This is a genomic window from Siccibacter turicensis LMG 23730 (assembly GCF_000463155.2).
GTDB classification, from domain to species: domain Bacteria; phylum Pseudomonadota; class Gammaproteobacteria; order Enterobacterales; family Enterobacteriaceae; genus Siccibacter; species Siccibacter turicensis.
This window is the reverse complement of record NZ_AWFZ01000061.1, coordinates 1-57,671: the sequence shown is the minus strand read 5'-3', so window position 1 is coordinate 57,671 and position 57,671 is coordinate 1. Positions and strand designations below refer to the sequence as shown.

Sequence of the window (57,671 nt, the reverse complement as noted above, 5' to 3'; positions counted from 1 at the left end):
AGAGAGGCGGAGGCGTTATGTCCAGGCGCCTGAGGCCGGGCCGGGCGCGATACCAGCACACCGATAATGCCGCCGAGGATCAGCGCCACCGCGACAATCAGCAGCCCGTAGTGATAGCTGTTGGTCATATCCTTGATTTTGCCGAGCAGCGGCGGCAGGCCGAGGCCGACAAAGTTGGCGACGGTATTAATGAAGGCGATAGAGGCAGCGGCCGCCACGCCCGCCAGCTTCTCGGTGGTAACCGCCCAGAAAATCGGCGTCAGCGCGAAGTTAAAGCCGACGGTCAGCACAAGAAGCCCATACGCCACCAGCAGGTTGCTCGTATAGATGGCGATGGCGAGCGACAGGCCGGAGATAATCAGCGGCAGCCCGAGGTGCCATGAGCGCTCGTTGGTGGTATCGGAGTGGCGACCGTTGAGGTACATAAACAGGCAGGCGGCGATAAACGGCACCGCGGCAAGCAGGCTCACCACCAGGTTGCTCTGATCGCTCGTCATACTCTTGATAATGAGCGGCAGGAACAGCGTGATACCGATAGAGCCGAACGCCTGCAGGAACCAGACCAGGCTCAGCAGCAGCACCGTTTTGTTTTTCAGCGCGCTGGTCCAGCTGTGGTTAGCCCCTACTTCCACCCCGGCGTTATCCTGCGCCAGCTGCGCCTTCAGCCAGCCTTTTTGTGCCGTGGACAGCCACGCGGCATGGTCCGGCGACTGCGGCAGGCGCCACAGCACCATGATGCCGAGCACAATCGCCGGTATGCCTTCAATGGCGAACAGCCAGCGCCAGCCGGCGATATCCGCGATGCCGTGCATGTTGAGAATTGAGCCGGAGATCGGCAGGCCGATAATCGACGCCATCACCGAGCCCATATAGAAGAAGGACATCGCTCTGGCGCGGTTGCTTTTCGGGAACCAGCAGGAGATGTAGTAGATGATCCCCGGCGTAAAGCCCGCTTCCGCCATGCCGAGTAAAAAGCGCATCACATAGAGCTGCGTGGGCGTCTGCACCAGTGACATCCCGGCGCTGACGATCCCCCAGGTAATCATGATGCGGGCGATCCACACGCGGGCGCCCACTTTCGTCATGATGATGTTGCTGGGAATTTCAAAAATAATGTAGGAGATGTAGAACATCCCCACCCCAAGCCCGTACATGCTGGCGGTCAGGCCGAGATCGGCGTTCATTTGCAGCGCCGCGATGGAGATGTTGGTTTTATCCAGATTGGCAACGAAATAGCAGATGATGATAAAGGGAATAATTTTCGCGTTTAGCTGCCGCAGGGTTGTAGTGTACAGATCGGTATTCATGCAGAACCCTCTCACTATGCCGTTGTCGCCGGCTGATTAATGATTGTTATCAGTGGATGGTGAATGCCGCTGACCTTCAGCGGCATTGCTGTTGCATTCCCTGGCTGGCGTGCTTTCCTGTTGTGTTGTTAAAACCTCAGCCCACGCGTTTTACGTCCCCCACCAGCAGGATGTAAGAGAGCGCACCTATCAGCGCCACGGCGGAGATATAGACCAGCGCCGGACCAAAGCCGTAATCCTGTGCCAGATAGCCGATCCCCAGCGGTACCGTGATGCCGCCCAGCCCGCCAACAAAGTTGAACACCCCGCCGGTCAGGCCAATCAGGCGCATCGGTGCCAGGGAGGAGACCAGCGACCAGGTGATTGAGGCAAACCCGTTACCGAAGAAGGCGATGGCCATCAGGGTCATGATCCATACCGGGTCGTTGGTGTAGTTGGCGCCCATGATGCAGGTGGAGATCAGCAGCCCGCAGATGATCGGGGTTTTACGGGCGATGCCCAGGGAGTAGCCTTTGCGCACCAGGCGATCGGCCACCCAGCCGGAGAGCAGGACGCCCACGAACGCCGCCAGGAACGGTACGGTAGTCATGAATCCGGCCTTCAGGGCGGTGATGCCTTTTTCCTGTGTGAGATAGTTCGGGAACCAGGTCAGGAAGAACCACAGGGTTGAGGTCACGGCGAACTGGCCCAGGTAGACGCCAATCAGCTTACGGTGAAACACCAGCTTCCAGTCGGCGCGGGTCAGCGGCTGACGCGCCTCTTTTTTGGCCGGCGCGTCGCCGTCCACCAGCCCGCCGCCGTCGCGGATGTAATCCAGCTCGGCCTGGCTGATGCCTTTGGTCAGACGCGGTGGCTGATACACCTTAATCCAGACAAGCGACCAGACAATCCCGATGCCGCCGGTAATGATGAACACCCAGTGCCAGCTCAGCAGCTCCTGGATCCAGATAAGCAGCGGGGTAAGAAACGCCAGACCAACGAACTGCCCGGAGGTGTAGAACCCCACCGCCGAGGCGCGCTCCTGCTCCGGGAACCAGCTGGTCACCATGCGGTTATTGGTGGGAAACGCCGGGGCTTCGAAAACGCCGGTGATGGCACGCAGGCCAATGAGCGACATCAGCCCGGTGGCGAAGCCCTGCAACAGGGTGGCAACCGACCAGCCGAAAATGGCGATGAAATAGGTGAGGCGTGAGCCGACGCGGTCCAGGAACCAGCCGCCCGGGATCTGACACAGCGTGTAGAGCCAGGCAAAGGCCGAAAAGACGTAGCCCATCTCGGCCTTGGTAATGCCAAACTCTTCCTGAATATGCGCCGAGGCCACCGCCAGGTTAGCGCGGTCAACGTAGCAAATCACCACAGTAATAAAGATCATCATCAGCGTGAGATAGCGACGACGTCCTGTTTTTGCAGGGGTTACAGAAATATCCATAACGTTCTGTCTCCAGAATGTGGCATGACGAGACCCCTCACCATGCCCTGTGAAATACAGAGGGTGCTTTTTATAAGTAGGTTTACTGCCCGGTGGCGTTTTATTTACCGGGCCTGCGATGTGTTAAATCGTAATGGTGCGAATGACGTAGCGCGTTACCGCGACGACGCTTATCACCTACTGCGCTACATAATTCGCGTTGTGGGAAGGCGGCAAGTTAACGAATCCCCGGGAGCTTACTGAAGTAAGTGACCGGGGTAAGGCAACGCAGCCAACGCACCCACAGCGTGAAGTATGACGCGCAACGTCTTACCACTCGGCGACGGAACCGTCAGCATGCCGCCACAACGGATTGCGCCAGTCGCTGGTCTCTTTGCTGCGGGCAATCACCTGCTCTTCGTCAACTTCCACGCCGAGGCCCGGTTTCATCAGTGGTTTAAAGAAGCCGCCTTCCATGCTGAAGTCCTCTTTGTTCTTCACAAAGTCCAGCAGTTCCGCGCCCTGGTTGTAGTGAATGCCCATGCTTTGCTCCTGGAATACCGCGTTGCGCGAGACGAAGTCCACGTGCAGGCAGGCGGCGAGGGCAATCGGCCCGAGCGGGCAGTGCGGGGCCAGCGCCACGTCATAGGCCTCCGCCATACCGGCGATTTTGTAGCACTCGGTAATTCCGCCCGCGTGGGAAAGGTCCGGTTGCAGAATGGCAATACCGCCCGCTTCCAGCACGCGCTTGAATTCGAAGCGCGAGAACATGCGCTCTCCGGCGGCGATAGGAATATGGGTTTGCGCCGCGAGACGCGGATAATATTCCGCCTGCTCCGCCAGTACCGGCTCTTCAATAAACAGCGGGCGATACGGCTCCAGCTCTTTAATTAATATCTTCGCCATCGGGGCGCTGACGCGTCCGTGGAAATCGAGACCAAATTCAATGTCGTAGCCAAACGCGTCGCGGATCTGCGCCACGGTATTCACCGCCGCATCCACTTTGCGGGAGTCGTCGATAACGCCCAGCTCTTCGCAGCCGTTCAGCTTGAAGGTATCAAAGCCAATCTCACGCAGTTTGGTAATACCCGCGATGACCTCTGCCGGCCGGTCGCCGCCCACCCAGCTGTAGGCTTTGATTTTGTCGCGCACCAGGCCGCCCATCAGCTGCCACACCGGCGCATTCAGCACTTTGCCTTTGATATCCCACAGCGCCTGGTCGATACCGGCGATGGCGCTCATCAGGATCGGGCCGCCGCGGTAGAATCCCGCGCGGTACATCACCTGCCACAGGTCGTTAATGCGCGCCGGGTCCTGCCCAATCAGAAACTCGCCCAGCTCGTGGACGGCGGCCTCCACGGTACGCGCCCGGCCCTCGATCACCGGTTCGCCCCAGCCGACAATGCCTTCGTCGGTTTCGATTTTCAGGAACATCCAGCGCGGGGGTAAACGGTAGGTCGTCAGTTTGGTAATTTTCATTGCACTGCCTCTTGATACGCCTTAACAAATGCTGCGGCCTGCTGCGCCGTACGCTCAACGGACTGTCCTGCACGATAGAGATCGCTGCCCAGCCCGGCACCCACGCAGCCGGCTTTCATCCACTGCGCAAGGTTTTCCGGCGTTACGCCGCCGACGGCAAACACCGGGACATCCGCTGGCAGCACCGCTTTCAGCGCTTTGATGTAGTCCGGGCCGAATGCCGAGGAGGGGAAGATTTTCAGCGCCTGCGCGCCCGCATCAAGTGCGGTAAAGGCTTCGGTGGCGGTAGCGCAGCCGGGGCAGACGGTCATGCCATAGCCCACCGCGCGACGAATCACCTCCGGCTGAATATTCGGGGTAACAATCAGCTGGCAGCCCATTTCCGCGAGCCGATCGACCTGCTCCGGTTTCAGGACGGTACCGGCGCCTATGAGCGCCCGGTCGCCAAACGCGTTTACCATCGCGGGGATGCTCTGCTCCCATTGGGGGGAGTTAAGCGGGATCTCTACCGCGTCAAAGCCCGCGTCCAGCACCGCTGCGACGTGATCGTGCGCGTCGGCGGGTGTAATGCCACGTAAGATGGCGATGAGCGGGAGGTTAGTTTGCCACTGCATGTGCGATGCTCCTTATGCCTGCCTGAAAAGCCTGGTCGCCATCAAGTTCCTGTACGTCACGTCCTACCGCGGCAAAGGCGCGCCGGTAGCGTCGGGTCAGGGAGGCGTTAGCCACCAGGGTGATAACCTGCTGAGCGGCGAGGTCGGCGGTCATGGTCGCCACTTCGCTGCCGATCAACAGGCCAGAAAGGAAGTCGCTCACCTGCTCGCGAGGCAGGGAGCCGAGGACATGAGAAGCGCGCACTTCAAAGAGCTGAGGCAGCAAGGCCGGGGCGTTCAGGCCGCGCGACAGACCGGCATCAAACGCCGCGCTGCTGTCGATTTGCTCAGGGAGCCCGGCCCCCACCAGCGAGTGCTTAAGCAGAATATGGTGGAGTTCGCCGGTCATCACGGTGCGAAAATCCACGATCTGCTGGCTGTCGGCCTGGACCCATTTGCAGTGGGTGCCGGGCATCACGTAGAGCGAAGCCGGGGCCAGGTCGCGTGCGCCGAGCAGCTGGGTCTCTTCGCCGCGCATGACGTTGTGGTTATCGTCGCGGCTGACGCTCAGGCCCGGAATGATCCAGACGTTATCGATAACCGGCGTAAGGCGTTCGCCGATGGCGCTAAAGCGCGCCGGACAAGGCAGATAAGGAGCGATTTTCCAGCCGGCGTTGCTGCCGACCATACCCGCCATCACGACCGGCGTGGCCTCATCGCGCCAGCCGTCGGTGACGTCCGCTAACACCGCCTCGGGGGATTTGCCGTTCAGGCGCGTAACGCCCGCTTCGGATTGCCTGCTGTCGAGGCACACATCGTCCTGATAACGCCAGGCGCGAAGGTTGGTGGATCCCCAGTCGATTGCGATGTAGCGAGATGTCATGTGATTTCCTTAAGCCTTCGGGTAGAGCTGGCGATCATGTTGAGGGCCGCCTGCTCCGCTGCATCGCCATCCTGATGCCGGATGGCATCGAACAGCGCCTTATGTTCCTGGAGGGTCTTCGGCATGTTGGCTTCATCGCCCATCCAGGTTCGTTCAAATACCGCCCGCTGCAACGAGCCAATCGCCACGGTGAGCTGCTGCAGCACCGGGTTATGTACCGCCTGCAGCACCGCGTCGTGATAGCGAATGTCCGCTTCGTTAAAGGCGTCCCGGTCCTGGTTGTTGGCGATCATGTCGTTCAGCGCCAGTTCAATCTGTGCGAGATCGCTGGAGGTGGCGCGTTCCGCGGCCCAACGGGCAATGGCCGGCTCCACCAGGTTTCGCACTTCGCTCATCGCGCTGATAAGCCGCGGGTCGTAGTCGTTTTCCAGCACCCACTGCAGCACGTCGGTGTCGAGATAGTTCCACTGGCTGCGCGGGGCAACAAACGCGCCGCGGTAGCGCTTCATCTCAATCAGGCGTTTCGCCATCAGCGAGCGAAAAACCTCGCGAATGATGTTGCGCGAGGTTTCAAACTCATCGCACAGCTCGGCTTCTGCCGGGAGCGCCGCGCCGGGAACATACTTTCCGCCGACGATCTGACGGCCAAGTTCAATAATGATGCGGTCGGTTTTCGTGAGGGTCATGACGTGTCCTTTTAAAGGTTGTGCCCAGGTTACTTTACCCTGACTGCCGCTTTTCGCCTCATCTTTGCAGTACAAACTCGCATCACACTGCCGTCTTCATGGTCACAATGTAGTACAATAATATTACGTTGTACTACAATCCTGATCACAAAAACGACACAAGAATATATTCGGGGCAAAAAAAAGCCCCGATGCGGTATCGGGGCGGCTCGGGCTGCGGGGTTGTTACTGCAGGGCGAACTTCTCTATGGCGTAGGCCACGCCGTCTTCCAGGTTGGATTTGGTGACGAAATCCGCCACCTCTTTAACCGAAGGAATGGCGTTATCCATCGCCACGCCAACGCCGGCGTACTCCAGCATGGCGATGTCATTCTCCTGATCGCCAATCGCCATCACCTCATCGGCCGTGATGTTCAGCGCCTCCGCCAGGGACTGCACGCCGGTGCCTTTGGTGACGCGCTTGTTCAGGATCTCAAGGAAGTACGGGGCGCTTTTCAGCACGGTGTACTTCTCGCGTACCGCATCCGGAATGCGGGCGATCGCTTTGTCGAGGATCTCGGGCTCATCAATCATCATCACTTTGAGGAACGCGGTATTCGGGTCCATGTTTTCCGGCTCACAGAACACCAGCGGAATGGTCGCAACAAAAGATTCATGCACGGTGTAGGCGCTGATGTCGCGGTTCGCGGTGTAGAGCGTATTGCGATCGAGCGCGTGGAAATGTGAACCCACCTCGCGGGAGAGCTTCTCCAGGAACAGATAGTCATCGTAGTTCAGCGGCGTTTGCGCCACGGTGCTGCCGTCGCCCGCTTTCTGAACCAGGGCGCCGTTGTAGGTAATGCAGTAGTCGCCCGGCTTATCCATATGCAGCTCTTTGAGGTACGCGTGTACCCCGGCGTAAGGGCGCCCGGTAGTCAGTACCACGTTGATGCCGCGTTCGCGCGCGCTGGCGATAGCCTGTTTAACGGCGGGAGAAATGGTGTGATCGGGCAGCAGTAAGGTGCCGTCCATGTCGATTGCGATAAGTTTGATAGCCATGTGTTCCCCTGCGTAAATGAGTCCTTCCGCATGCTAACGCGAATTTGTTTAAAAAACAGTAGCGGGACAGGAGAGAAAGGGGGATGAAACAGACGCGAGATGTGCCGGTTATTACAGTGTGAGGATGAAGAGGATGACGGCGGGTGCGCGACGCATCCCCCTGACGACAAGACATCATCGCAGAGGGAAGCATGGCGCACCCGCCACAGCGGTTATCAGATATCGATATTCGCCGCTTTCAGGGCGTTTTCTTCGATAAAGGCACGACGCGGTTCAACGGCATCGCCCATCAGCGTGGTGAACAGCTGGTCGGCAGCGATGGCATCCTTCACGGTCACGCGCAGCATACGACGGCTTTCCGGGTCCATGGTGGTTTCCCACAGCTGGTCCGGGTTCATCTCGCCCAGGCCTTTATAGCGCTGGATCGCCAGGCCGCGACGCGACTCTTTCACCAGCCACTCCAGCGCCTGTTCGAAGCTGGCAATTGGCTGACGACGTTCGCCACGTTCGATAAAGGCGTCGTCTTCAATCAGGCCGCGCAGTTTTTCACCCAGCGCGCACAGGCGACGGTATTCCCCGCCCACCACAAACTCCTGATCCAGCACGTAGTCGGTGTCCACGCCGTGCGTACGCACGCGTACCACCGGCTCGAACAGGTTCAGCTCGCTGTTTTCACGCACGTCGTACTTCCACAGGCTGCCGTGCTGCTCGTTTTCGTTCAGCGTGGTGATCAGCGCGGAAATCCAGCGCGTTACCGTCGCTTCGTCGCTCAGGTCTGCTTCGGCGAGGGTCGGCTGATAAATCAGCTCCTTCAGCAGATTACGCGGGTAGCGACGCTCCATGCGGTCAATCATTTTCTGAGTGGCGTTGTACTCGGAGACCAGTTTCTCCAGCGCTTCGCCGGCCAGAGCCGGAGCCGAGGCGTTGGTGTGCAGCGTGGCACCGTCAAGCGCGATAGAGATCTGATACTGATCCATCGCCTCGTCGTCCTTGATGTACTGCTCCTGTTTGCCTTTCTTCACTTTGTACAGCGGCGGCTGCGCGATGTAGACATGGCCGCGCTCAATGATTTCCGGCATCTGACGGTAGAAGAAGGTCAACAGCAGAGTACGGATGTGTGAGCCATCGACGTCCGCATCGGTCATGATGATGATGCTGTGATAGCGCAGCTTGTCCGGGTTGTACTCGTCGCGCCCAATACCGCAGCCCAGCGCGGTGATAAGCGTAGCGACTTCCTGCGAGGCGAGCATTTTGTCAAAGCGCGCTTTCTCGACGTTAAGGATCTTACCTTTCAGCGGCAGAATCGCCTGATTCTTACGGTTACGCCCCTGTTTAGCCGAGCCGCCCGCCGAGTCCCCTTCCACCAGGTAGAGTTCAGAGTGGGCCGGGTCGCGTTCCTGACAGTCCGCCAGTTTGCCCGGCAGGCCGGCCAGATCCAGCGCGCCTTTACGGCGGGTCATCTCACGGGCGCGGCGCGCTGCTTCACGGGCACGCGCGGCATCGATAATTTTACCGACCACGATTTTCGCATCGGTCGGGTTTTCCAGCAGGTATTCGCTCAGTAGTTCGTTCATCTGCTGCTCAACCGCGGATTTCACCTCAGAGGAGACCAGCTTGTCTTTGGTCTGCGAGGAGAATTTCGGATCCGGCACCTTCACGGACACCACGGCAATCAGGCCTTCACGCGCGTCATCGCCGGTGGCGCTGACCTTCGCTTTTTTGCTGTAGCCTTCTTTGTCCATATACGCGTTCAGCGTACGGGTCATCGCGGCGCGGAAGCCCGCCAGGTGCGTACCGCCGTCGCGCTGCGGGATGTTGTTGGTAAAGCAGTAGATGTTTTCCTGAAAACCGTCGTTCCACTGCAGCGCCACTTCGACGCCGATACCGTCTTTCTCGGTCGAGAAATAGAACACCGTCGGATGGATAGGGGTTTTGTTCTTGTTCAGGTACTCCACGAAGGCTTTGATGCCGCCCTCATAATGGAAGTGGTCTTCGCGGCCATCGCGCTTGTCGATAAGACGGATGGAGACGCCGGAGTTCAGGAACGACAGTTCGCGCAGGCGCTTGGCCAGGATGTCGTACTCGAACTCCACCACGTTGGTGAAGGTTTCATGGCTTGGCCAGAAACGCACCTGGGTACCGGTGGCGTCGGTGTCGCCGGTGATGGCCAGCGGTGCCTGCGGCACGCCGTGCACGTAAGTCTGCTGGTGGGTTTTGCCTTCGCGGCGAATCACCAGTTCCAGCTTCTGCGACAGGGCGTTAACCACGGAAACGCCTACCCCGTGCAGACCACCGGACACTTTATAGGAGTTATCATCGAACTTCCCGCCGGCGTGCAGAACGGTCATGATCACTTCCGCCGCTGAAACGCCCTCTTCCGGGTGAATCCCGGTCGGGATACCGCGCCCATCATCCGATACGGACACGGAATTATCAGCGTGAATGGTCACCACGATGTCTTTACAGTGACCGGCGAGCGCTTCGTCGATAGCGTTATCTACCACCTCAAATACCATGTGGTGCAGACCGGTGCCGTCATCCGTGTCGCCGATATACATGCCCGGGCGCTTACGCACCGCATCCAGCCCTTTCAGGACTTTGATACTGGAGGAGTCATAAGAATTCGACATCAACGTTTCTCGCTCATTTATCTTGGGTTAATCCGTTATTTTACCCTTTTCCACGGTGAACATCTTCGAATTTTTGTCCGACATGTCCATCACATGTTCGGCGCTGATCGCGCTGACAAAGACCTGGGATTGCGTGGCTTTTAACCGACTCGCAAGCAGGCCTCGTCGGGCGTCGTCCAGCTCCGAGGCAAAATCATCTATCAAATAAAGGCAGCGCCTTCCGCTTTCGCGAGTAAGGAACTCTCCCTGTGCGAGACGAAGCGCGCACATCAGGAGTTTTAACTGCCCGCGCGACAGGGTGTCTTCCACCGGCGCGCCGTCGGCCCGTATGCGGAAATCCGCTTTATGAGGGCCATGCGCCGTATAGGTTAACATCCGGTCACGTTCGAAGTTTTTTTCCAGTACTTCTCCGTAATCTGCCTCTTTTTCCCAGCCGCGCTGGAAACTGAATGAGAGGGAGAATTCCGGCAAGAACTGCGCGCAGGTGTCCGCCATGTCGGCGGCAATCGCCGCGCTGTAGTCGGCGCGCCAGCGGCTGATCTGCTCCGCCAGCGGCACCAGCTCCTGATCCCAGGGACGCAGCTGCGCGTAGCGCGTCACCTGACGAAGCGCGGCATTTCGCTGCTTCAACAGGCGCTTTAAGTTGCTCCAGGCCATGAAAAAACCCGGCTCGTTGTGAAAGCATCCCCAGTCGAGGAACGCCCTTCTGTATTTGGGGCCGCCGTTGAGCAAAGTAAACCCTTCCGGCGTAATCAGCTGCATCGGCATCAGCAGCGCCAGCTCGGCCACCTTGTGCCCGTCGGTGCCGTCAATACGCACCTTGCTGTCGCCCTGCTTATCTTTGGTGAGACCAATGGCGGTTTCGCGTTCATCAATCTGCAAACGACCGTGCAGAATAAACGCATCCTGTTCATGGCGAATGACCCGGCCAATCTGCAGGCTGCGAAACGCGCGCCCATGGCCCAGCGTGTAGATGGCTTCCAGCACGCTGGTCTTGCCGCTGCCGTTAGCCCCAACGAGAAAGTTAAATCCGGGAGAAAGCGCGAGATCCGCGTTTTCGATATTGCGGAAATCTTTGATGAGTAAACGCGTCAGTGACATTCAATAAGCATTCCAGGGGCGTGGGTGTCGCAGCCAGTTCGTCTACCGCCAGCGCGCAGCAACCGGAGCGTACTGAAGTACGTGAGGATTGCGAGCACTGCCGGGAGGCGAAATGGCAAGTAAACCAGCCCCTTTAAAGACTACAGCCTCATGGGCATGACGACATAGGCTGCGGATGTACTCGCCGCATCTTCAATCTGTACGCTCGACACCGAGTCAGTCAGCAGAATACGCACGTTCTCGCACTTCAGCGCATTAAGCACGTCCAGCACATAGCTGACGTTAAAGCCGATCTCCATCTCCGTTCCTTCATAGGAGACGTCGAGGATCTCTTCCGCTTCTTCCTGCTCCGGGTTGTTCGCCGTGATTTTCAGCTGGTTCTGGCTCACGTAGAGCCGCACGCCGCGGAACTTCTCGTTAGAGAGAATGGCCGCACGGGCAAAGGCCTGCTTGAGAATATCGCAGCCGGCATCCAGATGCTTATCGGGATTCTTCGGCAATACGCGGCGATAATCCGGGAAACGGCCGTCAACCAGCTTCGAGGTGAAGATATAGTCGCCGACGTGGGCGCGGATGTTATTGCTGCCGATCTGCACGCGCAGCGGGTTGTCGCCGCCGTCGAGCATACGCATCAGTTCAATAACGCCTTTACGCGGCACGATCACCGAATGGTTGGGCAGCGTGACGCCAATCGGCATGGAACAGACCGCCAGGCGGTGACCGTCCGTTGCCACGGTACGCAGCTCTTCCCCTTCGGTTTCAAACAGCATGCCGTTGAGGTAATAGCGTACGTCCTGATGCGCCATTGAGAACTGCGTGGCTTCAATCAGGCGCTTCATGGTGGCCTGAGGCAGCGTGAATTCAACGTTGCTCTGCCAGTCGTCCAGATTCGGGAAATCCGCCGCCGGCAGCGTAGAAAGCGAGAAACGGCTGCGCCCGGAACGCACCAGCATACGGTCGCCCTCAAGCTGCACCGCGATTTCCGCCCCTTCCGGCAGGCCGCGACAGATATCAAACAGCTTGCGCGCCGGAACGGTGGTGGCGCCAGGCTCGTGCGGCGACACCAGCGCCACACGGGCAATCATTTCCATTTCCAGATCGGTACCGGTCAGCGACAGCGTGCCGTCATCGACCTTCAGCAGCAGGTTACCGAGGATAGGCAGCGTCGGACGACCGCCCAGCGGGCCGCTGACCTGTTGGAGCGGCTTTAAAAGATGTTCACGTTCTACGGTAAATTTCATAGCGTCACGAAGATAATGTTCTGATTAAATTGGAAAAATCTTCTTTGATGTCGTGGCTCTCTTCACGCAACTGCTCAATTTTACGGCAGGCGTGGAGCACAGTGGTATGGTCGCGCCCCCCAAAAGCATCACCGATTTCCGGCAGGCTATGGTTGGTCAACTCTTTTGCCAGCGCCATCGCCATCTGGCGAGGACGGGCAACGGACCGCGAGCGTCGTTTCGACAGCAAATCCGCCACTTTAATTTTGTAGTACTCGGCCACCGTTTTTTGGATGTTGTCGATGGTGACCAGCTTCTCCTGAAGCGCAAGCAGATCGCGCAGCGCTTCACGTACGAAATCAATGGTAATCGCCCGTCCGGTAAAGTTGGCGTTGGCGATAACGCGGTTCAGCGCCCCTTCCAGCTCTCGCACGTTGGAGCGCAGACGCTTGGCAATAAAGAAGGCCACTTCACCCGGCAGACGAATATCGTTCTCGTCGGCTTTTTTCATCAGGATCGCCACGCGGGTTTCCAGTTCCGGCGGCTCGATCGCCACCGTTAAGCCCCAGCCGAAGCGGGACTTCAGACGATCCTCTACGCCGTTGATCTCTTTCGGATAACGATCCGACGTGAGAATGATCTGCTGATTGCCTTCCAGCAGCGCATTAAAGGTGTGGAAAAACTCTTCCTGGGATCGTTCTTTATTGGCAAAAAACTGGATGTCATCGATCAGCAGCGCGTCGACCGAACGGTAGTAGCGTTTGAATTCTTCAATGGCGTTGTTTTGCAGCGCTTTCACCATGTCCTGGACGAAGCGCTCGGAGTGCATGTACACCACTTTGGCATTGGGCTTGCGCGCCATGATGCCGTTACCGACCGCGTGCAGGAGGTGCGTTTTACCTAACCCCGTGCCGCCATAAAGGAACAGCGGGTTATAGGCACCGCCGGGGTTGTCGGCAACCTGACGAGCCGCCGCGCGCGCCAGCTGGTTCGATTTACCTTCCACGAAGTTATCGAAGTTGTGCTTCTGGTTCACGTTCGAGCGGTATGACGGCTCGGCAGGCGCAGGCATGTTGTCCCAGCTCGGGCGTGCCGGCGCCGAGGGACGGGCGGCCTGCGTCTGCGCCGGTGCGGAGACGTTGCTGTTAACCGGGGTGCGGTGCGGCTGGGTCGCCGGTTTGCTGCCCACTTCAAAGCGCAGCAGCGGCGCATCGGTACCGCAGAAATCGTTCAGCAATCCGTTGATATTATTGAGGTACTTGTCCCTGACCCAATCGAGCACAAAACGGTTTGGCGCGTAAAGGGCCAGCGTGTTATCGCTCAGTTCCGCCTGTAGGGGGCGTATCCACATACTGAATTCTGTGGCTGGTAACTCATCCTGCAATCGGGCAAGACACTGCTGCCAAAGCGAAAGTGACACGGCGGACTCCACTCGAACAAAGTCGACAATTAAAGACGAAGACTGAAACATTCATGATTGTGTGACACACGCCGAAAAGACCACGACTGGGTGGCGTGCGAACCGCTATTTTACGGGCGGTTTTTCTGATGCTGCCTGGGTCCGGCAACGATCAGGGCCGGGGATCATAACGTAAAGCGAGCCAGAGATCTTCTGTTTCTCACAGATTCTTCCCGATTTATCCACAGGAGGATCGGGAAGTGATAAGTGTAAACGATCATTTGTCCGATGCAGCAGGATTCCTGCCATATATTGGAAAATTTCACGATCCCTGCCGCTGTTTTGCGCCGCGGATCGCAGGAAGATCCTGCGCGATCCTTGCGCTTTAAACCGAAGCCCGTATAATTCTCCACCCGGCGCGTTTTGCCGAGGTTTACGGCCTTCCGATCCTGATGAAATATCACCCGTCATGCGGGCGTAAAAGCACGGGAAGTAAGGAAAGTGAATTGACTCCGGAGTGTACAATTATTACAATCCGGCCTCTTTATCATCCACACTGAGGCGTAGTTCTTTCGCTTAGCCGTTCGGACAAACGCACAAGTCAGTGAAATTATTCAAGTTTAGGTAGAAATCGCCATGAAACGCACTTTTCAACCGTCCGTACTGAAGCGCAACCGTTCACACGGCTTCCGTGCTCGTATGGCAACCAAAAATGGTCGTCAGGTTCTGGCACGTCGTCGTGCTAAAGGCCGTTCTCGTCTGACCGTTTCTAAGTAATAAAAGCTAACCCCTGCGTGGTTAAGCTCGCATTTCCCAGGGAGTTACGTTTGTTAACTCCCCATCATTTCACTTTCGTCTTCCAGCAGCCGCAACGGGCTGGCTCGCCGCAAATCACTATTCTCGGCCGCCTTAATTCGCTGGGGCATCCCCGCATCGGTCTTACCGTCGCCAAAAAAAATGTTAAACGTGCACACGAACGCAATCGGATTAAACGTCTGACGCGTGAGAGTTTCCGTTTACGCCAGCATGAACTTCCGTCAATGGATTTTGTGGTGGTGGCGAAGAAGGGGATTGCAGACCTCGATAACCGCGCGTTAATGGAAGTACTGGAAAAGTTATGGCGCCGCCATTGTCGCCAGTCTCGCGACTCCTGATTGGCCTGATCAAGGTCTATCAGCGCCTGATTAGTCCGCTTCTCGGGCCGCATTGCCGCTTCACCCCAACCTGCTCGCACTATGGAATTGAGGCATTACGCAGGTTTGGAGTGATAAAAGGCAGTTGGTTGACAGTGAAACGCGTATTAAAATGCCACCCTTTACACCCGGGTGGAGACGACCCCGTCCCGCCAGGACCTTACGATACCAGAGAACACTAACGATGGATTCGCAACGCAATCTTCTTGTCATCGCTTTGTTGTTCGTGTCTTTCATGATCTGGCAAGCCTGGGAGCAGGATAAAAATCCTCCTCAGACTCAGCAGACCACGCAGACTACGACCACCGCAGCGGGTAGCGCCGCCGACCAGGGCGTACCGGCCAGTGGCCAGGGAAAACTCATTACGGTTAAAACGGACGTCCTCTCCCTTACCATCAACACCCGTGGTGGTGATATTGAGCAGGCGCTGTTAACAGCCTACCCGAAAGAGCTGGGCTCTTCCGAACCGTTCCAGCTGCTGGAAACGACGCCAGGCTTCCTGTATCAGGCGCAAAGCGGCCTGACCGGTCGTGATGGCCCGGACAACCCGGCTAACGGCCCGCGTCCGCTCTACAACGTTGATAAAGATACCTTTGTTATCGCTGATGGCCAGAACGAACTGGCGATCCCGATGACCTATACCGATGCCGCCGGCAACACCTTCACCAAAACCTTCACCCTGAAACGCGGTGAATATGCGGTGAACGTGGGCTACAGCGTCAACAACGCCGGCGCGAAACCGCTGGAAGTGGCGAGCTTCGGTCAGCTTAAGCAGTCCATCAATCTGCCTGCTCATCGCGATACCGGCAGCAGCAACTTTGCGCTGCACACCTTCCGCGGTGCGGCGTACTCCACGCCGGATGAGAAGTACGAGAAATACAAATTCGATACCATCGCCGATAACGAAAACCTGAACATCAACGCCAGCAACGGCTGGGTTGCGATGCTTCAGCAGTACTTCGCTACCGCATGGGTTCCGCATACTGAAGGCGTTAACAACTTCTATACCGCGAACCTGGGTAACGGCGTTGCAGCCATCGGGTATAAATCTTCACCGGTACTGGTGCAGCCAGGTCAGACCGGCGCGCTGAACAGCACCCTGTGGGTTGGCCCGGAAATTCAGGACAAAATGGCGCAGGTTGCTCCGCACCTTGACCTGACCGTTGACTACGGCTGGCTGTGGTTTATCTCTCAGCCGCTGTTCAAGCTGCTGAAGTGGATCCATAGCTTCCTGGGCAACTGGGGCTTCTCCATCATCGTGATCACCTTCATCGTGCGTGGCGTGATGTACCCGCTGACCAAAGCGCAGTACACCTCCATGGCGAAAATGCGCCTGCTGCAGCCGAAGATTCAGGCGATGCGCGAGCGTATGGGTGATGACAAGCAGCGTATGAGCCAGGAGATGATGGCGCTCTATAAAGCAGAGAAAGTGAACCCGCTGGGTGGTTGCTTCCCGCTGCTGATTCAGATGCCGATCTTCCTTGCGCTCTACTATATGCTGATGGGCTCGGTTGAACTGCGTCATGCGCCGTTCGCCCTGTGGATCCACGACCTTTCCGCGCAGGACCCGTACTACATCCTGCCGATCCTGATGGGCGTGACCATGTTCTTCATCCAGAAGATGTCACCGACTACCGTGACTGACCCGATGCAGCAGAAGATCATGACCTTTATGCCGGTCATCTTCACGGTCTTCTTCCTGTGGTTCCCGTCAGGCCTGGTGCTGTACTATATCGTCAGCAACCTGGTGACCATCCTTCAGCAGCAGCTGATTTACCGTGGTCTGGAAAAACGTGGTTTGCATAGCCGTGAGAAGAAAAGCTCCTGATACGCTTTATTCTTTAAGCTGAGACAAGGCGGTCAATTGACCGCCTTGTTTGTTTTTGTTGTTCGTCCGGTGAAAACACCGCGCAACCGAAGAGACAATAATGAACCCAAACGACACCATCATCGCCCAAGCCACCCCGCCGGGACGCGGTGGGGTGGGCATTCTGCGTATTTCCGGCCTGAAAGCCCGCGAGGTCGCGCAGGCGGTGCTTGGCAAGCTGCCAAAGCCGCGCTACGCAGAGTATTTGCCGTTTAACGACGCCGACGGTACGGCGCTGGATCAGGGGATTGCGCTGTGGTTCCCCGGCCCGAACTCCTTTACCGGCGAAGACGTGCTGGAACTCCAGGGCCACGGCGGCCCGGTGATCCTCGATCTGCTGCTCAGACGTATTCTGACCCTGCCGGGCGTGCGCATCGCCAGGCCCGGCGAGTTCTCCGAGCGCGCCTTCCTCAACGACAAGCTCGATCTGGCCCAGGCCGAAGCAATTGCCGACCTGATTGACGCCAGCTCCGAGCAGGCGGCACGCTCGGCGCTCAACTCGTTGCAGGGGGCGTTCTCCGCCAGGGTGAACCATCTTGTGGAAGCACTCACTCACCTGCGAATCTACGTCGAAGCGGCAATCGACTTCCCGGATGAGGAGATCGACTTCCTCTCCGACGGCAAAATCGAAGCGCAGCTTAACGCGGTGATGGGCGATCTCGACGCGGTGCGCGCCGAAGCGCGTCAGGGCAGCCTGCTGCGTGAAGGCATGAAAGTGGTGATCGCCGGGCGTCCTAACGCCGGGAAATCCAGCCTGCTTAACGCGCTGGCAGGCCGCGAAGCGGCGATTGTGACCGATATTGCCGGTACCACCCGCGACGTGCTGCGCGAGCATATTCACATCGACGGCATGCCGCTGCACATCATTGATACCGCTGGACTGCGCGAAGCCAGCGACGAAGTAGAGCGCATCGGTATCGAACGTGCGTGGAATGAGATCGAGCAGGCCGACCGCGTACTGTTTATGGTAGACGGCACCACCACCCGCGCCGTTGACCCGGCAGAGATCTGGCCGGACTTTATCGCGCGTCTGCCGGTGAAGCTGCCGATTACCGTGGTGCGTAACAAAGCGGACGTCACCGGTGAGCCCCTTGGGCTGAGCGAAGTAAATGGTCACTCACTGATTCGCCTGTCTGCGCGTACCGGCGAGGGCGTTGACGTGCTGCGTAGCCATCTGAAAAGCAGCATGGGCTTCGACACCAATATGGAAGGCGGCTTCCTGGCGCGCCGTCGCCATCTTCAGGCGCTGGAACAGGCCGCTACGCACCTTGAACAGGGCAAAGCGCAGCTGCTGGGTGCCTGGGCAGGCGAGCTGCTGGCAGAGGAGCTGCGGCTGGCGCAGCAGAGCCTGAGTGAGATCACCGGGGAATTCACCTCGGACGATCTGCTTGGCCGCATCTTCTCCAGCTTCTGTATCGGTAAGTAATCACTCACGAACTGCTCCGCCTCCGGCGGGGCATCCGGAGGATGAACGATGACGCACGAAACGCTGGACGCACGCTATCAGCACACCTCTCATCAGACCCAGGTCCTGTGGCGTGCGCAGCCTGGCGTGGGCGATGTGATGACGCAGGACTATTACGATACCGGGACGCTGGCGCCGGTGACGGGCATTCAGCCCCGCCCTGGCCCGGCCATTGAGCGGCTGCTGGCGGATATCAATGCGCTGGCAGGCGACGATCCGCTTGCCGACGCGATGCCCGCCAACGGGTTGCACTTTACCTTTCTGCCCGTCATGCTGCCGCGCTATCGCCCCTCGGAGCAGCCAGAACACCTCGCGTTGCTCACCCGCCTGTGGCGTGAATACTGTGCGGGGCATCCGTTAACCCTCTCCCGCCTGCGGCTGGTGGCGCTGCCCTCTCAGCTGCTGCTGGCCGGCATTCCGGATGCGCACAGCCTGCACCAGCGCGCTGCGTTTGCTCAGGCCTTGCTGGAAACCCCGTTCAGGGACGATCTGCTGGCACGTCATGCCACCACGCCGCTGCCGGCACCCTTCTGGCACAGCACGCTGCTGCGCTATCGTGCGCAGCGCCTGCCCGCGCGTTTCCAGCGTTATTTCGCTGACCACCAGCAGCAGGACTACGGCAGCGTCAGCGCGCCCGTTACGCTGGTGATGGCTAACTACAACTGGACCCAGGTCCAGGAGATTGCCTCCTGATAGCGAGCCTTATAACCGGTGGCAGCGCCGTTATCGCCTTCTCATCCCGGGCGCGGTGCGCCCTGCCGTTGCGAACAGGCACCGGATATATAGGTGATCAATTTTTGTTCGCAATTTATAATTAAAGAATATATATAATAGCGTTTTGTAAAGCTGGCCTTCGGGTCTTCCCTTCGCGGGCTTTCCGCATTAAAACAGGCAGTGGTTGCGTGGTTAGCCAGCAACCAGGGTTTTCATCTATCACGTAAAGGCACCCTTTCACCGTCCATTATCACGGAGCGACAAATGGCAACGCATTTTGCACGCGGGATTATTAACGGCGGACATCTCGACTCGTCCCGGCTGTCGGCAGTAAACCTGATGCAGGCTGAACAGATGCCCGGACATCGGCGCGCCCGTTTTCTGGCCTCGCGCTCGCTGCTGGCCGAGCTGATGTTTATGCTTTACGGCATTCACGAACTGCCGGAAATTGTCGTTGCGGAAAACGGGCGTCCGGCCTTTAGCGATACGTCACTGGCGGATTTCTCGATCGCCTATGCCGGGAATATGGTCGGCGTGGCGATTACCACCGACGGGCGCTGCGGTCTGGACATGGAGCTTCAGCACGCCACCCGTAACTTCCATCATCCGCAGTCCCACCGCGATCATCACTTTCCCAGCAATGAAACTATCTGGATCAACAACCAGAGCGATCCGCACGAAGCGGGCGCCCAGTTGATCACCCTGCGTCAGAGCGTACTGAAGCTGTGCGGGCGCTGTAATGACGATACCCGCTCGCTACAGCTGCTTCCCGGTTCAGGCCGCCTGCGTCTTGCGGGTGAGCCGGAGGTTGAGGCGCTGTGCGACGCCGAGGAAATTTTAATCTGGGCGGTTGCGGTTACCCCCGCCATCGAGCACATTACGCTGTGGGAATACGATACGCAGACGGGCTGGCGCAGCCTCAGCGATGAGTTAAAGCAGCGTAAGCCTGCGGATACACGCATCATGCGCTTCACCAGCCTGCCGCCGGAAAAGGCGCTTATCGCTAACTGACTATCACCGACCCATCAGGACACTCTCTATGGCCGAAAGCATGAACGTTGTGACGTTACTGGGGAGCCTGCGCAAAGGCTCGTTTAACGCAATGGTAGCCAACACGCTGCCGAAAATCGCGCCGGAAGGCATGAGCGTATCGGCGCTGCCGTCGATCCGCGATATTCCGATTTACGATGCAGATATCCAGCAGGAAGAGGGTTTTCCGGCGGCGGTGGAAGCGATTGCCGCGCAGATCCGCGCAGCAGATGGGGTGGTGATCGTCACACCGGAATACAACTACTCGGTGCCCGGCGGCCTGAAGAACGCCATTGACTGGCTGTCACGCCTGCCGGATCAGCCGCTGGCGGGCAAGCCGGTGCTGATTCAGACCAGTTCAATGGGTGCCATTGGCGGGGCGCGCTGCCAGTATCATCTGCGCCAGATCCTGGTGTTCCTCGACGCCATGGTGATGAACAAACCGGAGTTTATGGGCGGCGTGATCCAGAATAAAGTCGATCCGCAGACCGGCGAAGTTGTCGACCAAAGCACCCTCGACCACCTCACCGGTCAGCTCACCGCGTTCGGCAAATACATTCAGCGTGTGAAGGCATAAAAAAAGCCAGTCAACAGACTGGCTTTCGCATTTCAGGGCAGCGTGAGCTGCCTTTTTTATGTCCGATCAGTGAGCATCGATAAACACGATTTTCAGGATGAACAGCAGGGCCACCACGACCACACACGGGCTGAGCTCACGCAGGCGGCCGGTCCCGATTTTCATCACGCAGTACGAGATAAAGCCCAGGGCAATCCCTTCGGTGATGGAGAAGCTGAACGGCATCATGACCGCGGTGATAAACGCCGGAACGGCCTCGGTCAGGTCATCCCACTTCACGCGGGCAAGGCTTGAGGTCATCAGTACACCCACGTAAATCAGCGCGCCTGCGGCGGCGTAGGGCGGTACCATGCCGGCCAGCGGCGAGAGGAAGATCACCAGCAGGAACAGCAGGCCAACGACAATCGCCGTCAGACCGGTGCGGCCACCCACGGAAACCCCGGAAGAGCTTTCGATATAAGCGGTCACGGACGAGGTGCCGATAAACGAACCGGCTACCGACGAAACGCTGTCCACAAACAGCGCCTGCTTCATGCGCGGGAATTTGCCCTTCTCATCCGCCAGCCCGGCTTTATCGGTCACACCAATCAGCGTGCCGGAGGAGTCGAACAGGTTGACCAGCATGAAGGAGAAGATCACGCCCGCCAGGCCCAGATTGAAAGAGCCTGCCAGATCAACATGACCCACGACCGACATCACGCTCGGTGGAGTGGAAACCACGCCCTGGTACTGCACGTCGCCCAGCAGCCAGGCCAGCAGCGTGGTGACAACGATAGAGACCAGCACGGCGGCGTGAATGTTGCGCGAGGCCAGAATCGCAATGATAAAGAAGCCCAGCACGCCCAGCAGCACGCTGTGCGACGTCAGGTTGCCGATGGTCACCAGCGTCTCGGGGTTAGCCACGATCACACCGGCGTTTTTCAGGCCCATCATGCCGATGAACAGCCCGATACCGCTGGTGATGCCCACGCGCAGGCTGAGCGGAATATTAGCAATCATCCAGTAGCGCACCTGGAAAATAGTCAGCAGCAGTAAGCCTACCGCGCCCCAGAAAATGGCGCCCATGCCCACCTGCCACGGCAAGCCCATTGCGCCTACGACCACAAAGGCGAAGAAGGCATTCAGCCCCATCGCTGGCGCCAGCGCCACCGGCAGGTTAGCAAACAGCCCCATCAGGATACTGCCGCCCGCCGCAACCAGACAGGTGGTGACGAACACCGCGCTGGTGTCCATGCCCGCGGCACCCAGGATCTGCGGGTTAACGAAAACGATGTACACCATGGTCAGGAAGGTGGTGAAACCGGCGATAACTTCCGTACGCGCGGTTGTGCCGTGCGCGCGCAATTTGAACACGCGTTCGAGCAGCCCCGTTGACGCCTGGGCACTGTGTTGTTGGCTCATTGGTTGGTTCCGAAATCAGGAAGGAAATTGGTCGCTATCCTATACCAAAATGCGACAATAGTGCTGTCTGTCACAGACTTTTTTTCATTGATTTTGCTTATACGGCATCGATTGCGTGCGTCAAAAGACGTAGCGTAAACGTTAAACTTTCGATATCAGGAAAAAGCATGTCCAGCATTGATGCACTCTTCTTTGACTGCGATGGCACGCTGGTTGACAGCGAAGTCATCTGCTCCCGCGCCTACGTGCATATGTTTGCCCGTGCCGGTATCACTCTCGATCTTGAGGAAGTGTTCAAGCGCTTCAAAGGGATAAAACTCTACGAGATCATCGACACCATCAATAATGAACATGGCGTTAACCTGCAAAAAGCAGACCTTGAGCCAACGTATCGCGCCGAGGTCGCACGTCTGTTTGACAGCGAGCTGGTGGAGATCCCCGGTGCGGCGGCGCTGCTCGAGCGCGTAACCGTGCCGATGTGCATTGTCTCCAACGGTCCGGTGAGCAAAATGGAGCACTCGCTCGGTAAGACCGGCATGCTGAAGCATTTCCCTGACAAACTGTACAGCGGCTACGATATTCAGCGCTGGAAGCCCGACCCGGCGCTGATGCATCACGCGGCCGATGCCATGCGGGTAGACGTCACGAAGTGCGTGCTGGTGGACGACTCGGAGGCCGGCGCGCGGGCAGGCATCGCGGCAGGGATGCAGGTCTACTACTTCTGCGCCGATGCGCACAATCCGCCGCTCGATCACCCAAACGTCACGCCGTTCACCGATCTGAGCGAGCTGCCCGCGCTGTGGCGCGCCAGAGGTTGGGATATCACGCGCTGATAGCGCCTGTTTCACTGCCATAAAAAAACCTCTCGTTAGAGAGGTTTAGTTTTCCCCTCTTCTGCAGAAAGAAGGGCGCAGCGAGGAAAACCTCACTCCTTCGGATCTTTACCGGCCAGCAGCTTGTCCAGCTCGTCCCCGCCAACGTGACGGAAATCCTGTCCTTTCACGAAGTAGAAGATGTATTCGCAGATGTTCTGGCAGCGGTCACCGATACGCTCGATGGAGCGTGCGCAGAACAGCGCGGTCAGCACGCTGGGGATGGTGCGGGAGTCCTCCATCATGTAGGTCATCAGCTGACGCACAATGCCTTCGTACTCCTGATCCACCTTTTTGTCTTCGCGGTAGATACGAATCGCTTCGTCGAGATCCATACGCGCGAAGGCGTCCAGCACGTCGTGCAGCATCTGCACGGTATGACGGCCCAGCGACTCCAGGCTCACCAGCAGCGGCTGGTGCTGCTGGGAAAACTTCTCCAGCGCGGTGCGGCAGATTTTGTCCGCCACGTCGCCAATGCGCTCCAGCTCGGCGATGGTTTTGATGATCGCCATAACCAGACGCAGATCGCTCGCGGTCGGCTGACGTTTGGCGATGATGCGCACGCAGGCTTCATCGATCGCCACTTCCATCATGTTGACCTTCTGATCACCGTCGATGACGCGCTTCGCCAGCTCGCTGTCCTGGTTGTGCATCGCCGTGATGGCGTCGGACAGCTGCTGCTCCACCAGCCCACCCATGGTCATGACCTGGGTGCGGATGTGTTCCAGCTCAGCGTTGAACTGGCCGGAGATATGTTTATTCAGATTCAGGTTATCCATCGTTCCTCCAGATGCCCAAAAGTTGACTGGCTGTAACGGGGCGGCAGCAGTGGCCAGCGCGGCGACAGGCAGAAAAACTCAGGGGCAAATCAACCGTAGCGGCCAGTAATGTAATCTTCAGTTTGCTTCTTCTTCGGACGGGTAAAGAGTTCGTCGGTATTGCTGAACTCGATAAGCTCGCCGAGATACATAAACGCGGTGTTATCTGAACAACGCGCAGCCTGCTGCATGTTGTGGGTAACGATAACCACGGTGTAGTCCTGCTTCAGTTCGGTGATCAGCTCTTCGATACGCCCGGTGGAGATCGGGTCCAGCGCCGAGCATGGCTCATCAAGCAGCAGAACTTCCGGACGGATTGCAATCCCGCGCGCGATGCACAGACGCTGCTGCTGACCGCCCGAGAGAGAATACCCGCTCTGATGCAGCTTATCTTTGGTTTCATTCCAGAGTGCGGCTTTGGTCAATGCCCACTGCACGCGCTCGTCCATATCGGCACGGGAGAGCTTTTCGAACAGGCGCACGCCGAACGCGATGTTGTCATAGATAGACATCGGGAACGGGGTCGGCTTCTGGAAAACCATGCCCACTTTGGCGCGCAGCAGCGCGATATCCTGGTTCTGGGTCAGGATGTTTTCCCCATCCAGCAGGATTTCGCCTTCGGCACGCTGCTCCGGGTAGAGCGAATACATTTTGTTAAAGGTACGCAGCAGGGTGGATTTACCGCAGCCGGACGGCCCGATAAACGCCGTTACCTGGTTTTTTGCGATATCCAGACTGATGTTCTTCAGGGCATGGAATTTGCCGTAGTAGAAGTTCAGATCGCGAACCTGAATTTTGTCCGCCGTGGTATCAACAATACTCATCTCAATCTTTCCTCATCCGACGCCGCCTGTGCAGCGTCGCAAAATTAACCGTGTTTACCTTTGGCGAACAGGACGCGCGCCAGAATGTTCAGCAGCAGGACGCACAGCGTAATAATCAGTACCCCGGCCCAGGCCAGCTGTTGCCATTCGGCAAACGGGCTCATGGCGAATTTGAAAATGGTCACCGGCAGGTTAGCGATAGGCTGCATCATATCCGTGCTCCAGAACTGGTTGGAGAGCGCGGTAAACAGCAGCGGCGCGGTTTCACCGGCGATACGGGCAACGGCCAGCAGCACGCCGGTGATAATCCCGGACACGGACGCCTTCAGGGTAATGGCGGAGATCATCTTCCACTTCGGGGTTCCCAGGGCGTACGCGGCTTCACGCAGACTGTCGGGCACCAGCTTCATCATGTTCTCAGTGGTACGAATAACGATAGGCACCTGCAGCAGCGCCAGGGCAATCACGCCCGCCCAGCCGGAGAAGTGCTCCATCTGCGCCACCACGATGGTGTAAACGAACAGGCCCACCACGATAGACGGTGCGGAGAGCAGAATGTCGTTGATGAAGCGAATGATCTCAGCCAGCAGGGATTTGCGGCCGTACTCAGCCAGATAAATCCCGGCCAGAATGCCGAGCGGGGTACCGATCACCGTTGCCCACAGGATCAGCAGGCCGCTGCCCGCCAGGGCGTTAGCCAGACCACCACCCGCCGTGTTGGGCGGCGGGGTCATTTCGGTAAACAGCGCCAGCGACATGCCGTCGATACCGCGCGTCACGGTGGAAAACAGGATCCACACCAGCCAGAACAGGCCAAACGCCATGGTCGCCATAGAGAGCGTCAGGGCGATGCGGTTTTTCATGCGGCGCTTCGCCTGCATCTTGCGGCGAGACTCCGCCAGCCCGGCAGGATTTTGCAGTTCTAAGGTAGCCATTAGCGCGCCCCCTCGTTTTTCGCCAGACGCATGATCATGAACTTCGAAATCGCCAGCACGATAAAGGTAATCACAAACAGGATCAGACCCAGCTCCATCAGCGCCGCCACGTGCAGGCCGGATTCTGCTTCCGCGAACTCGTTGGCCAGCGCCGAGGTAATGCTGTTGCCCGGCATGTAGAGCGAGGCGCTGTCGAGCTGGTAGGTGTTACCGATAATAAAGGTCACCGCCATGGTTTCACCCAGCGCGCGCCCCAGACCCAGCATCACGCCGCCTATCACACCGTTTTTGGTGAACGGCAGCACGATGCGCCAGATCACTTCCCAGGTGGTGCAGCCGATGCCGTAGGCCGACTCTTTCATCATCACCGGGGTCTGCTCGAAGACGTCACGCATCACGGCCGCGATGTAAGGGATGATCATGATGGCCAGGATCACGCCCGCCGCCAGGATACCGATCCCGAACGCCGGGCCAGAGAACAGCGCGCCGACAAACGGAATGTTGGAAAGCACGTTGCCAACCGGCTCCTGGAAGTAGGTCGCGAACAGCGGGGCGAAGATAAACAGCCCCCACATCCCGTAGACGATACTCGGAATAGCGGCGAGCAGTTCAATGGCAATACCCAGCGGGCGTTTCAGCCAGGCCGGGGCCAGTTCCGTCAGGAACAGCGCGATACCGAAACTCACCGGAACGGCGATCAGTAGCGCAATAATGGAGGTCACCAGCGTGCCATAGATGGGCACCAGCGCACCGTAGATGTCGTTTGGCGCATCCCACTCTTTGGTCCAGAGGAAAGCGAAGCCGAACTTCTGAATGCTTGGCCAGGAGGAGATGATCAGGGAGATGATAATGCCGCCCAGCAGCAATAGCACAATCAGCGCAGCCAGTCTGACCAGCGCGCCGAATATCATGTCACCTTGTTTGCCTGGAGGCGTAAATGCAGGCTTGGTTGCAGCCATAAGTTACTCTTTAGGTTTAGGTACTGACTCTAACAAACTGCCCGGTTGCGTTAGCGTACCGGGCCTGAAGATGAACTATAACATCCTGTTATGCTGGCGGATAACACGTTGTCATCCGCCATTCTTCTCTTAGTACAGCGCTTTACCGCTGCTGTCTTTTACGTTGGTTTTCCAGGCTGCACGAACCTGCTCAACCACGTTGTCCGGCAGGCTGGCGTAGTCCAGGTCATTCGCTTCTTTGGCGCCGTCTTTAAAGGCCCAGTCGAAGAATTTCAGCACTTCAGCGCCCTGCTCAGGTTTCTTCTGCTCTTTGTGAACCAGGATGAAGGTGGTGGAGGTAATCGGCCACGCATCGTCACCTTTCTGGTTAGTCAGGTCCTGAGCGAAGGATTTGCTCCAGTCCACGCCTTTCGCCGCGTTAGAGAAGCTCTCTTCGGTCGGGCTTACCGGTTTGCCATCGGCAGAAACCAGTTTGGTGTAGGCCAGGTTGTTCTGCTTGGCGTAAGCGTATTCTACGTAGCCGATTGCACCCGGCAGACGCTGTACGAACGCGGCGATACCGTCGTTACCTTTACCGCCCAGACCGGTCGGCCAGTTAACGGTAGAGCCAGAACCGACTTTAGATTTCCACTCTTCGTTCACTTTGGCCAGGTAGCCGGTGAAAACGAACGAGGTGCCTGAACCGTCAGCACGACGCACAACGGCGATGTTCTGAGAAGGCAGTTTCAGGCCTGGGTTGAGTTTGGTGATTGCCGCGTCATCCCATTTTTTGATTTTGCCCAGGTAGATGTCACCCAGGGTTTTGCCGTCCAGCACCAGCTCACCGGTTTTAACACCCGGGACGTTGATTGCCAGAACCACACCACCGATAACGGTCGGGAACTGGAACAGGCCTTCCTGCTGCAGCTTCTCGTCAGACAGCGGGGCGTCAGACGCGCCGAAGTCTACGGTGTTCGCGATAATCTGTTTTACGCCACCTGAGGAGCCGATACCCTGGTAGTTCACTTTGCTACCGGTTGCTTTCTGATAGGTATCTGCCCATTTGGCATACACCGGCGCAGGGAAAGTTGCGCCCGCGCCAGTCAGACTTGCCGCTGCGTTAACAGCGAAAGCGCTCAGGGAGAAGGTCGCGGCGACAACAGTTGCGACAGTGGTACGCATGATGTTCATAATGTCTCCTGCAAGGTGTTCGTAAGATATTGTTTAGTTTCTACGATGAGCAAAATAGGACAAACAGGTGACAGCTAAATGTACGAAATATGACAGTTTTGTGACAGCGCAATCTTGTCGATAAGAATTTTCGTAAAAGCACGTAATTTCAATAAGATAACAAGAAAGATGACGACAGGATGTCAGCAAAATTTTATTTTTATTACACAGATAACATAGCCGAATATGACAGACTGTCATTTACCGCGCGCAGCGAAGGATGAGAAAAAAGCAGGCGGGAAGGGATAAAAAAACGCCCCGCTTATCATCAAGCGGGGCGCGGGTTTTACTCTACGGTAACTGATTTTGCGAGGTTACGTGGCTGATCGACGTCGGTGCCTTTGATAAGCGCGACGTGATAGGCCAACAGCTGTAGCGGAACGGTATAGAAGATCGGGGCGATGGTCTCTTCCACATGCGGCATCTGGATGATGTGCATGTTATCGCTGCTGGTGAATCCGGCATCCTGATCGGCGAAGACAAACAGCACGCCACCGCGGGCGCGGACTTCTTCGATGTTGGATTTCAGTTTTTCCAGCAGTTCATTGTTCGGCGCCACCACAATCACCGGCATATCAGCGTCAATCAGCGCCAGCGGGCCGTGCTTCAGCTCGCCAGCCGCGTAGGCTTCTGCGTGAATGTAGGAGATCTCTTTGAGCTTCAGCGCGCCTTCGAGGGCAATCGGATATTGATCGCCGCGTCCGAGGAACAGCGCGTGATGCTTGTCGGAGAAGGCTTCCGCCAGCGCTTCGATGCGTTTGTCCTGGGACAGCATCTGCTCGATACGGTTCGGCAGCGCCTGCAGCCCGTGCACGATATCGTGCTCAATCGACGCGTCCGCGCCTTTCAGGCGGCTCAGTTTCGCCACCAGCATCAGCAGGACGGTTAACTGGGTGGTGAACGCCTTGGTAGAGGCCACGCCAATCTCGGTACCGGCTTTGGTCATCAGCGCCAGATCGGATTCGCGCACCAGCGAGGAGCCCGGCACGTTGCAGATTGCCAGCGACCCCAGATAGCCCAGCTCTTTAGACAGACGCAGCGCCGCCAGCGTATCCGCGGTTTCACCGGACTGCGACAGGGTGATCATCAGGCTGTTGCGGCGTACCGCCGATTTGCGGTAGCGGAATTCGGAGGCAATTTCGACGTCGCACGGTACGCCCGCCAGGGATTCAAACCAGTAGCGCGATACCATGCCGGAGTTGTACGAGGTGCCGCACGCAACGATCTGGATGTGCTCCACCTGCGACAGCAGCGCGTTGGCCTGCGGGCCCAGCTCGCTGAGATCCACCTCGCCGTGGCTGATACGCCCGGTCAGGGTGTTTTTAATGGCGTTCGGCTGCTCGTAAATCTCTTTCTGCATGTAGTGACGGTAGATGCCCTTATCGCCGGCGTCGTATTGCAGATTCGACTCGATCTCCTGGCGCGTGGTTTCGCTGCCGGATTTATCGAAGACCTTCACGCTGCGGCGGGTCACTTCAGCAATATCGCCCTCTTCAAGGAAGATAAAGCGACGGGTCACCGGCAGGAGCGCCAGCTGATCGGAGGCGATGAAGTTTTCGCCCATCCCCAAGCCGATTACCAGCGGGCTACCGGAACGGGCCGCCAGCAGAGTGCTCGGATCGCGGGTATCCATGATGACCGTGCCATAGGCGCCGCGCAGCTGAGGAATGGTACGCAGTACCGCTTCGCGCAGCGTGCCGCCCTGAGACAGCTCCCAGTGCACCAGGTGGGCAATCACTTCGGTATCCGTTTCGGAGACGAAAACGTAGCCGCGGGCTTTCAGTTCTTCGCGCAGCGGTTCGTGGTTTTCGATAATGCCGTTGTGCACCACCACAATGTGTTCTGACACATGCGGATGCGCGTTACTTTCTGACGGCTCGCCGTGGGTGGCCCAACGGGTGTGTGCGATACCGGTTCCACCGTGCAGCGGGTGCTCTTCCGCCGCCTGGGCCAGCATCTGTACTTTGCCAAGACGGCGCAGGCGCGTCATCTTGCCTTCGCTGTCAACCACAGCCAGACCGGCTGAGTCATAGCCGCGGTATTCAAGACGACGCAATCCTTCAAGAAGGATCTCAGCAATATCTCGTTGCGCGACCGCGCCAACAATTCCACACATAGTTTTAAGTCCTGATGATGGCATGATGCCATGCGTTGTCTGACGATCTGATGCCCGTTATTCGGGCGCCCCGAGCCTTGTAGAGAGTGGGGTTATTGTTATGGTACTGCCGTTGGGCGGGGGATTATGTTATCCCCTCATCCCGGCACACCGACGGGCTTACGCATTGCCGATGTGTAAAACCGTCAGCGGGTAGCCAAAGCCACCCGCTGTAAACATTACTTTTTCTTCACCGGACGCTGCCAGCCCTGCTTGTGGACCTGCGGGACGCGGCTCAGCACCAGTTCGTTCTCCGCCACGTCGCGCGTGACGGTGGTGCCTGCGGCGATAGTAGCGCCGCTGCCGACGCTCACCGGCGCCACCAGCTGGGTATCGGAACCGACAAACACGTCATCACCGATACGCGTCAGGTGTTTATTCGCGCCGTCGTAATTGCAGGTGATGGTGCCCGCGCCGATATTCACGTTATCGCCGATCTCGGCATCGCCCAGGTAGCTCAGGTGACCCGCTTTGGAGCCTTTGCCGAGGCGCGCTTTTTTCATCTCAACGAAGTTGCCGACGTGGGCACCTTCGGCAAGCTCAGCACCCGGACGCAGACGGGCAAATGGCCCGATGGTGCAGGCCGCATCAAGGCGCGCATTTTCCACCACCGTGTACGGGCTGATTTCACAGTCATCGCCGATCACGCTGTTTTTAATCACGCAGCCGGTGCCGATTTTCACGCGGTTACCCAGCGTGACCTGACCTTCGATAATCACGTTGGTGTCGATTTCGACATCGCGCCCGTGCGTCAGCTCGCCGCGCAGATCGAAGCGCGCCGGGTCGAGCAGCATCACGCCCGCCAGCAGCAGTTTTTCCGCCTGCTCGGCCTGGTAGACGCGCTCAAGACGAGAGAGCTGAAGGCGGTTGTTCACCCCTTCCACTTCGCTCAGGCGATCCGGATGCGCGGCGACTACCTCGCGGCCTTCCTGATGCGCCATGGCAATCACGTCGGTGATGTAATATTCGCCCTGGGCGTTGTTGTTGTTGAGCTTCCCAAGCCAGCGCTTCAGATCGGCGCCGTTGGCAATCAGGATGCCGGTGTTGATTTCATTAATCTGGCGCTGCGCCTCGTTGGCGTCTTTGTGCTCCACAATGCCGGTTACCGCACCGTTTTCACGCACGATACGGCCATAGCCGGTCGGATCGTCGAGTTTAACCGTCAGCAGGCCGATGCCGTCCTGCGGCTTTGCCGCGCGCAGACGCGTCAGGGTGGCCAGCGTAATCAGCGGCACATCGCCGTAGAGCATCAGGATGTCTTCGTCGTCGGCAAAAAACGGTGCCGCCTGCTGCATGGCGTGACCGGTACCCAGCTGCTCAGCCTGGAGAACCCAGTTTAACGAGTCGTCGGCCAGCGTCTGCTTCAGTAATTCACCGCCGTGGCCATACACCAGATGCACGCGCTGCGCGCCTGATTTATTCGCGGTATCAATGACATGCTGAACCATCGGTTTACCGGCGATGCGGTGAAGCACCTTCGGCAGATCGGAATACATGCGGGTCCCTTTGCCTGCGGCCAGGATCACCACGCTTAATGCACTGTTAGACATACGCGTCCTGATTCTTAATTTTGAGAGAAGTAAAACGGTTTCACGTTGAAAATTCTACATATTTTTCATCATGAAATGCCCGGCGAAAACGGGCGGCTTTTCGTCACCATCACGCCATTTCCCGTGGCCTTCGGCGATGTTTTTACGGGCTTACTGCGCCGATAGCCTCATGGACGGCCCGGAATTCTCCACAGTGTAGCGCTTTTTTAATTGCCTGAAATAAAGCATTGCGGAGCAGGCCGCCCTGAACAGTATGAAACCCGAATTTTGGGCAAAAAAAATGCCAGTCATCAGACTGGCATTTTCACGTTCAAGCCGGTGTTACATCGCTTTTTTGGTTAACTCGATAACGCGCAGTTTCGCGATCGCTTTAGCCAGTTCAGCAGAGGCCTGGGCGTAGTCCACGTCACCGTGGGAGCTACGTACATGCTCTTCAGCCTTGCGCTTCGATTCCAGGGCTCGCGCTTCGTCGAGATCCTGACCACGAATAGCGGTATCAGCCAGAACGGTCACGTTGCCCGGTTGTACTTCAAGTACCCCGCCGGACAGGTAGATAAACTCTTCATGACCGTGCTGCTTAACGATGCGGATCATACCAGGCTTAATGGCAGTGAGCAGCGGGGCGTGACCCGGGTAAATACCCAGTTCACCTTCGCTACCCGTTACCTGGATTTTTTCCACGGTGCCGGTAAACATCTGTTTCTCAGCACTCACGACATCCAGGTGGTAAGTCATAGCCATGTCACCCTCCGATTAAGGCGTTAAAGTTTTTTGGCTTTTTCCACGGCTTCGTCGATGGAGCCAACCATGTAAAACGCCTGCTCCGGCAGATGGTCGAATTCACCGTCCATGATGCCTTTAAAGCCACGGATAGTGTCTTTGAGCGACACGTATTTGCCCGGAGAACCGGTAAATACTTCTGCTACGAAGAACGGCTGGGACAGGAAGCGCTGGATTTTACGCGCACGCGCTACAACCAGTTTGTCTTCTTCAGACAGCTCGTCCATACCGAGGATCGCGATGATGTCTTTCAGTTCCTGATAACGCTGCAGGATGGACTGAACGCCACGCGCGGTGTCGTAGTGCTCCTGACCTACAACCAGCGGATCGAGCTGACGGCTGGTGGAGTCCAGCGGGTCAACGGCCGGGTAGATACCCAGAGACGCGATCTGACGGCTCAGTACCACGGTTGCATCTAAGTGAGCAAAGGTGGTGGCTGGTGACGGGTCAGTCAAGTCATCTGCCGGTACGTATACCGCCTGAACGGAGGTGATAGAACCGGTTTTGGTGGAGGTGATACGCTCCTGCAGAACGCCCATCTCTTCCGCCAGGGTCGGCTGATAACCTACCGCTGAAGGCATACGACCCAGCAGTGCGGATACTTCAGTACCGGCCAGGGTGTAACGATAGATGTTATCGACGAACAGCAGTACGTCACGACCTTCTTCACGGAACTTCTCAGCCATGGTCAGGCCGGTCAGCGCAACGCGCAGACGGTTTCCCGGCGGCTCGTTCATCTGGCCGTATACCAGGGATACTTTGTCCAGTACGTTGGAGTCGGTCATTTCGTGGTAGAAGTCGTTACCTTCACGGGTACGTTCGCCCACGCCTGCAAACACGGAGTAACCGGAGTGCTCGATCGCGATGTTACGGATCAGCTCCATCATGTTTACGGTTTTACCTACGCCCGCACCACCGAACAGACCGACTTTACCGCCCTTCGCGAACGGACACATCAGGTCGATTACTTTGATGCCCGTTTCCAGCAGTTCCTGAGAGCTGGACAGCTCTTCATAGGACGGTGCCGCGCGGTGAATCGCCCAACGCTCTTCTTCACCGATGTCGCCTTTCATGTCGATCGGCTGACCCAGAACGTTCATGATACGACCGAGGGTCGCTTTACCTACCGGTACTTCAATCGGGTGTTCGAGATCGGTAACGTCCAGACCACGACGCAGACCATCAGAAGAACCCATAGCGATGGTACGTACGATACCGCCGCCGAGCTGCTGCTGAACTTCCAGCACCAGATGCTCATTACCATTCGTTACCTCAAGAGCGTCGTACACCTTCGGTACGGCATCCTGAGGGAACTCGACGTCGACCACGGCGCCGATTACCTGGACAATCTTTCCAGTAGCCATCTTGAATCCTCTACGAAATAACCTGGTTAAACCGCGGCGGCCCCCGAGACAATCTCGGTGAGTTCCTGAGTAATGCTGGCCTGACGAGCTTTGTTGTATACCAACTGCAGCTCTTTAATCAGGCTGCCGCCATTATCGGTTGCGGCTTTCATCGCCACCATTCGTGCGGCCTGCTCGCTGGCCAGGTTTTCTACCACGCCCTGATAAACCTGCGATTCCACATAACGGCGCAGGAGGGTATCCAGCAGCGCTTTCGGATCGGGCTCATACAGGTAATCCCAGGATTTACGTTTCAACTCTTCATCTTCTGAGGCCGGTAACGGCAGCAGCTGAGTGATGGTTGGAGCCTGAGACATGGTGTTAATAAATTTGTTGCTGACAACGTAAAGCTTGTCCAGACGGCCTTCATCGTAGGCCTGCAACATCACTTTAACCGGACCGATCAGTTCAGACAGGGACGGGTTATCCCCCATACCGGTCACCTGAGCGACAATGTTGCCGCCTACGGAATTAAAGAAAGAGACGCCCTTAGAGCCGATCATTGCGATATCGCACTGAACGCCTTTATCGGACCAGACTTTCATATCCGCCAGCAGTTTCTTGAACAGGTTGATGTTCAAGCCACCGCACAGACCACGGTCGGTCGACACCACCAGGTAGCCCACGCGTTTAACGTCGCGCTCTTCCAGGTAAGGGTGCTTATATTCCAGATTACCGGTCGCAACGTGACTAATCACTTTGCGCATGGTATCTGCATAAGGACGGCTGGCCGCCATGCGATCCTGCGATTTACGCATTTTGGAAGCGGCGACCATTTCCATCGCTTTAGTGATCTTTTGCGTGTTCTGGACGCTTGCGATCTTACTACGTATCTCTTTTGCGCCGGCCATGAGCTTCTCCTCAATGCCTTGCGGCTTGCCTTACAGCAAGCCGCCAGACGTTACCAGGACTGGGTTGCTTTGAAGGAATCGAGGATGCTTTTCAGCTTGCCTTCGATTTCATCGTTATAGCCACCGGTCTGGTTGATCTCTTGCATCAGCGGAGCGTGGTCACGGTCAACGTAAGCCAGCAGAGCGGCTTCGAAGCTACCGATTTTCGCCAGTTCCACATCTTCGAGGTAACCGCGTTCAGCCGCGAACAGAACCAGACCCTGCTGTGCAACAGACATCGGTGCATACTGTTTCTGTTTCAGCAGTTCGGTCACTTTCTGACCGTGGCTCAGCTGTTTGCGGGTTGCTTCGTCCAGATCGGATGCGAACTGAGAGAACGCCGCCAGTTCACGATACTGCGCCAGCGCGGTACGAATACCACCGGACAGTTTCTTGATGATCTTGGTCTGAGCAGCACCACCCACACGGGATACGGAGATACCCGGGTTAACCGCCGGACGAATACCGGAGTTAAACAGGTTGGTTTCCAGGAAGATCTGACCATCGGTAATCGAAATTACGTTGGTCGGAACGAACGCAGAAACGTCACCCGCTTGAGTTTCGATGATCGGCAGCGCGGTCAGAGAACCGGTTTTGCCTTTCACTTCACCCTTGGTGAAATTCTCAACGTATTCCGCGTTAACGCGGGATGCACGCTCCAGCAGACGGGAGTGGAGATAGAACACGTCGCCCGGGAATGCTTCACGTCCTGGCGGACGACGGAGCAGCAGGGAAACCTGACGGTAAGCAACGGCCTGTTTAGACAGGTCATCGTATACGATCAGCGCATCTTCACCGCGGTCACGGAAGTATTCGCCCATGGCGCAACCGGCATACGGTGACAGATATTGCAGTGCAGCAGATTCAGAAGCCGTCGCCACCACAACGATGGTGTTAGACAGTGCGCCGTGCTCTTCCAGTTTACGAACCACGTTAGAAATGGTGGACGCTTTCTGGCCGATGGCCACGTACACGCATTTGATACCGGAATCGCGCTGGTTGATGATGGCATCGATCGCCATCGCGGTTTTACCGGTCTGACGGTCACCGATGATAAGCTCACGCTGACCACGGCCGATTGGGATCATGGCATCAACGGATTTGTAACCCGTCTGTACCGGCTGATCGACGGACTGACGATCGATAACGCCCGGTGCGATAACTTCGATTGGCGAGAAGCCATCGTTTTCAATCGGACCTTTACCGTCGATTGGCGCACCCAGGGTGTTAACCACACGGCCCAGCAGGCCACGGCCAACCGGAACTTCCAGGATACGGCCGGTGCACTTCACTTTCATGCCTTCGGCGAGGTCTGAGTACGGACCCATTACCACGGCACCAACGGAGTCGCGCTCCAGGTTCAGTGCGATAGCGTAACGGTTACCCGGCAGTGCGATCATCTCGCCCTGCATACAATCGGCCAGGCCGTGAATGCGGATAACGCCGTCACTTACAGAAACAATAGTACCTTCGTTGTGAGCTTCACTCACAACATTGAACTGAGCAATGCGCTGCTTGATCAGTTCGCTGATTTCGGTGGAATTCAGTTGCATGCTCCAGTCCCCTTAAGACTGCAAGACGTCTGCAAGACGTTCAAGACGGCCGCGTACGCTACCATCAATGACCATATCACCCGAACGGATGATAACGCCTGCCATTACAGACTTATCGATTTTGCAATTCAGCTTCACTTTGCGTGACAGACGTTTTTCCATCGCGGTGCTGATTTTCAAAAGCTGTTCTTCACTCAGTGCGTTGGCAGAGGTTACTTCAACTTCTGCAATAGCCTCGCTGGCTTCACGTAAATGAATGAACTGCTCAAGAACGTCAGGGAGCGCTTTCAGACGACCATTATCGGCCATAACCTTAATCAGGTTCTGGCCATTGTCGTCCAGCTGCTCACCACAAATTGCGATAAACGACTCGGCGAGCGTTTCCGGTGCCAGTGCACCAGAGATAAGCTCTGCCATGTATTCGTTTTTCGTCACCTCAGCGGCGAAAGCCAGCATGTCCTGCCAGCGATCGACACTGTGGTGTTCAACGGCAAAGTCAAAAGCTGCTTTGGCGTAGGGGCGAGCTACAGTTACAAATTCAGACATCAGCCCCTCCCTCCTTACAGTTCAGCGACCAGTTTATCGACGATGTCGCTGTTAGCAGCTTCATCCACGGAACGTTCGATGATTTTCTCGGCGCCGGCAACGGCCAGCATAGCGACCTGCTTACGCAGCTCCTCGCGAGCACGTTTACGCTCGGCGTCAATTTCCGCCTGAGCCTGCGCCACGATTTTGTTACGTTCCTGTTCTGCTTCAGCTTTGGCTTCGTCCAGGATCTGAGAGCGACGCTTGTTAGCCTGCTCAATGATTACCTGGGCTTCCGCTTTCGCTTTTTTCAGCTGGTCGGTCGCATTGGCCTGTGCAAGGTCCAAATCCTTCTTAGCTCGTTCCGCAGAAGCCAGACCGTCAGCAATCTCTTTCTGACGTTTTTCGATGGCAGCCATAATTGGCGGCCATACGTACTTCATGCAGAACAGAACGAACAGGACAAACGCGATGGCCTGGCCGAGGATTGTTGCGTTAAGATTCACAGCACAATGCCTCTTTATTAGTTAACGTTCTGATATTGCTTGTAAAAAGCAACGCTCACTACGCGACAGCAAACATCACGTACAGACCCAGACCTACAGCGATCATCGGGATTGCGTCCACCAGACCCATTACGATAAAGAACTGAGTACGCAGCAGAGGAATCAGATCAGGCTGGCGCGCTGCGCCTTCCAGGAATTTACCCCCGAGGATGCCGATACCGATCGCAGCACCGATTGCCGCAAGACCCATCATCACAGCGGCAGCCATGTACAGCAGATCCATATTCAGGTTTTCCATGACAGTCTCCAGTTTGTTTCAGTTAAAACGCAGTAGTGTTGTTTAAAAATTAATGCTCTTCAGACGCCATCGACAGATAGACGATCGTCAGAACCATGAAAATGAAGGCTTGCAGCGTAATGATCAGGATGTGGAAAATGGCCCAGGGCACATTCAGAATCCACTGTGACCACCACGGCAACAGACCAGCAATCAGAATGAAAATCAACTCACCAGCATACATGTTGCCGAACAGTCGCAGACCCAGTGAAACCGGTTTGGACAGCAGGCTTACCCCTTCAAGGATTAAGTTGACAGGAATAAATGCCCAGTGATTGAACGGCTGCAGCGTCAACTCTTTCGTGAAGCCGCCAATGCCTTTCATTTTGATGCTGTAGAACAGGATGAGGACGAATACGCCCAGCGCCATGGAGAGGGTGATGTTCACGTCAGCAGACGGCACCACACGCATCGCAGGCAGGCCAAGGACGTGCTCAGCAAACATCGGCAGCAGGTCGATTGGCAGTAAGTCCATCAGGTTCATAAGGAATACCCAGACGAAAATCGTCAGGGCCAACGGCGCGATGACCTTGCTCTTGCCGTGGTACATGTCTTTTACGCTGCCATGTACGAAGCCGACAATCAGCTCAACCGCGGTCTGGAATTTGCCCGGAACGCCGCTGGTAGCATGCTTCGCCACACGACGGAACAGCACCAGGAACAAGAGGCCCAGTACCACCGAGAAAAACATGGAGTCGATGTTGAGCGTCCAGAAGGTGGCCGGGGGGTTATGCGGATCCACCAGTGAGAAGGTACGAAGATCGATCTGAAGGTTATTCAGATGGTGACCTATGTACTCCTGAGGTGTTGAGATTTCTCCTGCGGACATGATGCCTCTTACCCTTTGTTGTTAATTACAGCCGGCGCAAGTATCTGAACCACCAGCACCGATAACCAGGTCACAATCAGCGGCAGCAAAACCGCTTTAAAATACACCAGCGCCACCACCAGCAGGGTGAAGGTCGCAATCACCTTTAGCACTTCGCCGATAGCGAATGACCAGGCCACTCGGCCAGGTGCCGGCTTTTGCGCCTGATGACGCCAGGCAAAAATCATAAACATTACGTTAGGCAGCCAGACTGCCAGGCCCCCATAAACTGCAGAGGCGCCCCAGAAAGGGTCTTTGAGGCAAAACAGCACTCCTGCAAGCAGAACAGCTAAAAACTGTATCCCGAGGAGCTTGCGAGCAACGTTTCCGCTAAATAGCGACACAGCCATAAATATGCTCCTGCTCCCTTTGGGGTAGGTCGCGTGTCGTATAAAACGTTCTTTAACGCTCAGAGTCAAGCATCAAAAAGCGGTCAAATTATACGGGGCGGACTCGTGATTTCAAACAATAAGTAGCAAAAAGGTGAACAAATGTTTAATTAAATTTCGACAGCGCTATTTTTTAAGTTTTGCTGAAACGGCAAAACCGTGTCGAAGCCTGCAAAACTCACTGAATACCCGGCTACAAAGCGTGCTTGAGATCACATTATAAACAATCACGGCAGGTGGCTATTAACATCTCTTCTGAAAGCAAAAACCCCATGCACCTGATTATTAAATGAATTATCCATCACTCTTTTTAAAATAGCTCAATACAACATTAAAACCTTTTATTGACATCACTGACAAAGTTTTAACATTTGCCGGAAGTTTAATTCCTGAATCTTTAGCAGGCTGATATTTACGGCGTTTACTATTTTGCTGATTAACAAAAAGAGCGACGTAACGCTCTCGAAAAAACGCAGTAACAATAAGGTTAATGGCAAATTCGTTTCGCAATGACAACGACTCTCATTATTAACATTTTACCAACAACTTTATCTGCTCTTTTTTTGATAAAAATTAAACGTCGTTTGACTTAATCATCACCAGATGACGATCGCCTTCAAGCTGTGGCACGCTCAGCTTCACGATACTCTCCACCTCAAACTGCGCCGGAAGCTGGCTGATTTCGTCATCAGGACGCAGACCCTTAAGCGCATAAAAACGCCCGTTTTCGGCGGGAAGGTGGTGGCACCAGGTCACCATATCGGTCAGGGAGGCAAACGCGCGGCTGATCACGCCATCAAATGGCGGTTCGGCAGAAAAATCTTCAACGCGACTCTGGACGGGAGCAATGTTCTCCAGCTTCAGCTCATGCTGAACCTGTTTTAAGAAGCGCACCCGCTTACCCAGGCTGTCCAGCAGCGTGAAATGCGACTGCGGACGCACGATCGCCAGCGGTATTCCCGGCAGGCCCGGCCCGGTCCCCACGTCAATAAACCGCGTCCCGCGCAGATGCGGTTCAACCACGATGCTGTCCATGATGTGGCGCACCAGCATCTCGTTCGGATCGCGAACCGACGTAAGATTATAGGCTTTATTCCATTTGTTGAGCATTTCAACGTAAGCGATAAGCTGCTGCTGCTGATTCTCAGGAAGCGTAATGCCCGCGGCGCTGAGCAGACGAGAGAGTTTGTTTAGCACGTTCGGTACCTGTTGGAAGAGATAATCTGAAGTGAAGCGCTCCCCTCACCCGCAGGTGAGGGGCAATGCAATCAGGCGCTACGACGCAGCATGCCTTGTTTTTTTAGCCATACCAGCAAAATCGAAATGGCCGCCGGCGTGACGCCAGAGATACGGGATGCCTGGCCTATCGACGACGGTTTGTGATCGTTAAGTTTGGCGATCACTTCGTTCGACAGGCCGGAAACCTGGCGGTAATCCAGCGTGGCGGGCAGCAGGGTGTTTTCGTTGCGCTGCTGCTTTTCGATCTCATCCTGCTGACGCGCGATATACCCTTCGTATTTCACCTGGATTTCAACCTGTTCCGCAGCCTGCGGATCGTCAAGCCCTGGCGCGAACGCCGACAGGCCGATCAGCGTCTGATAGGTCATCTCAGGGCGACGCAGCAAATCTTCCCCGCTCGCTTCACGGGAGAGCGGCGCAGTAAGGTGAGCATTCACTTCGGCAATGCTGTCCGACGTGGGGTGCAGCCAGGTCGCTTTCAGGCGCTGACGTTCGCGCTCGATGCTCTCAAGCTTCTCGTTAAAGCGTGCCCAGCGTTCGTCGTCCACCAGACCCAGCTCGCGTCCGGTTTCGGTCAGACGCAGGTCAGCGTTGTCTTCACGCAGCATCAGGCGATATTCCGCTCGTGAAGTAAACATGCGGTACGGCTCTTTGGTGCCGAGCGTGGAGAGGTCGTCCACCAGCACGCCGAGATAAGCCTGATCGCGACGCGGCGCCCATCCCTCTTTGTCCGCCGCGCAGCGTGCCGCGTTAAGCCCGGCCAACAAACCCTGCGCTGCGGCCTCTTCGTAACCGGTGGTGCCGTTGATCTGTCCGGCAAAGAACAGACCGGCGATAAATTTGCTTTCCAGCGTCGGCTTCAGGTCGCGCGGGTCGAAGAAGTCATACTCGATGGCGTAGCCCGGACGGACGATCTTCGCGTTTTCCATACCCTCCATGGATCGCACGATCTGCATCTGCACATCGAACGGCAGGCTGGTGGAGATCCCGTTCGGATAAATTTCGTTGCTGGTCAGTCCTTCTGGCTCCAGGAAGATCTGGTGCGCATTGCGATCGGCAAAGCGCATCACTTTGTCTTCGATGGACGGGCAGTAGCGCGGACCAATCCCTTCGATCACCCCGGCATACATCGGGCTGCGATCGAGGTTCTGACGGATAACGTCATGGGTTTTTTCATTGGTGTGCGTGATGTAGCACGGTACCTGACGCGGATGCTGATCGACGCTGCCCATGAACGAGAACACCGGCATCGGGTTATCACCGTGCTGCTGTCCGAGCACGCTGAAGTCGATCGTGCGCGCATCGATACGCGGAGGCGTACCGGTTTTCAGGCGATTGACGCGCAGCGGCAGTTCACGCAGGCGTCGGGCCAGTGGAATGGATGGCGGATCGCCGGCACGGCCACCGCTGTAGTTATCCAGACCGATATGAATTTTTCCGTCAAGGAAGGTGCCCACGGTCAGCACCACGGCTTTGGCGCGGAACTTGAGGCCCATCTGGGTCACGGCACCTACCACACGATCGTTTTCCACAATCAGATCGTCTACCGCCTGCTGGAAGATCATCAGGTTCGGCTGGTTCTCCAGCGCAGTACGAATAGCCTGACGATACAGTACGCGGTCAGCCTGAGCACGGGTGGCGCGCACCGCCGGTCCTTTGCTCGCGTTTAGTATCCTAAACTGAATACCAGCGCGATCGATCGCTGTTGCCATCAACCCACCGAGGGCGTCCACTTCCTTAACCAGATGTCCTTTTCCAATACCGCCGATCGCCGGATTGCAGGACATCTGTCCCAGCGTGTCGATATTGTGTGTCAAGAGTAGGGTCTGCTGACCCATACGGGCTGCGGCCATCGCGGCCTCTGTGCCTGCATGACCCCCGCCAATGATGATGACGTCGAAAGGATCCTGATAAAACATGGTTGCCGAACCTCTGCGGTGTTGCGAAATGAGGGTAATGATCCCGGGCCGTGGATTCTACTCAACTTTAGCCGTTCGAGAAAGCATCGGGATCATCGGGTATTAAAAAGAAGATCTATATATATGGAGATCTTTTCTATTATGATCTCTTATTACGATCGACCTCTCCTGTGGATAAGCCGGATCGTACCTTTTAGATCAAACAGATAGTAAGGATCATTTACTGTGAATGATCGGTGATCCCACACCGTATAAGCTGGGATCAAAAGCGAGGGTTATGCACAGCCCAAAAAACGTACGAGGGTTGTTATTGGGATAACTACCGGTTAACCCAAGCTTTCCAGCAGAGTTATCCACATTCAAACGCCTGGTTATTGTTCGTTTTTGAGTAAATTAATCCAGGATCCCAGCCAAACCTCTGCCGGATCCTCCGGAATGTCGTGATCGAGGATGTTGATCCGCAGCGTTTCACCCACCGTTTTCGCACCGCATGACGTCAGCTGGGTTTCGATCTTGTCGATCGCGCCGCAGAAGGTGTCATATTCGCGACTGCCGATCCCAATGGCCCCGAAGCGCACTGCGCTCAGATCCGGTTGGCGTTCTGCCAGGTCATCATAGAAAGGCTGAAGATTGTCAGGCAGATCCCCGGCGCCATGCGTCGAGGAGATCACAAGCCACGTGCCGCTCTGCGGGAGATCGTCCAGCAGCGGGCCGTGTAGCGTCTGGGTGGTAAACCCGGCGTCTTCCAGCTTTTCTGCCAGATGCTCCGCAACATACTCTGCGCCGCCAAGGGTACTGCCGCTAATAAGGGTGATCTCAGCCATGAATACCTGCCTTTTATGAAACGACGCGTATTGTACTCTGTGAATCGGCTGGGATCTACCTGTGGATAATATGGGTATAGCCGATCGACGCCGTCCATGGGACGCTGTGAGGCATCGAACGGCAAGCCGCGTGGCATCAGGGTTTGATGGTGCGCATGATCGGGTTTTGCAGTGAGATCAGCGTCTCCGTGGACTGGATTTCGTCGATAGTCTGGATCTTGTTGATAAGTACCTGTTGCAGGGCGTCGATAGATCGACACATCACCTTTATAAAGATGCTGTAGTGCCCGGTGGTGTAATACGCCTCGGTCACCTCATCCAGGCTTTCCAGCTTCGCCAGCGCCGACGGGTAGTCTTTGGCGCTCTTCAGGATGATGCCGATAAAGCAGCAGACGTCATACCCCAGCTGTTTGGGGCTGATGTCTATCCGCGCCCCGGTGATGATCCCCGCCTGCTTCATCTTCTCTACACGCACGTGGATGGTGCCCGGGCTGACGCCAAACTGCTTGGCCAGTTCGGCGTAGGCGGTGCGGGCATTGGCCATTAATGCCTCCAGGATGCCGCGGTCCAGATTGTCGATTTGATAATTTTCCATCGGATTTCCTTATGGATAATGACGATTCAGGATTTTAACCGCCTTTAATTTATCGTATTAAAACGCGTTAAGCCTTTTTTATTGTTGATTATTGAATAGTGGGCATCTTTTATTGCTTAATCATTGGCAACAGACATCAGGAGTCAATGAATATGAAATCCGCCTACATCGCAACCCAACGTCAGATCGGCTTCGTTAAAGCCCATTTTTCCCGCCAGCTGGAAGAGAAGCTGGGGCTGATTGAAGTCCAGGCGCCTATCCTCAGCCGTATCGGTGATGGTACCCAGGATAACCTGTCTGGCAGTGAGAAAGCGGTGCAGGTGCGCGTGAAAACGCTGCCTGATGCGCAGTTTGAAGTGGTGCATTCGCTGGCCAAATGGAAACGCAAAACCCTGGGTCAGCATGACTTCAGCGCTGGCGAAGGCATCTATACCCATATGAAAGCCTTACGTCCGGATGAAGATCGTCTGACGCCGGTGCACTCTGTCTATGTGGATCAGTGGGACTGGGAGCGTGTGATGGGCGACGGAGAGCGCAACCTTGCCACGCTTAAACAGACCGTCGAAACCCTCTGGGCGGGAATTAAAGCCACGGAAAACGCGGTCAGCGAGCAGTTCGGCCTGACGCCGTTCCTGCCGGAGCAGATCCAGTTCGTTCACAGCGAAACGCTGCAGCAGCGCTATCCGCAGCTTGATGCCAAAGGGCGTGAGCGTGCGATTACCAAAGAGCTGGGTGCGGTATTCCTGATTGGCATCGGCGGCAAGCTGGGCGACGGGAAACGCCACGACGTGCGTGCCCCGGATTATGATGACTGGACCACCGCGACCGCCGAAGGCTTTGCCGGACTGAACGGCGATATCCTGGTCTGGAACCCGGTGCTGGAAGATGCGTTTGAAATCTCGTCGATGGGGATCCGCGTCGATGCTCAGACCCTGACCCGCCAGCTGGCGCTGTGCGGCGATGAAGATCGCCTGCAGCTCGAATGGCACCAGTCGCTGTTGAAGGGTGAGATGCCGCAGACCATCGGCGGTGGAATTGGGCAGTCGCGTCTCACCATGCTGCTGCTTCAGCTGTCCCATATCGGTCAGGTGCAGTGCGGCGTGTGGCCGGCGCAGGTAAAAGAGAGCGTCGCCGGCCTGCTGTAATCAGCCTTTCAGCCGCCGTAGCAGGCGGCTTCTCAGCCCGGTATCAAAGCGCCAGATGTGATCGAAGATGCGCATGATGCCGGGTTTGCCGTATGACGACATCGCCACCGCGTGAAAACGGTGCTGCTGTACCCGCTGTAAGTTCCTGACGCTCTGTACCACCTCATCCGGCAGTCGCTGGGCAATAAAGTCCGAGATCACCACGGCATCGGCATCCACACCGTCGCCGGTCTGCATCTTCTCGTTTACCGCACGAAAACAGCTCGCCAGATCGGTACCGCCGCGAAAACGCTGGCTGAGAAAACGGATCGCCTGCTCCAGTCCGTCTTCGCCGGTAAGCTCATAGCGCACCACCTCACTGGAAAACAGCATAATAAAGCAGCGACGGCGATCGGCCAGCGCGATACGCATCAGCGCCAGACAGAACGCCTTGGCGCACTGCTCGTTGAATCCGCCCATCGATCCTGACGTATCCACACAGACGATAAACGGGCCGCGCGGCTGTTCGTCCATATCCTGATGCACAACCGGCCGCTGGGAGAGCTTCTCCCGCCATGACTCCCCGGCGAGGCGATAGGTCAGAAGCTGCTTCTCCACCAGCCGGCGATAGAATTCATACTCAAGTTCGGTGATGCCGAGGGTCGCCAGTTCAGGCGGCAGCAGGCGCAGAATATCGTCGCTCTGGTGCAATCCCTCCACCTGCTCCGGTACCGTGGCAGGCTCCCGGACCATGGTGCGAAACGTCTCCAGCGGCGCATCGCGCACCGGCACCGACTTCGCTTCTCGCGAGCGCCCCAGCTGTTCGGCGAGCTTCATCAGCTCCGGCTGATTAGCCAGAAACTCACCGTATTTGACGATCAGCTGATAATCACCGCGTTTAAGCTTTCCGGCACTCATATCCCACAGTCGGCCTGCGGAGTGGTCGTTCTCGTTCAGCGCGGCATCAAGCTGCCCGCTCAGGGTCATGCGCTCCTGTACTTCGCTAAGCAGCTGCTCACGCTCCTCTTCCAGCACCTGATGGCTCAGCGTGGTCGCCTGCACCACCAGGCTCAGCCGCCAGCGTTGCAGAAACAGGGTATGTAGCGCGGGAGTAAAGCGCGGGTTGTTGCCCACCAGCTGCTCGGCCTGCTGGAAGAAGGGGGAACCGGTCTGCCGCAATACGCGTAGCGTCTCGGGAATTTGCACGATGAACTGGCTGGTGGAGAGCAGCTGCACTTTCTGATAGCCCATCACCTCCTGGGCCAGCTCTTGCGGCACGCGCGCGTCGCGCAGCCGGTTTTTAAGCTGTTCGCGCCAGCGAGGAAGATCCTGCGTGACCGCATGCTTGAGGCGCGGAAACTTTTCAAAAAACACCGCCAGCTGCGGAGAGGCGAGCAGCGCGATGATGATCTCTTCGATAAGCTCACCTTCGCTGACAGCCAGCACCACGTTGAGCGTATCGACGGTGATCATTGCCGGGCCTGTTTGATCTGGGCGGCAACGTCCTGAAGGCTGGCTTCGATGCGGGCGAGCCAGTCAGCATGGATAAACAGACACTTTTGCTGTTCGCTAAAGCTGAGATGCTGCTGATGCCAGAGCGTGTCCAGGTCGTCCAGCTGCTGGCTTATCTCCTGCGGCATACCCTCTGCGGTCTGCTGGCCCGGCAGCGCCAGGCGCGTGCCCTGCAGGCTGACATCGCGGATCAGCAAATACTGGCCAGCATCCACTTCCAGCGTCAGCGGCTGGGCAAAGCCAATCCCGTTGAGCTTGCCGCGGATCTCGCCGCCTTTTTGCAGCCACTGGACCAGCGCGTCACGGTTCAGGGTGATGTGGATAACGTCCATCTCATGCAGTTTCAGCGGCTGCTGGAGCAGGAAGGTGACGGTTTCGCCCTGAATGTCGTCTGGTAGCTGATACTGGGGGCGGCGGGCGAACATGCCGCTCTGCTTGATGATTTTCAGCGCGCTGCGCTCGCTTTGCTGCTGCTGGAGCTGCATCCTGCGCTGCTGAATGGCGCCCAGCCGGGAGAGCATGAGATGCTGCTGCCAGCCATGACCGGTCATCAATAATTCCAGCTGGTGCTGGAGTAGCTGCATCGCTTCCGCATCGTGCCACAGGCAGTCTTTCAGCAGAATAAGATCGATGGGTGCTACGGCGCTGCGGCCGGAGAAAAAGGCGCTGGCCTGCAGCAGACGGATCGCCTTTTTCCAGCGACGGTCCGACACGTAAGGGGCGTTCGGTAACTCGTCGAGCTGCTGGCGCAGCATGAAGATAAGCTCAAACACGTGATCCGGCAGGGTGACGTTGCCAATATCCTGCTGCCACTGCTGATACTCTTCGTCGCTCACCTGCAGACCCGCGGCGATAGTAATGTCGTTTTCATCATGCTGGCTTATCAGCATTGAACGGAAGTTGCCCTTCTCCTGGACTTTGTCGAGCCACAGGCGGATCAGCAGACGGTCATACAGCGCCTCAAGGCTGCTGTCGGCTTCAGGCAGCTCGTTGGACGCCGCCACCAGCAGGCGCATAGGGATTTTCGCCTCGTGTGCGCCGTTACGAAAACGACGTTCGTTGATGGCGGTCAGTAACGTATTCAGAATGGCCGGGCCGGCTTTCCAGATCTCATCCAGAAACACGATCTCCGCTTCGGGAAGATAGCCGGTGGTCAGACGCTCATAGCGCCCTTCATCCTTCAGCGCCTGAATCGACAGCGGGCCAAACACCTCTTCCGGGGTGGAGAAGCGGGTCATCAGGTATTCAAAGGCGCGGGCGTGCTGGAAGGCAAACTTAAGGCGGCGGGCAATCAGGCTTTTGGCAATGCCGGGCGGACCGAGCAGGAACACGCTCTCTCCGCTAAGGGCCGCCAGCAGACAGAGCCGGATGGCGTGGCTGCGTTCAAAAAGCCCCTTTTCCAGCGCTGCGCTCAGGCGCGAAATTCTTTCCGCCAGCAAATGTGATTGAGCCATAATGAAATTGCGTCCTACCCCGGTTTATACCTGTGAGAAGAAGTATAAATGTTTTGAATTTGTACAGTTAACATATTGATGCGACAACGCTGTCAGGCGTAGACAAAATAACCATGCCGCACTAAGGGGTACGATTTTTTTGGCGATCGTGCATACTGTGCGCCTTTTGTAGGTTCAGAGACTACGCATCCACGTGTTTCTCAACATAAGACGGGTCTATGAGTACTGATAAGAAACAATCACTCTCTGCGGTCACGCTTGCGGCTATTGGAGTGGTATACGGGGATATCGGCACCAGCCCGCTTTATACCCTGCGCGAATGTCTTTCTGGCCAGTTTGGTTTCGGCGTGGAACGTGAGGCCGTTTTTGGTTTCCTGTCGCTGATCTTCTGGCTGCTGATTATTGTGGTTTCCATTAAATATTTAAGCTTTGTGATGCGTGCCGATAACGCCGGTGAAGGGGGGATCCTGACCCTGATGTCGCTTGCCGGACGCAACACCTCGGCGCGGATGACCTCGGTGCTGGTGATCATGGGGCTTATCGGCGGCAGCTTCTTCTATGGTGAAGTGGTGATCACGCCCGCCATCTCCGTGATGTCGGCCATTGAGGGGCTGGAGATTGCCGCACCGTCGCTTGACCCCTATATCGTCCCGCTCTCTATTATTGTTCTCACCCTGCTGTTTATGATCCAGAAACACGGTACCGGTATGGTCGGCAAGCTGTTCGCCCCGATTATGCTGGTCTGGTTCCTGGTGCTGGCGATACTCGGGGTGCGCAGCATTATGGATAACCCGGAAGTGCTTCAGGCGCTGAACCCGGCCTGGGCTGTTGGCTTCTTTATTGAATTCAAGGCCATTTCGTTTGTTGCGCTGGGCGCGGTGGTGCTCGCAATCACCGGGGTTGAGGCGCTGTATGCGGATATGGGCCACTTCGGGAAACTGCCGATTCGTCTGGCCTGGTTCTCGGTGGTGCTGCCTTCGCTGGTACTGAACTACTTTGGACAGGGCGCGCTGCTGCTGAAAACGCCGGAAGCCATTAAAAACCCGTTCTTCCTGCTGGCGCCGGACTGGGCGCTGGTGCCGCTGCTGGTTCTGGCGACGCTGGCGACGGTGATCGCCTCCCAGGCGGTGATTTCCGGGGTGTTCTCCCTGACCCGCCAGGCGGTACGTCTGGGCTACCTCTCGCCGATGCGCATCATCCACACCTCGGAGATGGAGTCGGGGCAGATCTACATTCCGGCCATCAACTGGCTGCTCTACTTCGCCGTGGTGATCGTGATCGTCAGCTTCGAGCACTCCAGCAACCTGGCGGCGGCATACGGCATCGCGGTAACCGGCACCATGGTGCTGACCACCATTCTTGCCACCACCGTGGCGCGGAAAAACTGGCACTGGAATAAGCTGCTGGTGGGCCTGATTCTGGTGGCGCTCCTGTGCATCGATATCCCGCTGTTCTCCGCTAACCTCAGCAAGCTCTTCTCCGGCGGCTGGCTGCCGCTGAGCCTCGGCATGGTGATGTTCATCATTATGACGACCTGGAAAAGCGAGCGTTTCCGCTTGCTGCGGCGCATGCACGAGCACGGCAATTCGCTGGATGCGATGATCGTGTCGCTGGAGAAATCCCCGCCGGTGCGTGTTCCGGGTACGGCGGTGTATATGTCCCGTGCGCTGAACGTCATCCCGTTCGCCATGCTGCATAACCTCAAGCACAACAAAGTGCTGCACGAGCGCGTCATCTTCCTGACGCTGCGCACCGAGGACGCGCCTTACGTTCACAATGTGCGCCGCGTGTCGATTGAGCAGCTGTCGCCCACCTTCTGGCGCGTGGTGGCCAGCTATGGCTGGCGTGAAACGCCGAACGTGGAAGAGGTGTTCCACCGCTGTGGGCTGGAGGGGTTGAGCTGCCGCATGATGGAGACCTCGTTCTTCATGTCCCACGAGTCGCTGATTGTCGGTAAACGTCCGTGGTATCTGCGCCTGCGCGGCAAGCTTTACCTGCTGCTGCAGCGTAACGCCCTGCGCGCGCCCGACCAGTTTGAGATCCCGCCCAACCGGGTTATCGAGCTGGGTACGCAGGTCGAAATCTGATGACATCAACGCCTCCGTTCTGGAGGCGTTTTTTATTGTTAGCGTTGTGTTTCACGCCCTAAGGTAAACGTGAGCGAAACGTTTCGATACCGATCACATTTTCACATTCTGGTGGTTGTTTACTGCGCACCTCTTTCTCTACACTGACATCAGCGAAACGTTTCGCTAGTGGAGTGAAAAATGAAAAAAGGCACAGTTCTTAACGCAGATATCTCGTCAGTCATCTCACGTCTTGGCCACACCGATACGCTGGTGGTTTGCGATGCCGGGTTACCTATTCCTCGCGGCACCGATCGTATCGATATGGCATTAACCCAGGGCGTACCTTCCTTTATGCAGGTTGTGGAAGTGGTGACGGCAGAGATGCAGGTTGAGGCCGCTGTGCTTGCCGCGGAAATTAAACAGCATAATCCGCAGCTCCATGAAACGTTGCTTGGACACATCAGGCAACTGCAGCAACACCAGGGAAACACCATTGATATTCGTTACATCAGCCATGAGCAGTTCAAACAACAAACCGCAGACAGCCAGGCGGTGATTCGCAGCGGGGAGTGTTCCCCGTATGCGAATATCATTCTCTGTGCCGGCGTAACCTTCTGAGGCCGACATGGACGCATTACTGCAACTTAAAGGCATCGATAAATCCTTTCCGGGCGTAAAAGCGCTCTCCGGCGCCGCGCTTAACGTTTACCCAGGCCGCGTGATGGCGCTGGTGGGTGAGAACGGCGCGGGCAAATCCACCATGATGAAAGTGCTGACCGGTATCTATCAACGCGATGCCGGGTCGCTGCTGTGGCTGGGTAAGGAAACGACCTTCAGCGGGCCGAAATCCTCTCAGGAAGCGGGCATCGGTATTATTCATCAGGAACTCAACCTGATCCCCCAGCTCACCATTGCCGAAAACATTTTCCTGGGGCGTGAATTCGTTAACCGCTTCGGTAAGATCGACTGGAAAAAGATGCACGCCGAAGCGGATAAGCTGCTGCTGAAGCTCAACCTGCGCTTTAATAGCCACCGCCTGGTGGGCGATCTGTCGATCGGCGATCAGCAGATGGTTGAGATCGCCAAGGTGCTGAGCTTTGAATCAAAGGTCATCGTGATGGACGAGCCCACCGATGCCCTGACCGATACCGAAACCGAGTCGCTGTTCCGGGTGATCCGCGAACTGAAGTCTCAGGGGCGCGGCATCGTTTATATCTCGCACCGCATGAAAGAGATTTTTGAAATCTGCGATGACGTGACGGTATTCCGTGATGGGCAGTTTATCGCCGAGCGCGACGTCGCCAGCCTGACCGAAGATTCGCTTATCGAGATGATGGTCGGGCGCAAGCTCGAAGATCAGTATCCGCACATTGATAAAGCCCCCGGCGCGGTGCGTCTGAAGGTGGATCACCTGTGCGGCCCTGGCGTGCACGATGTGACCTTTACCCTCCGTCAGGGCGAAATCCTTGGCGTCGCGGGTCTGATGGGCGCCGGACGTACCGAGCTCATGAAGGTGCTCTATGGCGCGTTGCCGCGTGAAAGCGGCCACGTCACCCTCGACGGGCGTGAAGTGGTGACCCGCTCCGCGCAGGATGGGCTGGCAAACGGCATCGTTTATATCTCGGAAGACCGCAAGCGTGACGGGTTAATCCTCGGCATGTCGGTGAAAGAGAATATGTCGCTGACCGCGCTGCGCTACTTCAGCCACAACGTGGGGCATCTGCGTCATAAAGATGAGCAGCAGGCGGTCAGCGATTTTATCCGCCTGTTCAACGTAAAAACCCCGTCGATGGAACAGGCTATTGGTCTGCTGTCCGGCGGTAACCAGCAAAAGGTGGCGATTGCCCGCGGGTTAATGACGCGGCCAAAGGTGCTGATTCTGGATGAACCAACGCGCGGCGTGGATGTGGGCGCCAAGAAAGAGATTTATCAGCTCATTAACCAGTTTAAAGCGGAAGGGCTGAGCATCATTCTGGTGTCGTCCGAAATGCCGGAAGTATTAGGTATGAGCGATCGCATTATTGTGATGCATGAAGGGCATCTCGGTGGAGAATTCACACGCGAGCAGGCCACCCAGGAAGTGTTGATGGCTGCGGCCGTCGGCAAGCTTAATCGCGTGAATCAGGAGTAAAATGATGACAACCCAGACTGTTTCCGGTCGCCGTTATTTCACCAAAGCATGGCTGATGGAGCAAAAATCGCTGATCGCACTGCTGGTGCTGATCGCGATTGTCTCCACCATGAGTCCTAACTTCTTTACCGTAAATAACCTGTTCAACATTCTTCAGCAAACCTCGGTTAACGCCATTATGGCGGTTGGGATGACGCTGGTTATCCTGACGTCGGGTATCGACCTGTCCGTCGGTTCCCTGCTGGCGTTAACCGGGGCGGTGGCGGCCTCGCTGGTCGGCATGGAGGTCAACGCGCTGGTGGCGGTTGCTGCCGCACTGGCCGCCGGTGCGGCTATCGGTAGCGTGACCGGGGTGATTGTGGCGAAAGGGAGGGTGCAGGCGTTTATTGCCACCCTCGTCATGATGCTGCTGCTGCGCGGGGTGACCATGGTCTATACCGATGGTAGTCCCGTGAATACCGGCTTTACCGACAATGCGGATCTGTTCGGCTGGTTTGGTATTGGCCGCCCGCTGGGGATTCCGACGCCGGTCTGGATCATGGCTATCGTCTTCCTCGCTGCCTGGTACATGCTGCATCACACGCGTCTTGGTCGCTATATCTATGCGCTGGGCGGTAACGAAGCGGCGACGCGCCTGTCCGGTATCAGCGTCAACAAAGTCAAAATTATCGTCTATTCGCTCTCCGGCATGCTGGCTGCGCTGGCGGGCGTCATCGAAGTGGCGCGTCTTTCATCGGCCCAGCCTACCGCAGGCACGGGATATGAACTGGATGCTATCGCGGCGGTGGTGCTGGGTGGGACCAGCCTGGCGGGCGGCAAAGGCCGTATTGTGGGAACGCTTATCGGTGCGCTGATCTTAGGCTTCCTGAATAACGGTTTGAACTTATTAGGTGTTTCTTCCTATTACCAGATGATCGTCAAAGCTGTGGTGATTCTCCTGGCGGTACTGGTTGATAACAAAAAGCAGTAATGCAACCCCGCATGGGGAATAACTCAACAGGACATATCGACATGAATATGAAAAAGCTGGCTACACTGGTTTCCGCTGTTGCGCTGAGCGCCACCGTAAGTGCCAACGCGATGGCGAAAGACACTATCGCGCTGGTTATCTCTACCCTGAACAACCCGTTCTTCGTGTCGCTGAAAGACGGCGCGCAGAAAGAAGCGGACAAGCTGGGCTATAACCTGGTGGTGCTGGATTCCCAGAACAACCCGGCGAAAGAGCTGGCTAACGTGCAGGACCTGACGGTTCGCGGCACCAAGCTGCTGCTGATCAACCCGACCGACTCCGACGCGGTGGGCAACGCGGTGAAAATGGCTAACCAGGCCAATATCCCGGTGATCACTCTCGACCGTGCGGCAAATAAAGGCGAAGTGGTAACGCACGTGGCCTCCGATAACGTACTGGGCGGCAAAATCGCCGGGAACTACATCGCGAAGAAAGCAGGCGAAGGCGCGAAAGTGATCGAACTGCAGGGCATCGCCGGAACGTCTGCTGCGCGTGAGCGTGGCGAAGGCTTCCAGCAGGCCGTTGCGGCACACAAATTCAACGTGCTGGCCAGCCAGCCGGCTGACTTTGACCGTACCAAAGGCCTGAACGTTATGCAGAACCTGCTGACCGCGCACCCAGATGTGCAGGCCGTGTTCGCACAGAATGATGAAATGGCATTGGGCGCACTGCGCGCGCTGCAAACCGCCGGTAAATCCGATGTGATTGTGGTTGGTTTCGACGGCACGCCGGACGGTGTGAAAGCGGTTGAAGACGGCAAACTGGGCGGCACTATCGCGCAGCTGCCGGAGCAGATCGGTGCCACCGGCGTCGATGCAGCGAACAAAGTGCTGAAAGGCGAAAAAGTGAACGCGAAGATCCCGGTTGACCTGAAACTGGTGATCAAGCAGTAATACGGCGTACTCCTCAGGCGGGCCGCAACGGGCTCGCCTGAAAGATATAAAGAAAAGCATGGCACGCGCCGCCGTCCGGTGGCGCATTTCGACTGGATATCCCATGACTAAAACCGCAGGCAAGCTCGTCGTCCTCGGCAGCATCAACGCCGACCATATCCTTAATCTTCCCGCTTTCCCTGCACCGGGTGAAACCCTGACCGGGAGTCACTATCAGGTCGCGTTTGGCGGCAAAGGGGCAAACCAGGCGGTAGCCGCCGGGCGCAGCGGCGCTGATATTGCGTTTATTGCCTGCGTGGGCGATGACGATATTGGCGAGCGCGTGTGCCAGCAGTTACGTACCGATAAAATTGATATTGCGCCAGTCAGCACCGTTCAGGGTGAATCGACGGGCGTAGCGCTGATTTTTGTCAACGACGATGGCGAAAACGTGATTGGCATTCACGCCGGGGCTAACGCGGCGCTGCTGCCTGAGCGGGTCGAGGCCCATCAGGATCTCATCGCCGGGGCGGATGCGCTGCTGATGCAGCTTGAGTCGCCGGTAGAGAGCGTCCTGCGCGCGGCGCAGATTGCCCACCAGAACGGCACAACGGTGATCCTCAACCCGGCACCGGCCCGTGAACTGCCGGATAACTTACTGGCGCTGGTGGATATCATCACGCCCAACGAAACCGAAGCGGAAAAGCTGACCGGGATCCGCGTGACCAACGATGACGATGCGGCGAAAGCAGCACAGGCGCTGCACGATAAGGGCATTGCGACCGTCATCATTACCCTCGGTAGCCGCGGCGTGTGGGCCAGCGTCAACGGCCAGGGCAGTCGCGTACCGGGCTTCCGCGTCACCGCCATTGATACCATCGCAGCGGGCGACACCTTCAACGGCGCGCTAGTGACCGCGCTGCTTGAGCATCAGCCGCTGGCGGAGGCGATCCGCTTTGCCCATGCCGCGGCGGCCATTGCCGTGACGCGTAAAGGGGCGCAGCCCTCCGTGCCGTGGCGCCATGAAACCGACGACTTTTTGCGTCAGCAGGGGTAAACCGTGGCAACCATGAAGGATGTCGCTCGCCTCGCGGGCGTCTCCACGTCCACCGTTTCCCACGTCATCAATAACGACCGGTTCGTTAGCGATGCCATACGTGAAAAGGTAGAAGCGGCGGTCAACAGCCTCAACTACGCGCCATCGGCGGTGGCGCGCAGTCTGAAGCTGAATCAGACCCGCACCATCGGGATGCTGCTCACCGCCAGCTCCAACCCCTTCTATTCAGAACTGGTGCGCGGCGTGGAGCGCAGCTGCTTTGAGCGCGGCTACAGTCTGGTACTGTGCAATACCGAAGGGGACGAGCAGCGCATGAACCGCAATCTTGAGATGCTGCTGCAAAAGCGCGTCGATGGTCTGCTGCTACTCTGCACCGAAACCCATCAGCCCTCGGCGGAACTGATCCGCCGCTATCCCAATATTCCCACCGTGATGATGGACTGGGCACCGCTCGACGGGCAGTGCGACCTGATTCAGGATAACTCTCTGCTGGGCGGCGATATCGCCACCCAGCATCTTATTGATAAAGGCTATACCCGCATCGCCTGTATTACCGGGCCGCTGGATAAAACCCCGGCGCGGCTGCGTCTGGAGGGGTTCCGCACGGCGATGAAGCGTGCCGGTCTACCGGTGCCGGCAGAGTATGAGATCACGGCGGATTTTGAGTTTGCCGGCGGCTTTCGCGCCATGGAGAGCGTGCTAACGCTTAAAGAGCGGCCTCAGGCGGTGTTTATCGGCAACGATGCAATGGCGGTCGGCGCGTATCAGGCGCTGTGGCATGCGGGCGTCACTATCCCGAACGACATGGCGATCGTGGGCTATGACGATATCGAGCTGGCGCGCTACATGACGCCGCCACTGACGACCATTCACCAGCCGAAAGATGAACTGGGCGAGCTGGCTATCGATGTGCTGATACACCGTATGGCGCAGCCGGAACTTGCGCAGCAGCTGCTCCAGCTGACGCCAGAGCTGATGGATCGCGGCTCCGCTTAACCGCGGTGCCGCTCTTTAATCAGGTTCTGCCCGTCTTTCGGGCGCAGCAGCATAAATACCAGGGACGACACCAGCGTAATGCCACCCATCGTAATAAAGGTGTAGTGGAACTGCTCAACGGTGTTGGCGCTCTCAAACCCTTCATAAAAACGCAGAACCGCAGCGCTGACCGCTACACCCAGGCTAATGGAAAGCTGCTGGGTTACCGCCAGCATACTGTTCCCGCTGCTGGCGTTTTCGTCCGTCAGATCGGCAAGCGTGATGGTATTCATGGCCGTAAACTGTGTGGACATCGCCATCCCCAGCACGAACAGCGGCAGGATCAGCATCCATATCGTCATACCCGGCGACTGCAACGAGAACTGGGCAATCATCAGCCCGATGAAGATGGTGATGCCAACCAGCGTGGTGCGATAACCGAGGCGACGCAACACCTGAGTAACGACCGACTTAGCCAGAATCGACCCCACGGCGGTAGGCGCCATCATGATGCCGGCGATAAGCGCCTGGTAACCAAAACCCACCTGCAACATCAGCGGCATCAGGAACGGCACGCAGCCGGTACCGAGGCGCGAGGCAATATTCCCGGCGATGCCAACCGAGAAGGTGCGGATTTTAAACATCGGGAGCGCGATAAGCGGCGTAGGGTGATGGCGGGCATGACGAATATAAGCAAACAGCAGCAGCACGCCGGCGACGATAATCGACAGCGCCAGCCAGCTGGCAACCAGTCTTTCACCGAACAGCTCCATGCCGCTGGAGAACAGCACCAGGCTAAGGCCAAACAGCACAAACCCGGTCATATCAAACTTACGCCGCGGCGTGGTGAAGTCGGGCATGTACTTGCGGGCATAGAAAAGACCCGCCACACCAATCGGAATGTTAATCAGGAAGATCCAGTGCCAGCTTGCCCAGGTAACCAGCACGCCGCCCAGCATCGGGCCGAGGATGGGGCCAACCAGACCGGGCATGGTGACGAAGTTCAGCACCGGTAGCAGCTCGCTGCGGGGATAGGCACGCAGTAGCGCCAGACGGGCGACCGGCATCATCATCGCCCCGCCGATACCCTGAATAATGCGAAATATCACCAGCTCGCCCAATGAACTGGAGAGGGCGCAGGCGAGCGATCCCAGCGTAAACAGCGACACCGCGGTCATAAATACTTTGCGGGTGCCGAATCGATCCGCAAGCCAGCCGCTGACCGGAATAAGCATGGCGACCGTCAGGGTGTAGCTGATGATGGTGGACTGCATCGCCAGCGGCGAGCGGTTGAGGCTCTCAGCTATCGCCGGTAATGCGGTATTCAGAATGGTGGCATCCAGCGCCTGCATAAAAAAAGCCATCGCCGCTATCCATGGCAGGCCGGACATACTACGTGCTTTTCTTGGGCTCATGCGACTCCTGCCTTAAAGTGGTGCTGGTTTCCCTTCAGGAAGCGGTTCGAGTAAGAGTGCCTGACAGGCTTTCAACGCCGCTTCACCGTTTCCTTCATTAATTGCATCAACAACCGAACGGTGTAAATCAAGCTTAATCACGGTATCCGTTGTGATGGCGGTGAAGTAGTTATAGTAAACGGGGCGGAACAGGCTGGCGAAAGAGATAAGAAACGGATTACCGCTCATGGCATAGATTTGCTCGTGCCAGGCCATATCGACTTCAATCCAGCGTTCGCGCACAAAAGCGCTTTCCAGCGCGGCCATCTCGGCCTGGGTGGCGGTTAACGCGGCTTTTTGCTCGGGGGTACCGCTTATCGCGGCCAGAAGGCAGGCCTGTGGCTCAAGGCTATGACGCATCACCAGGAAGTTTTTCACCACCTCGTTAAAGTTGGCGTCGGTCATCCACCAGGAGAGCAGCTCCTTATCAAGGAAGTTCCAGTGGGCCTGCGGCATCACGCGCGTGCCTATCCGCGGGCGCGGCAGCACCATACCTTTAGCGGTGAGGGTTTTTACCGCTTCACGGACGGCAGTACGGCTGACGCCGAACATTTCCCCCAGCTCAATCTCACCCGGCAAAATCGTCCCGGGCGCGTAATCCCCTTTTAAAATCAAGCGAGCCAGTTTCTCTGCCAGGACATAAGAAAGGTTCTTCTGCGCGGCAAGCTGATGTGCTGTGAGAGACATAAGAGCAGTTCCTTTAGCAATAGGGCACGCCGTAGTATGCCATCCGGGATCGCCAGATGGTCGAGTAATCGACAAATATAGAGGGAAGAGGCTACTTTTTAGCGGAATTGATGAAAAAAAAGACGGTTGAAAACTTTTTTCAGATTAGGGGTTGTCAGGGCGAAAGAACTCCCTATAATGCGCCTCC

General features: G+C 57.0%; 53 protein-coding genes and 1 pseudogene (1 of these 54 running past the window's edge). 17 read left to right on the top strand and 37 right to left on the bottom strand.

Annotated elements, in window-relative coordinates:
* The 11 genes and pseudogenes from DW58_RS18225 to dnaA form a co-directional block, all read right to left on the bottom strand.
* Nucleotides 1-1,307: the 5' portion of an MFS transporter gene (locus DW58_RS18225; protein WP_029696608.1), read on the bottom strand. It extends 13 nt beyond the left edge of the window; 1,307 of the gene's 1,320 nt are visible here — the first part of the coding sequence; it begins with the start codon at nt 1,305-1,307; its stop codon lies beyond the left edge, outside the window.
* Nucleotides 1,308-1,443: 136 nt separating this feature from the next.
* A pseudogene (locus DW58_RS18220) lies at nt 1,444-2,780 on the bottom strand (MFS transporter).
* Between the two features lie 265 nt (nt 2,781-3,045).
* The gene (dgoD, locus tag DW58_RS18215) at nt 3,046-4,194 is read right to left on the bottom strand and encodes a galactonate dehydratase (protein WP_024548494.1); all 1,149 of its coding nucleotides are present in this window, start codon (nt 4,192-4,194) and stop codon (nt 3,046-3,048) included.
* A complete protein-coding gene (locus tag DW58_RS18210; RefSeq protein WP_024548493.1) occupies nt 4,191-4,808 on the bottom strand; it encodes a 2-dehydro-3-deoxy-6-phosphogalactonate aldolase in 618 nt (205 codons plus the stop codon). Before DW58_RS18210 ends, dgoD begins: the two co-directional genes overlap by 4 nt.
* Nucleotides 4,792-5,670 carry a 2-dehydro-3-deoxygalactonokinase gene (locus DW58_RS18205; RefSeq protein WP_024548492.1) on the bottom strand — a complete coding sequence of 293 codons (879 nt, stop codon included), beginning with the start codon at nt 5,668-5,670 and terminating at the stop codon, nt 4,792-4,794. The genes DW58_RS18210 and DW58_RS18205 overlap by 17 nt, the downstream gene beginning before the upstream one ends.
* On the bottom strand, nt 5,667-6,356 hold the full coding sequence (gene dgoR, locus DW58_RS18200; protein ID WP_024548491.1) for a D-galactonate utilization transcriptional regulator DgoR: 690 nt from the start codon (nt 6,354-6,356) through the stop codon (nt 5,667-5,669). The genes DW58_RS18205 and dgoR overlap by 4 nt, the downstream gene beginning before the upstream one ends.
* A gap of 225 nt (nt 6,357-6,581) precedes the next feature.
* Nucleotides 6,582-7,394, bottom strand: coding sequence for a sugar-phosphatase (yidA, locus tag DW58_RS18195; protein ID WP_024548490.1), 813 nt, complete (start codon nt 7,392-7,394; stop codon nt 6,582-6,584).
* Nucleotides 7,395-7,609: 215 nt separating this feature from the next.
* The gene (gyrB, locus tag DW58_RS18190; RefSeq protein ID WP_024548489.1) at nt 7,610-10,024 is read right to left on the bottom strand and encodes a DNA topoisomerase (ATP-hydrolyzing) subunit B; all 2,415 of its coding nucleotides are present in this window, start codon (nt 10,022-10,024) and stop codon (nt 7,610-7,612) included.
* Between the two features lie 27 nt (nt 10,025-10,051).
* On the bottom strand, nt 10,052-11,125 hold the full coding sequence (gene recF, locus DW58_RS18185) for a DNA replication/repair protein RecF (RefSeq protein WP_024548488.1): 1,074 nt from the start codon (nt 11,123-11,125) through the stop codon (nt 10,052-10,054).
* A 140-nt stretch (nt 11,126-11,265) separates the two neighbouring features.
* The gene (gene dnaN, locus DW58_RS18180; RefSeq protein WP_024548487.1) at nt 11,266-12,366 is read right to left on the bottom strand and encodes a DNA polymerase III subunit beta; all 1,101 of its coding nucleotides are present in this window, start codon (nt 12,364-12,366) and stop codon (nt 11,266-11,268) included.
* Nucleotides 12,367-12,370: 4 nt separating this feature from the next.
* Nucleotides 12,371-13,765 carry a chromosomal replication initiator protein DnaA gene (gene dnaA / locus DW58_RS18175; RefSeq protein ID WP_024548486.1) on the bottom strand — a complete coding sequence of 465 codons (1,395 nt, stop codon included), beginning with the start codon at nt 13,763-13,765 and terminating at the stop codon, nt 12,371-12,373.
* Nucleotides 13,766-14,380: 615 nt separating this feature from the next.
* Between dnaA and rpmH the strand changes: the two genes are divergently transcribed.
* The 8 genes from rpmH (at nt 14,381) to DW58_RS18145 (ending at nt 20,589) form a co-directional block, all read left to right on the top strand.
* Nucleotides 14,381-14,521, top strand: a complete 141-nt coding sequence (gene rpmH / locus DW58_RS20475) for a 50S ribosomal protein L34 (RefSeq protein WP_003849659.1) — start codon at nt 14,381-14,383, stop codon at nt 14,519-14,521.
* A 17-nt stretch (nt 14,522-14,538) separates the two neighbouring features.
* Nucleotides 14,539-14,898 (top strand): ribonuclease P protein component, encoded by a 360-nt coding sequence (rnpA, locus tag DW58_RS18170; RefSeq protein WP_024548485.1) that lies wholly within the window; start codon nt 14,539-14,541, stop codon nt 14,896-14,898.
* Nucleotides 14,862-15,119 (top strand): membrane protein insertion efficiency factor YidD, encoded by a 258-nt coding sequence (gene yidD, locus DW58_RS20470; RefSeq protein ID WP_071789239.1) that lies wholly within the window; start codon nt 14,862-14,864, stop codon nt 15,117-15,119. The genes rnpA and yidD overlap by 37 nt, the downstream gene beginning before the upstream one ends.
* A gap of 2 nt (nt 15,120-15,121) precedes the next feature.
* Entirely contained in the window at nt 15,122-16,765 is a 1,644-nt protein-coding gene (yidC, locus tag DW58_RS18165; RefSeq protein ID WP_024548484.1) for a membrane protein insertase YidC, read from the top strand.
* A gap of 100 nt (nt 16,766-16,865) precedes the next feature.
* Nucleotides 16,866-18,230 carry a tRNA uridine-5-carboxymethylaminomethyl(34) synthesis GTPase MnmE gene (mnmE, locus tag DW58_RS18160; protein ID WP_024548483.1) on the top strand — a complete coding sequence of 455 codons (1,365 nt, stop codon included), beginning with the start codon at nt 16,866-16,868 and terminating at the stop codon, nt 18,228-18,230.
* A gap of 48 nt (nt 18,231-18,278) precedes the next feature.
* Complete coding sequence (locus DW58_RS18155) at nt 18,279-18,962, top strand: hypothetical protein (protein ID WP_029593230.1); 684 nt, start codon at nt 18,279-18,281, stop codon at nt 18,960-18,962.
* A gap of 285 nt (nt 18,963-19,247) precedes the next feature.
* Entirely contained in the window at nt 19,248-19,994 is a 747-nt protein-coding gene (locus DW58_RS18150) for a 4'-phosphopantetheinyl transferase family protein (RefSeq protein ID WP_024548481.1), read from the top strand.
* Nucleotides 19,995-20,022: 28 nt separating this feature from the next.
* Nucleotides 20,023-20,589, top strand: a complete 567-nt coding sequence (locus DW58_RS18145) for an NADPH-dependent FMN reductase (RefSeq protein ID WP_024548480.1) — start codon at nt 20,023-20,025, stop codon at nt 20,587-20,589.
* Nucleotides 20,590-20,655: 66 nt separating this feature from the next.
* Here DW58_RS18145 and DW58_RS18140 read toward each other — a convergent pair whose 3' ends face one another.
* Nucleotides 20,656-21,990: an NCS2 family permease gene (locus DW58_RS18140; RefSeq protein ID WP_024548479.1), complete on the bottom strand. Its 1,335-nt coding sequence runs from the start codon at nt 21,988-21,990 to the stop codon at nt 20,656-20,658.
* A 167-nt stretch (nt 21,991-22,157) separates the two neighbouring features.
* On the opposite strand from DW58_RS18140, the gene yieH reads away from it, so the two are divergent.
* Complete coding sequence (yieH, locus tag DW58_RS18135) at nt 22,158-22,823, top strand: 6-phosphogluconate phosphatase (protein ID WP_029593228.1); 666 nt, start codon at nt 22,158-22,160, stop codon at nt 22,821-22,823.
* Nucleotides 22,824-22,915: 92 nt separating this feature from the next.
* Here the strand turns inward: yieH and phoU are convergent, their stop codons facing one another.
* The 21 genes from phoU to asnC form a co-directional block, all read right to left on the bottom strand.
* Nucleotides 22,916-23,641 (bottom strand): phosphate signaling complex protein PhoU, encoded by a 726-nt coding sequence (gene phoU, locus DW58_RS18130; RefSeq protein ID WP_024549252.1) that lies wholly within the window; start codon nt 23,639-23,641, stop codon nt 22,916-22,918.
* Between the two features lie 89 nt (nt 23,642-23,730).
* A complete protein-coding gene (gene pstB, locus DW58_RS18125; protein ID WP_024549251.1) occupies nt 23,731-24,504 on the bottom strand; it encodes a phosphate ABC transporter ATP-binding protein PstB in 774 nt (257 codons plus the stop codon).
* A gap of 44 nt (nt 24,505-24,548) precedes the next feature.
* On the bottom strand, nt 24,549-25,439 hold the full coding sequence (gene pstA, locus DW58_RS18120; RefSeq protein ID WP_024549250.1) for a phosphate ABC transporter permease PstA: 891 nt from the start codon (nt 25,437-25,439) through the stop codon (nt 24,549-24,551).
* Nucleotides 25,439-26,398 carry a phosphate ABC transporter permease PstC gene (gene pstC, locus DW58_RS18115; protein ID WP_024549249.1) on the bottom strand — a complete coding sequence of 320 codons (960 nt, stop codon included), beginning with the start codon at nt 26,396-26,398 and terminating at the stop codon, nt 25,439-25,441. The genes pstA and pstC overlap by 1 nt, the downstream gene beginning before the upstream one ends.
* 129 nt (nt 26,399-26,527) lie before the next feature.
* Nucleotides 26,528-27,568 carry a phosphate ABC transporter substrate-binding protein PstS gene (pstS, locus tag DW58_RS18110; RefSeq protein ID WP_024549248.1) on the bottom strand — a complete coding sequence of 347 codons (1,041 nt, stop codon included), beginning with the start codon at nt 27,566-27,568 and terminating at the stop codon, nt 26,528-26,530.
* A 325-nt stretch (nt 27,569-27,893) separates the two neighbouring features.
* A complete protein-coding gene (gene glmS, locus DW58_RS18105; RefSeq protein ID WP_024549247.1) occupies nt 27,894-29,723 on the bottom strand; it encodes a glutamine--fructose-6-phosphate transaminase (isomerizing) in 1,830 nt (609 codons plus the stop codon).
* Nucleotides 29,724-29,941: 218 nt separating this feature from the next.
* Nucleotides 29,942-31,312, bottom strand: coding sequence for a bifunctional UDP-N-acetylglucosamine diphosphorylase/glucosamine-1-phosphate N-acetyltransferase GlmU (gene glmU, locus DW58_RS18100; RefSeq protein ID WP_024549246.1), 1,371 nt, complete (start codon nt 31,310-31,312; stop codon nt 29,942-29,944).
* Nucleotides 31,313-31,633: 321 nt separating this feature from the next.
* A complete protein-coding gene (locus tag DW58_RS18095; RefSeq protein ID WP_024549245.1) occupies nt 31,634-32,053 on the bottom strand; it encodes a F0F1 ATP synthase subunit epsilon in 420 nt (139 codons plus the stop codon).
* A gap of 20 nt (nt 32,054-32,073) precedes the next feature.
* Entirely contained in the window at nt 32,074-33,456 is a 1,383-nt protein-coding gene (atpD, locus tag DW58_RS18090; RefSeq protein ID WP_024549244.1) for a F0F1 ATP synthase subunit beta, read from the bottom strand.
* Nucleotides 33,457-33,482: 26 nt separating this feature from the next.
* On the bottom strand, nt 33,483-34,346 hold the full coding sequence (atpG, locus tag DW58_RS18085; RefSeq protein WP_024549243.1) for a F0F1 ATP synthase subunit gamma: 864 nt from the start codon (nt 34,344-34,346) through the stop codon (nt 33,483-33,485).
* Between the two features lie 50 nt (nt 34,347-34,396).
* On the bottom strand, nt 34,397-35,938 hold the full coding sequence (atpA, locus tag DW58_RS18080) for a F0F1 ATP synthase subunit alpha (protein ID WP_024549242.1): 1,542 nt from the start codon (nt 35,936-35,938) through the stop codon (nt 34,397-34,399).
* A 12-nt stretch (nt 35,939-35,950) separates the two neighbouring features.
* Nucleotides 35,951-36,484 carry a F0F1 ATP synthase subunit delta gene (gene atpH, locus DW58_RS18075; protein ID WP_024549241.1) on the bottom strand — a complete coding sequence of 178 codons (534 nt, stop codon included), beginning with the start codon at nt 36,482-36,484 and terminating at the stop codon, nt 35,951-35,953.
* A gap of 14 nt (nt 36,485-36,498) precedes the next feature.
* A complete protein-coding gene (gene atpF, locus DW58_RS18070; protein ID WP_024549240.1) occupies nt 36,499-36,969 on the bottom strand; it encodes a F0F1 ATP synthase subunit B in 471 nt (156 codons plus the stop codon).
* A gap of 58 nt (nt 36,970-37,027) precedes the next feature.
* Nucleotides 37,028-37,267 carry a F0F1 ATP synthase subunit C gene (gene atpE, locus DW58_RS18065; RefSeq protein WP_000429386.1) on the bottom strand — a complete coding sequence of 80 codons (240 nt, stop codon included), beginning with the start codon at nt 37,265-37,267 and terminating at the stop codon, nt 37,028-37,030.
* A 49-nt stretch (nt 37,268-37,316) separates the two neighbouring features.
* Nucleotides 37,317-38,135 (bottom strand): F0F1 ATP synthase subunit A, encoded by an 819-nt coding sequence (gene atpB, locus DW58_RS18060; protein WP_024549239.1) that lies wholly within the window; start codon nt 38,133-38,135, stop codon nt 37,317-37,319.
* 8 nt (nt 38,136-38,143) lie between these two features.
* A complete protein-coding gene (gene atpI, locus DW58_RS18055; protein ID WP_024549238.1) occupies nt 38,144-38,524 on the bottom strand; it encodes a F0F1 ATP synthase subunit I in 381 nt (126 codons plus the stop codon).
* A gap of 333 nt (nt 38,525-38,857) precedes the next feature.
* Nucleotides 38,858-39,079: a hypothetical protein gene (locus DW58_RS21255; protein WP_152525674.1), complete on the bottom strand. Its 222-nt coding sequence runs from the start codon at nt 39,077-39,079 to the stop codon at nt 38,858-38,860.
* A gap of 57 nt (nt 39,080-39,136) precedes the next feature.
* Nucleotides 39,137-39,760 (bottom strand): 16S rRNA (guanine(527)-N(7))-methyltransferase RsmG, encoded by a 624-nt coding sequence (gene rsmG / locus DW58_RS18050; protein WP_024549237.1) that lies wholly within the window; start codon nt 39,758-39,760, stop codon nt 39,137-39,139.
* Between the two features lie 71 nt (nt 39,761-39,831).
* Entirely contained in the window at nt 39,832-41,721 is a 1,890-nt protein-coding gene (mnmG, locus tag DW58_RS18045; RefSeq protein ID WP_024549236.1) for a tRNA uridine-5-carboxymethylaminomethyl(34) synthesis enzyme MnmG, read from the bottom strand.
* Nucleotides 41,722-42,092: 371 nt separating this feature from the next.
* Nucleotides 42,093-42,545, bottom strand: coding sequence for an FMN-binding protein MioC (gene mioC / locus DW58_RS18040; RefSeq protein WP_024549235.1), 453 nt, complete (start codon nt 42,543-42,545; stop codon nt 42,093-42,095).
* A gap of 136 nt (nt 42,546-42,681) precedes the next feature.
* Entirely contained in the window at nt 42,682-43,140 is a 459-nt protein-coding gene (gene asnC, locus DW58_RS18035) for a transcriptional regulator AsnC (protein ID WP_024549234.1), read from the bottom strand.
* Nucleotides 43,141-43,292: 152 nt separating this feature from the next.
* Here asnC and asnA point away from each other — a divergent pair, with 152 nt between their 5' ends.
* The gene (gene asnA, locus DW58_RS18030) at nt 43,293-44,285 is read left to right on the top strand and encodes an aspartate--ammonia ligase (protein WP_024549233.1); all 993 of its coding nucleotides are present in this window, start codon (nt 43,293-43,295) and stop codon (nt 44,283-44,285) included.
* Here the strand turns inward: asnA and viaA are convergent, their stop codons facing one another.
* Nucleotides 44,286-45,737: an ATPase RavA stimulator ViaA gene (gene viaA, locus DW58_RS18025; RefSeq protein ID WP_024549232.1), complete on the bottom strand. Its 1,452-nt coding sequence runs from the start codon at nt 45,735-45,737 to the stop codon at nt 44,286-44,288.
* Nucleotides 45,734-47,230 (bottom strand): ATPase RavA, encoded by a 1,497-nt coding sequence (gene ravA, locus DW58_RS18020; protein WP_024549231.1) that lies wholly within the window; start codon nt 47,228-47,230, stop codon nt 45,734-45,736. The genes viaA and ravA overlap by 4 nt, the downstream gene beginning before the upstream one ends.
* 218 nt (nt 47,231-47,448) lie before the next feature.
* Here ravA and kup point away from each other — a divergent pair, with 218 nt between their 5' ends.
* The 7 genes from kup (at nt 47,449) to rbsR (ending at nt 55,364) form a co-directional block, all read left to right on the top strand.
* Nucleotides 47,449-49,317: a low affinity potassium transporter Kup gene (kup, locus tag DW58_RS18015; protein ID WP_024549230.1), complete on the top strand. Its 1,869-nt coding sequence runs from the start codon at nt 47,449-47,451 to the stop codon at nt 49,315-49,317.
* Between the two features lie 180 nt (nt 49,318-49,497).
* Nucleotides 49,498-49,917 (top strand): D-ribose pyranase, encoded by a 420-nt coding sequence (gene rbsD, locus DW58_RS18010; RefSeq protein ID WP_024549229.1) that lies wholly within the window; start codon nt 49,498-49,500, stop codon nt 49,915-49,917.
* A gap of 7 nt (nt 49,918-49,924) precedes the next feature.
* Nucleotides 49,925-51,430 (top strand): ribose ABC transporter ATP-binding protein RbsA, encoded by a 1,506-nt coding sequence (rbsA, locus tag DW58_RS18005; RefSeq protein WP_024549228.1) that lies wholly within the window; start codon nt 49,925-49,927, stop codon nt 51,428-51,430.
* A gap of 4 nt (nt 51,431-51,434) precedes the next feature.
* Nucleotides 51,435-52,400 (top strand): ribose ABC transporter permease, encoded by a 966-nt coding sequence (gene rbsC / locus DW58_RS18000; RefSeq protein WP_024549227.1) that lies wholly within the window; start codon nt 51,435-51,437, stop codon nt 52,398-52,400.
* Nucleotides 52,401-52,441: 41 nt separating this feature from the next.
* Nucleotides 52,442-53,332: a ribose ABC transporter substrate-binding protein RbsB gene (gene rbsB, locus DW58_RS17995; protein ID WP_024549226.1), complete on the top strand. Its 891-nt coding sequence runs from the start codon at nt 52,442-52,444 to the stop codon at nt 53,330-53,332.
* A 103-nt stretch (nt 53,333-53,435) separates the two neighbouring features.
* Complete coding sequence (rbsK, locus tag DW58_RS17990) at nt 53,436-54,368, top strand: ribokinase (protein WP_024549225.1); 933 nt, start codon at nt 53,436-53,438, stop codon at nt 54,366-54,368.
* A gap of 3 nt (nt 54,369-54,371) precedes the next feature.
* Nucleotides 54,372-55,364 carry a ribose operon transcriptional repressor RbsR gene (gene rbsR / locus DW58_RS17985; protein ID WP_024549224.1) on the top strand — a complete coding sequence of 331 codons (993 nt, stop codon included), beginning with the start codon at nt 54,372-54,374 and terminating at the stop codon, nt 55,362-55,364.
* Here rbsR and mdtD read toward each other — a convergent pair.
* Nucleotides 55,361-56,758 carry a multidrug transporter subunit MdtD gene (mdtD, locus tag DW58_RS17980; RefSeq protein WP_024549223.1) on the bottom strand — a complete coding sequence of 466 codons (1,398 nt, stop codon included), beginning with the start codon at nt 56,756-56,758 and terminating at the stop codon, nt 55,361-55,363. The genes rbsR and mdtD overlap by 4 nt on opposite strands.
* A 12-nt stretch (nt 56,759-56,770) precedes the next feature.
* Nucleotides 56,771-57,484 carry a FadR/GntR family transcriptional regulator gene (locus tag DW58_RS17975; protein ID WP_024549222.1) on the bottom strand — a complete coding sequence of 238 codons (714 nt, stop codon included), beginning with the start codon at nt 57,482-57,484 and terminating at the stop codon, nt 56,771-56,773.
* Nucleotides 57,485-57,671 lie beyond the last annotated feature (187 nt).

Coding starts and splice junctions, on each gene's coding strand:
- atpB (WP_024549239.1), bottom strand. CDS start 38,135: ATGTCCGCAGGAGAAATCTCAACACCTCAGGAGTACATAGGTCACCAT.
- pstC (WP_024549249.1), bottom strand. CDS start 26,398: ATGGCTGCAACCAAGCCTGCATTTACGCCTCCAGGCAAACAAGGTGAC.
- yidD (WP_071789239.1), top strand. CDS start 14,862: ATGGCGCCGCCATTGTCGCCAGTCTCGCGACTCCTGATTGGCCTGATC.
- DW58_RS18210 (WP_024548493.1), bottom strand. CDS start 4,808: ATGCAGTGGCAAACTAACCTCCCGCTCATCGCCATCTTACGTGGCATT.
- pstB (WP_024549251.1), bottom strand. CDS start 24,504: ATGAGTATTGTTGATACCACGGCGGACAAAATTCAGGTTCGCGATCTG.
- ravA (WP_024549231.1), bottom strand. CDS start 47,230: ATGGCTCAATCACATTTGCTGGCGGAAAGAATTTCGCGCCTGAGCGCA.
- atpI (WP_024549238.1), bottom strand. CDS start 38,524: ATGGCTGTGTCGCTATTTAGCGGAAACGTTGCTCGCAAGCTCCTCGGG.
- rbsK (WP_024549225.1), top strand. CDS start 53,436: ATGACTAAAACCGCAGGCAAGCTCGTCGTCCTCGGCAGCATCAACGCC.
- DW58_RS18095 (WP_024549245.1), bottom strand. CDS start 32,053: ATGGCTATGACTTACCACCTGGATGTCGTGAGTGCTGAGAAACAGATG.
- dnaN (WP_024548487.1), bottom strand. CDS start 12,366: ATGAAATTTACCGTAGAACGTGAACATCTTTTAAAGCCGCTCCAACAG.
- mioC (WP_024549235.1), bottom strand. CDS start 42,545: ATGGCTGAGATCACCCTTATTAGCGGCAGTACCCTTGGCGGCGCAGAG.
- atpE (WP_000429386.1), bottom strand. CDS start 37,267: ATGGAAAACCTGAATATGGATCTGCTGTACATGGCTGCCGCTGTGATG.
- atpG (WP_024549243.1), bottom strand. CDS start 34,346: ATGGCCGGCGCAAAAGAGATACGTAGTAAGATCGCAAGCGTCCAGAAC.
- kup (WP_024549230.1), top strand. CDS start 47,449: ATGAGTACTGATAAGAAACAATCACTCTCTGCGGTCACGCTTGCGGCT.
- mnmG (WP_024549236.1), bottom strand. CDS start 41,721: ATGTTTTATCAGGATCCTTTCGACGTCATCATCATTGGCGGGGGTCAT.
- recF (WP_024548488.1), bottom strand. CDS start 11,125: ATGTCACTGACGCGTTTACTCATCAAAGATTTCCGCAATATCGAAAAC.
- DW58_RS18150 (WP_024548481.1), top strand. CDS start 19,248: ATGGCAACGCATTTTGCACGCGGGATTATTAACGGCGGACATCTCGAC.
- DW58_RS18145 (WP_024548480.1), top strand. CDS start 20,023: ATGGCCGAAAGCATGAACGTTGTGACGTTACTGGGGAGCCTGCGCAAA.
- DW58_RS18205 (WP_024548492.1), bottom strand. CDS start 5,670: ATGACATCTCGCTACATCGCAATCGACTGGGGATCCACCAACCTTCGC.
- glmS (WP_024549247.1), bottom strand. CDS start 29,723: ATGTGTGGAATTGTTGGCGCGGTCGCGCAACGAGATATTGCTGAGATC.
- asnC (WP_024549234.1), bottom strand. CDS start 43,140: ATGGAAAATTATCAAATCGACAATCTGGACCGCGGCATCCTGGAGGCA.
- atpA (WP_024549242.1), bottom strand. CDS start 35,938: ATGCAACTGAATTCCACCGAAATCAGCGAACTGATCAAGCAGCGCATT.
- yidC (WP_024548484.1), top strand. CDS start 15,122: ATGGATTCGCAACGCAATCTTCTTGTCATCGCTTTGTTGTTCGTGTCT.
- yieH (WP_029593228.1), top strand. CDS start 22,158: ATGTCCAGCATTGATGCACTCTTCTTTGACTGCGATGGCACGCTGGTT.
- DW58_RS17975 (WP_024549222.1), bottom strand. CDS start 57,484: ATGTCTCTCACAGCACATCAGCTTGCCGCGCAGAAGAACCTTTCTTAT.
- rbsA (WP_024549228.1), top strand. CDS start 49,925: ATGGACGCATTACTGCAACTTAAAGGCATCGATAAATCCTTTCCGGGC.
- mnmE (WP_024548483.1), top strand. CDS start 16,866: ATGAACCCAAACGACACCATCATCGCCCAAGCCACCCCGCCGGGACGC.
- DW58_RS18140 (WP_024548479.1), bottom strand. CDS start 21,990: ATGAGCCAACAACACAGTGCCCAGGCGTCAACGGGGCTGCTCGAACGC.
- DW58_RS18155 (WP_029593230.1), top strand. CDS start 18,279: ATGACGCACGAAACGCTGGACGCACGCTATCAGCACACCTCTCATCAG.
- glmU (WP_024549246.1), bottom strand. CDS start 31,312: ATGTCTAACAGTGCATTAAGCGTGGTGATCCTGGCCGCAGGCAAAGGG.
- pstS (WP_024549248.1), bottom strand. CDS start 27,568: ATGAACATCATGCGTACCACTGTCGCAACTGTTGTCGCCGCGACCTTC.
- mdtD (WP_024549223.1), bottom strand. CDS start 56,758: ATGAGCCCAAGAAAAGCACGTAGTATGTCCGGCCTGCCATGGATAGCG.
- rbsC (WP_024549227.1), top strand. CDS start 51,435: ATGACAACCCAGACTGTTTCCGGTCGCCGTTATTTCACCAAAGCATGG.
- yidA (WP_024548490.1), bottom strand. CDS start 7,394: ATGGCTATCAAACTTATCGCAATCGACATGGACGGCACCTTACTGCTG.
- atpD (WP_024549244.1), bottom strand. CDS start 33,456: ATGGCTACTGGAAAGATTGTCCAGGTAATCGGCGCCGTGGTCGACGTC.
- rpmH (WP_003849659.1), top strand. CDS start 14,381: ATGAAACGCACTTTTCAACCGTCCGTACTGAAGCGCAACCGTTCACAC.
- phoU (WP_024549252.1), bottom strand. CDS start 23,641: ATGGATAACCTGAATCTGAATAAACATATCTCCGGCCAGTTCAACGCT.
- pstA (WP_024549250.1), bottom strand. CDS start 25,439: ATGGCTACCTTAGAACTGCAAAATCCTGCCGGGCTGGCGGAGTCTCGC.
- dgoD (WP_024548494.1), bottom strand. CDS start 4,194: ATGAAAATTACCAAACTGACGACCTACCGTTTACCCCCGCGCTGGATG.
- atpH (WP_024549241.1), bottom strand. CDS start 36,484: ATGTCTGAATTTGTAACTGTAGCTCGCCCCTACGCCAAAGCAGCTTTT.
- asnA (WP_024549233.1), top strand. CDS start 43,293: ATGAAATCCGCCTACATCGCAACCCAACGTCAGATCGGCTTCGTTAAA.
- dgoR (WP_024548491.1), bottom strand. CDS start 6,356: ATGACCCTCACGAAAACCGACCGCATCATTATTGAACTTGGCCGTCAG.
- gyrB (WP_024548489.1), bottom strand. CDS start 10,024: ATGTCGAATTCTTATGACTCCTCCAGTATCAAAGTCCTGAAAGGGCTG.
- rbsB (WP_024549226.1), top strand. CDS start 52,442: ATGAATATGAAAAAGCTGGCTACACTGGTTTCCGCTGTTGCGCTGAGC.
- rbsD (WP_024549229.1), top strand. CDS start 49,498: ATGAAAAAAGGCACAGTTCTTAACGCAGATATCTCGTCAGTCATCTCA.
- viaA (WP_024549232.1), bottom strand. CDS start 45,737: ATGATCACCGTCGATACGCTCAACGTGGTGCTGGCTGTCAGCGAAGGT.